General features: G+C 56.4%; 45 protein-coding genes (2 of these 45 running past the window's edge). 12 read left to right on the top strand and 33 right to left on the bottom strand.

Annotated features, from left to right (window positions below):
• Positions 1 to 136, bottom strand: partial view of an SDR family oxidoreductase gene (locus MTX78_RS07835; protein ID WP_243801465.1) — the 5' portion only. 1355 nt of this gene lie to the left of the window's left edge; 136 of the gene's 1491 nt are visible here — the first part of the coding sequence; the start codon lies at positions 134 to 136; the stop codon falls past the left edge of the window.
• 234 nt (positions 137 to 370) lie between these two features.
• Here MTX78_RS07835 and MTX78_RS07840 point away from each other — a divergent pair, with 234 nt between their 5' ends.
• Positions 371 to 1327 (top strand): hypothetical protein, encoded by a 957-nt coding sequence (locus MTX78_RS07840; RefSeq protein ID WP_243801466.1) that lies wholly within the window; start codon positions 371 to 373, stop codon positions 1325 to 1327.
• Between the two features lie 129 nt (positions 1328 to 1456).
• Here MTX78_RS07840 and MTX78_RS07845 read toward each other — a convergent pair whose 3' ends face one another.
• The 27 genes from MTX78_RS07845 to MTX78_RS07975 form a co-directional block, all read right to left on the bottom strand.
• The gene (locus MTX78_RS07845; protein ID WP_243801467.1) at positions 1457 to 1633 is read right to left on the bottom strand and encodes a hypothetical protein; all 177 of its coding nucleotides are present in this window, start codon (positions 1631 to 1633) and stop codon (positions 1457 to 1459) included.
• Between the two features lie 183 nt (positions 1634 to 1816).
• The gene (gene lysA / locus MTX78_RS07850; protein WP_243801468.1) at positions 1817 to 2965 is read right to left on the bottom strand and encodes a diaminopimelate decarboxylase; all 1149 of its coding nucleotides are present in this window, start codon (positions 2963 to 2965) and stop codon (positions 1817 to 1819) included.
• 179 nt (positions 2966 to 3144) lie between these two features.
• A complete protein-coding gene (locus MTX78_RS07855) occupies positions 3145 to 4512 on the bottom strand; it encodes an aspartate kinase (RefSeq protein ID WP_243801470.1) in 1368 nt (455 codons plus the stop codon).
• Between the two features lie 299 nt (positions 4513 to 4811).
• Positions 4812 to 5579, bottom strand: a complete 768-nt coding sequence (locus tag MTX78_RS07860) for a slipin family protein (RefSeq protein ID WP_243801471.1) — start codon at positions 5577 to 5579, stop codon at positions 4812 to 4814.
• A gap of 369 nt (positions 5580 to 5948) precedes the next feature.
• Positions 5949 to 7913 (bottom strand): RagB/SusD family nutrient uptake outer membrane protein, encoded by a 1965-nt coding sequence (locus MTX78_RS07865; protein ID WP_243801473.1) that lies wholly within the window; start codon positions 7911 to 7913, stop codon positions 5949 to 5951.
• A gap of 103 nt (positions 7914 to 8016) precedes the next feature.
• The gene (locus MTX78_RS07870; protein WP_243801474.1) at positions 8017 to 11202 is read right to left on the bottom strand and encodes a SusC/RagA family TonB-linked outer membrane protein; all 3186 of its coding nucleotides are present in this window, start codon (positions 11200 to 11202) and stop codon (positions 8017 to 8019) included.
• Between the two features lie 412 nt (positions 11203 to 11614).
• Complete coding sequence (locus tag MTX78_RS07875) at positions 11615 to 12250, bottom strand: hypothetical protein (RefSeq protein ID WP_243801476.1); 636 nt, start codon at positions 12248 to 12250, stop codon at positions 11615 to 11617.
• 205 nt (positions 12251 to 12455) lie between these two features.
• Positions 12456 to 13814: a M20/M25/M40 family metallo-hydrolase gene (locus MTX78_RS07880; RefSeq protein ID WP_243801478.1), complete on the bottom strand. Its 1359-nt coding sequence runs from the start codon at positions 13812 to 13814 to the stop codon at positions 12456 to 12458.
• 163 nt (positions 13815 to 13977) lie between these two features.
• Entirely contained in the window at positions 13978 to 15252 is a 1275-nt protein-coding gene (locus MTX78_RS07885; protein WP_243801479.1) for a beta-ketoacyl synthase N-terminal-like domain-containing protein, read from the bottom strand.
• Positions 15245 to 16552, bottom strand: coding sequence for an adenosylmethionine--8-amino-7-oxononanoate transaminase (gene bioA / locus MTX78_RS07890; RefSeq protein ID WP_243801481.1), 1308 nt, complete (start codon positions 16550 to 16552; stop codon positions 15245 to 15247). The genes MTX78_RS07885 and bioA overlap by 8 nt, the downstream gene beginning before the upstream one ends.
• A 66-nt stretch (positions 16553 to 16618) precedes the next feature.
• Positions 16619 to 17239: a dethiobiotin synthase gene (bioD, locus tag MTX78_RS07895; RefSeq protein WP_243801483.1), complete on the bottom strand. Its 621-nt coding sequence runs from the start codon at positions 17237 to 17239 to the stop codon at positions 16619 to 16621.
• A 31-nt stretch (positions 17240 to 17270) separates the two neighbouring features.
• Positions 17271 to 17621, bottom strand: a complete 351-nt coding sequence (locus MTX78_RS07900; protein WP_243801485.1) for an immunity 51 family protein — start codon at positions 17619 to 17621, stop codon at positions 17271 to 17273.
• Between the two features lie 45 nt (positions 17622 to 17666).
• A complete protein-coding gene (locus MTX78_RS07905) occupies positions 17667 to 18809 on the bottom strand; it encodes an aminotransferase class I/II-fold pyridoxal phosphate-dependent enzyme (RefSeq protein WP_243801486.1) in 1143 nt (380 codons plus the stop codon).
• A 177-nt stretch (positions 18810 to 18986) separates the two neighbouring features.
• Positions 18987 to 19994 (bottom strand): biotin synthase BioB, encoded by a 1008-nt coding sequence (bioB, locus tag MTX78_RS07910; protein WP_243801488.1) that lies wholly within the window; start codon positions 19992 to 19994, stop codon positions 18987 to 18989.
• Positions 19995 to 20126: 132 nt separating this feature from the next.
• Positions 20127 to 20687 carry a sugar O-acetyltransferase gene (locus MTX78_RS07915; protein WP_317258938.1) on the bottom strand — a complete coding sequence of 187 codons (561 nt, stop codon included), beginning with the start codon at positions 20685 to 20687 and terminating at the stop codon, positions 20127 to 20129.
• A 166-nt stretch (positions 20688 to 20853) separates the two neighbouring features.
• The gene (yiaA, locus tag MTX78_RS07920; RefSeq protein WP_243801490.1) at positions 20854 to 21252 is read right to left on the bottom strand and encodes an inner membrane protein YiaA; all 399 of its coding nucleotides are present in this window, start codon (positions 21250 to 21252) and stop codon (positions 20854 to 20856) included.
• A 513-nt stretch (positions 21253 to 21765) separates the two neighbouring features.
• Entirely contained in the window at positions 21766 to 22869 is a 1104-nt protein-coding gene (gene rluF, locus MTX78_RS07925) for a 23S rRNA pseudouridine(2604) synthase RluF (RefSeq protein WP_243801492.1), read from the bottom strand.
• 116 nt (positions 22870 to 22985) lie between these two features.
• A complete protein-coding gene (locus tag MTX78_RS07930) occupies positions 22986 to 23342 on the bottom strand; it encodes a hypothetical protein (protein WP_243801494.1) in 357 nt (118 codons plus the stop codon).
• Between the two features lie 29 nt (positions 23343 to 23371).
• On the bottom strand, positions 23372 to 24436 hold the full coding sequence (locus tag MTX78_RS07935; protein ID WP_243801495.1) for a proline iminopeptidase-family hydrolase: 1065 nt from the start codon (positions 24434 to 24436) through the stop codon (positions 23372 to 23374).
• 90 nt (positions 24437 to 24526) lie between these two features.
• Positions 24527 to 25981 carry an MBL fold metallo-hydrolase gene (locus tag MTX78_RS07940; RefSeq protein WP_243801497.1) on the bottom strand — a complete coding sequence of 485 codons (1455 nt, stop codon included), beginning with the start codon at positions 25979 to 25981 and terminating at the stop codon, positions 24527 to 24529.
• A gap of 134 nt (positions 25982 to 26115) precedes the next feature.
• Positions 26116 to 26691, bottom strand: a complete 576-nt coding sequence (locus MTX78_RS07945; RefSeq protein WP_243801499.1) for a hypothetical protein — start codon at positions 26689 to 26691, stop codon at positions 26116 to 26118.
• A gap of 235 nt (positions 26692 to 26926) precedes the next feature.
• Positions 26927 to 27979, bottom strand: coding sequence for a WD40/YVTN/BNR-like repeat-containing protein (locus tag MTX78_RS07950; RefSeq protein WP_243801500.1), 1053 nt, complete (start codon positions 27977 to 27979; stop codon positions 26927 to 26929).
• Between the two features lie 185 nt (positions 27980 to 28164).
• On the bottom strand, positions 28165 to 28899 hold the full coding sequence (locus MTX78_RS07955) for a YebC/PmpR family DNA-binding transcriptional regulator (protein ID WP_243801502.1): 735 nt from the start codon (positions 28897 to 28899) through the stop codon (positions 28165 to 28167).
• A 283-nt stretch (positions 28900 to 29182) separates the two neighbouring features.
• Positions 29183 to 29584 carry a copper resistance protein NlpE gene (locus MTX78_RS07960; RefSeq protein WP_243801504.1) on the bottom strand — a complete coding sequence of 134 codons (402 nt, stop codon included), beginning with the start codon at positions 29582 to 29584 and terminating at the stop codon, positions 29183 to 29185.
• 184 nt (positions 29585 to 29768) lie between these two features.
• Positions 29769 to 31658: a T9SS type B sorting domain-containing protein gene (locus tag MTX78_RS07965; protein ID WP_243801505.1), complete on the bottom strand. Its 1890-nt coding sequence runs from the start codon at positions 31656 to 31658 to the stop codon at positions 29769 to 29771.
• A 340-nt stretch (positions 31659 to 31998) separates the two neighbouring features.
• Entirely contained in the window at positions 31999 to 32991 is a 993-nt protein-coding gene (locus MTX78_RS07970) for an MBL fold metallo-hydrolase (protein ID WP_243801507.1), read from the bottom strand.
• A gap of 187 nt (positions 32992 to 33178) precedes the next feature.
• Positions 33179 to 33595, bottom strand: coding sequence for a hypothetical protein (locus MTX78_RS07975; RefSeq protein ID WP_243801508.1), 417 nt, complete (start codon positions 33593 to 33595; stop codon positions 33179 to 33181).
• A gap of 1181 nt (positions 33596 to 34776) precedes the next feature.
• Here MTX78_RS07975 and MTX78_RS07980 point away from each other — a divergent pair.
• Together MTX78_RS07980 and MTX78_RS07985 are read left to right on the top strand one after the other, a co-directional pair.
• Positions 34777 to 35643, top strand: coding sequence for an endonuclease/exonuclease/phosphatase family protein (locus tag MTX78_RS07980; RefSeq protein WP_243801510.1), 867 nt, complete (start codon positions 34777 to 34779; stop codon positions 35641 to 35643).
• A gap of 236 nt (positions 35644 to 35879) precedes the next feature.
• On the top strand, positions 35880 to 36308 hold the full coding sequence (locus tag MTX78_RS07985) for a BLUF domain-containing protein (RefSeq protein WP_243801512.1): 429 nt from the start codon (positions 35880 to 35882) through the stop codon (positions 36306 to 36308).
• Positions 36309 to 36391: 83 nt separating this feature from the next.
• Here the strand turns inward: MTX78_RS07985 and MTX78_RS07990 are convergent, their stop codons facing one another.
• A complete protein-coding gene (locus MTX78_RS07990) occupies positions 36392 to 36799 on the bottom strand; it encodes a hypothetical protein (RefSeq protein ID WP_243801513.1) in 408 nt (135 codons plus the stop codon).
• A 330-nt stretch (positions 36800 to 37129) separates the two neighbouring features.
• Between MTX78_RS07990 and MTX78_RS07995 the strand changes: the two genes are divergently transcribed.
• From MTX78_RS07995 to MTX78_RS08015, 5 genes are all read left to right on the top strand, one after another.
• Positions 37130 to 37789, top strand: a complete 660-nt coding sequence (locus MTX78_RS07995; RefSeq protein ID WP_243801515.1) for a class I SAM-dependent methyltransferase — start codon at positions 37130 to 37132, stop codon at positions 37787 to 37789.
• Positions 37790 to 37991: 202 nt separating this feature from the next.
• Complete coding sequence (locus MTX78_RS08000) at positions 37992 to 39854, top strand: OmpA family protein (protein ID WP_243801517.1); 1863 nt, start codon at positions 37992 to 37994, stop codon at positions 39852 to 39854.
• 394 nt (positions 39855 to 40248) lie between these two features.
• Positions 40249 to 42393, top strand: coding sequence for an OmpA family protein (locus MTX78_RS08005; RefSeq protein WP_243801519.1), 2145 nt, complete (start codon positions 40249 to 40251; stop codon positions 42391 to 42393).
• Positions 42394 to 42581: 188 nt separating this feature from the next.
• Entirely contained in the window at positions 42582 to 43532 is a 951-nt protein-coding gene (gene ctlX, locus MTX78_RS08010) for a citrulline utilization hydrolase CtlX (RefSeq protein ID WP_243801521.1), read from the top strand.
• A 183-nt stretch (positions 43533 to 43715) separates the two neighbouring features.
• On the top strand, positions 43716 to 44453 hold the full coding sequence (locus MTX78_RS08015) for an SDR family oxidoreductase (protein WP_243801522.1): 738 nt from the start codon (positions 43716 to 43718) through the stop codon (positions 44451 to 44453).
• A gap of 109 nt (positions 44454 to 44562) precedes the next feature.
• Here MTX78_RS08015 and MTX78_RS08020 read toward each other — a convergent pair whose 3' ends face one another.
• On the bottom strand, positions 44563 to 46089 hold the full coding sequence (locus tag MTX78_RS08020; RefSeq protein ID WP_243801524.1) for a malate:quinone oxidoreductase: 1527 nt from the start codon (positions 46087 to 46089) through the stop codon (positions 44563 to 44565).
• A gap of 423 nt (positions 46090 to 46512) precedes the next feature.
• Here MTX78_RS08020 and MTX78_RS08025 point away from each other — a divergent pair, with 423 nt between their 5' ends.
• Positions 46513 to 47631 (top strand): SPL family radical SAM protein, encoded by a 1119-nt coding sequence (locus tag MTX78_RS08025; RefSeq protein ID WP_243801526.1) that lies wholly within the window; start codon positions 46513 to 46515, stop codon positions 47629 to 47631.
• Between the two features lie 106 nt (positions 47632 to 47737).
• Here the strand turns inward: MTX78_RS08025 and MTX78_RS08030 are convergent, their stop codons facing one another.
• The 3 genes from MTX78_RS08030 to pncA form a co-directional block, all read right to left on the bottom strand.
• Positions 47738 to 48280 carry a GNAT family N-acetyltransferase gene (locus tag MTX78_RS08030; protein ID WP_243801528.1) on the bottom strand — a complete coding sequence of 181 codons (543 nt, stop codon included), beginning with the start codon at positions 48278 to 48280 and terminating at the stop codon, positions 47738 to 47740.
• 199 nt (positions 48281 to 48479) lie between these two features.
• Positions 48480 to 49589 (bottom strand): mechanosensitive ion channel family protein, encoded by a 1110-nt coding sequence (locus MTX78_RS08035; RefSeq protein WP_243801530.1) that lies wholly within the window; start codon positions 49587 to 49589, stop codon positions 48480 to 48482.
• A gap of 300 nt (positions 49590 to 49889) precedes the next feature.
• Positions 49890 to 50498 (bottom strand): bifunctional nicotinamidase/pyrazinamidase, encoded by a 609-nt coding sequence (gene pncA, locus MTX78_RS08040; RefSeq protein ID WP_243801531.1) that lies wholly within the window; start codon positions 50496 to 50498, stop codon positions 49890 to 49892.
• Positions 50499 to 50784: 286 nt separating this feature from the next.
• On the opposite strand from pncA, the gene MTX78_RS08045 reads away from it, so the two are divergent.
• The 3 genes in view from MTX78_RS08045 to MTX78_RS08055 are tightly spaced (at most 54 nt apart) and all read left to right on the top strand, a layout consistent with a single transcriptional unit that may run on beyond the window.
• Positions 50785 to 53751: a SusC/RagA family TonB-linked outer membrane protein gene (locus MTX78_RS08045; protein ID WP_243801533.1), complete on the top strand. Its 2967-nt coding sequence runs from the start codon at positions 50785 to 50787 to the stop codon at positions 53749 to 53751.
• A gap of 23 nt (positions 53752 to 53774) precedes the next feature.
• Positions 53775 to 55427 (top strand): RagB/SusD family nutrient uptake outer membrane protein, encoded by a 1653-nt coding sequence (locus MTX78_RS08050; protein WP_243801535.1) that lies wholly within the window; start codon positions 53775 to 53777, stop codon positions 55425 to 55427.
• A gap of 54 nt (positions 55428 to 55481) precedes the next feature.
• Positions 55482 to 57671: the 5' portion of a glycosyl hydrolase family 28 protein gene (locus tag MTX78_RS08055; protein ID WP_243801537.1), read on the top strand. The gene runs 150 nt beyond the window's last position; only the first 2190 of its 2340 coding nucleotides appear in the window; the start codon lies at positions 55482 to 55484; its stop codon lies off the right edge, out of view.

Genomic DNA, 57671 nt, shown 5'->3' on the forward strand with positions numbered 1-57671 from the left:
GGCTAAGCAGTCGTTCGGGTAGCTCGAAGCGGCGCGGGTCGCGCACGAGGCATAGTACATCGTGGCCAGCTTCCACTAGCAGGGGGAGCAGACGTTGGCCGATATAGCCGTTGGCACCAGTGAGCAGGATTTTCATAACGGTCAGGCAAGGAGTGGTTTCTCTTTAACCGAAGCGCGGCCATTCAGTTGCCTAAACTGCTGGCTGGTTGGCGAAATCACCAGACTTCGCACGTGCCACCTAGCACAACCTGTTTATTTATAGTAAAAAATATATATTTAACTAGTTTCCAAGCTGGCCGCAGCAGTACAGGGCCAGCGGTGGCAAGCAGCTAGCACCCGCTAGGTTCGAAAACTAACCCGCCATTCCCCGATGTTCCGCCACTTCTTTCGCTTTCTCGGGCGCTTGTATGAAGTTTTCTGGATGCTGCTCCTGACTGCTCTGCTAAGCGTGGCGGCGGTAGTAACTTGGCATTTCTACCAGCAGGAGCAGTTTCAAAACCAACTGAAGCGCCAGGGCCGACCCGTAACAGTACGAATCGAGCACACCGACCGAAAGCCGCGGGCCATCTGGGATGCGCTAGGCAACGCAGTGTATATCGACTTCACGTACCAGCAGCGCCCCTACGAAGCTCGCTGCATCAGCGACACCGTGTGGCTATCGGAGGGGGAGCCCATTACCTTGCTCTACCACCCGCAACTGGACCAGTTTGGCCAACTGCAACAGGTGCAAGCTCCCGCGCAGACACGGGTCGCGTCGAGGCTGATTAAATGGACGGTTGCCACCAAATTCGATCAGGAAACCAAGGCACTGGGGCTCTTCCTGTTGATTGCAAGCACGTTGTTTTTCGTTGGAAGTGGCGTGCTCGTGTACCTCACGGGCCTAACGTTTATCCGAGTTATTGCGCGAAGTGTGTTGCTTGTGGGGTTGGGAGCGGGGGGCGTATTTTTCACGTACGATACCATCGCGTATTATCGGTACGCAGTCCAGCTGAAGCGCAACGGGCAGCGTATGGAGGTGGTCGTGCACGATACCGACCGGCATACACATGGTCGCAAAACCAGTTGGCACACCTACGACGCCACTTTTCGGTTCAACAACCAGGACCGGGTAGTAGCTATTGATGAAGCCGACTATAATCGTTTGAACACCAGGGGCTCACGCCTTGCCGTACGCTACGAAGCGGCCTTGGACGACTTTATTGCTGTCGACTACCCCCCGCGCCTCTCTCAGGTGGTGATGCCTCTGTTTTTCTGGTTGCTTTTTGTTTTGCTGATTCGGCCTGCGCCCGTTCGCCAGTCTGCCCCCCAACCTGACAAACAGCTCTGAAAGGCAGGGCTGATACGAGCAGGGCAGGCGCAGTCATCTGCTGGTTGACGAAGCATAACGGCACCCCCGCTACAGCCTGTACACGGTTAGCATCGCCTGTAGCCGCACTGGAATGGAGCCGGTGTAATTCTACAGAAACAAGCCCAGCGAGTTGTTGCTTTCCAGGCTGTCAAGCAGTTCGTGTAAGCGTTGCACCCAGGCCCGCTGTTCATCGGTCAATTCGGAGTTAGCAAGCTGCTCAACTAAGCTTTGTGCTTCCTGCAAGCTGCAAGTGGCTGCCGGAAGAGAGGTGCGATAAAGTATCAAACAAGCCCATAAGTACATGCGGTAAGTAGATGATAGAACTAGCCAACGGCAACAATATACACGCTTGCTGCTTCACTTAAACTGGCTCCTACCATCTCCACGCGGGAGCGGCAAGAGCCAGTTACTATGTGCAACGTACGCCGGGTGAACACCCAGCGCAAAGCTTCAGCAAGTTGTCGGCGGTTATTCGCCTACGTACACGGCGGGTGCTTTCTCGCGCAAGTTGTACCCCGACGACATCACTTCTCCATACGCTCCCGCCGAGCGGATAGCGACCAAGTCGCCGCGCTGCGTTTCGGGTAGAAGCACGGCTTTACGAAACGTGTCCGACGACTCGCAAATGGGACCTACCACATCGTAGAGCTGTTCTGGGGCCTGGCTGCTGAGGTTCTGAATGTGGTGGTAGCTGCCATACAGGGCTGGGCGCATCAGTTCCGTCATGCCAGCATCGAGGATGGCAAAATTGGTTTGCTGGCTCTGCTTCACGTATAGCACCTTGCTCACCAACGTGCCGCACTGCGCTACCAAGGCCCGGCCCAACTCTACGTGCACCTGCTGGCCCGGCCGCCGGATAAGGTGCCGCTCGAACATCGAGAAGTACCCTTCAAAATCCGGAATCGAGTGCGTATCAGGCTGCTCGTAGCTGATGCCGAGGCCGCCACCCACGTTGAGGTGAGGCAAGTGGTGGCCCTGGTCGGTGAGGGCGGTTTGCAGGTCGTTGAGCCGCTCGCTGAGTTTGGCAAACACCTGAAGGTTAGTAATTTGGGAACCAATGTGGGCATGCAGCCCAACCAGCTCCAAATTCGGCAAGGAACCCAGGTGAGCTACCACCGCCGGCAGATCAGTGAGGCTGATACCAAATTTGTTGGCCGCCAAGCCAGTCGTGATATGGGGGTGCGTATAAGCGTCCACGTTAGGATTCACCCGCAGCGCCACCCGTGCCTTGCGGTTTTGGGCGCCAGCCAGCGCATCCAGCACCGCCAGTTCCTCCGCCGATTCGGCATTGAAGCACCAGATGTCGGCGGCCAGGGCCAGGTTGATTTCCGCGTCCGACTTGCCCACGCCCGCAAACACGATGTGGTCGGGGGCGAAGCCCGCATCTAGGGCCCGCTGCACCTCGCCACCGCTCACGCAGTCGGCACCCAAGCCCCGGTTTTTGATGCGTTCCAGCACGGGTAGGTTGGCGTTGGCCTTCAGCGCGTAGTGCACTTGGAAGTTGCGGGGTTGTGCTGCTTGCTGCAACGCTGTCAGGGTCTCGTCGAGCAGGCCAAGGTTGTAGTGGTAGAAGGGGGTGGGCTGCGACAGCAGCGCGGAAGAAAGTTGAAAAGACATAGGGCGTAAGGGCCTGACCACGTTAAGAAGACCAGTGCTAGTGTTAAAGCTAAGCACTGGTTGATGCACTTACTTTTGCTGCCTGTTAAGGGTGTGCAACCGAGTAAGAACTAGAGGTGGTTGACTAGGGTATGTGTATGGGTTCTGGAAAAGAAACTACAGAAAGCAGCTAGCTGGGCTTAGCCTACCAATTCAGATTCTCCCTTGGGAGAGGAGGTGAAGGCGTGCGGCCGAAACAGACCCCTGTTCAGCGCTTGCAAGGTCTGCACTTTGTCGGAGGTATGCACCAGGATGCTGATGTTGTTGGGGGAGCCGCCGTAGGAAATCATGCGCAGCGGAATATCTTTCAGTGCCTCAAACGCTCGTTGTGCCGCCCCGTGGTGGGCCTGCACCAAATTGCCTACCAGACAAATGATGGTTTGCTGCTCGTCTACTTCCACGGTGCCAAAGCGGCGCAGCTCGTCCAGGATTTGGGGCAGGCGGGTGGTGTCGTCGATGGTAAGGGATACGGCTACTTCCGACGTGGTAATCATGTCAATGGAAGTGCGGTACCGCTCGAATATCTCGAACAAGTTGCGCAGGAAACCATGCGCCAGCAGCATCCTGCTCGACTTCACATTGATAGCCGTAATACCGTCTTTGGCTGCTACCGCCTTGATGGCTTCGTTGCCGGTTTTGCTGGAAATGAGCGTACCGGGGGCCTCCGGCTGCATGGTGTTCAGCAGCCGCACTGGGATGCCGTGCAACCGGGCCGGAAGTACCGAGCTTGGGTGCAGAATCTTAGCTCCAAAATATGCCAGTTCCGCGGCCTCGTCAAACGACAATTCGCGCAACGGATATGTGTCTTGAACGATGCGCGGGTCGTTGTTGTGCAAGCCGTCAATGTCGGTCCAGATTTGAATTTCCGTGGCATCCACGGCCGCCCCGATAAGCGAGGCCGAGTAATCGGAGCCCCCACGCTTGAGGTTGTCGATGAAGCCCTGCGCATTGCGGCAGATGTAGCCCTGCGTGACAAACAGCTTTTTGCTTTCATGCTGCGTCAACTGGGCGGTCAAATGCTCCTGGATATAGGCAGTGTCGGGCTCATCGTCCTGGTCGATGCGCATGAAGTCTAAGGCAGGCAGCAGCACGGCATCGTACTGCAAAACGCTGGTCAGATACTGATGAAACAGGTAGGTGCTCAGTAGCTCGCCCTGGGCCAGAATCACCCGCTCACCAGAAGCCGACAGCGGCTGCCGCATGAGGTCGAAGATGGCACGAAAGATACCGTCCAGCTTTTTGATAGCCACTGTTGCCAAGGCCTCGTCAGCAAATAACTCGCGGGCTATCATGTGGTAGTCTTGGCGCATGATTTCAATGCGCGACGTGGCGGCCGTCTGGTCGCCGTCGTAGAGGAGGCGCGCGATACCAACCAGGGTGTTGGTGGTGCCGCTCATGGCCGACAGCACCACAATGCGTGGCTGTTCCGGGAGGTCAATCAACTTGGCCACTTCGCGCATCCGTTGCGCCGACCCGACGGACGTGCCGCCAAACTTGAGGATTTTCATATAGGTGAAAAGAAAAAGCAGAGGCGTGACAACAAACAAAAAGCGCCGGTCCAAAGAGGACCGGCGCGGAGGGTTCAGGAGCAGCTAGGTGCAAGGAACAGCAACGACGGTCAGGCCGGAATCCGTTTCTTGCATTTCTTGACCAATCCGCACACGCCCTCAGCTCCAACCAGCGGCCGGGCAGTGAAAGCGCATACAAAAGCGAAAGGGGTCATGGGAAATGAAAGCGAGCAGTAAGGCGTGGCTTCGGGATGCAAGTAAAAACATAATTTGCATTTCTCCGCATAGTGGTGCGCTCTTTACTGATTCGTTGTGTGTTGTGCTGCCAGGGCAGTGAGGCTTTTGGCCGCATGGCTGAATTCCGACGGAATCAAAACCACGGTAGTTGTGCTGTTGTCGATGCCGATTTCGGATATCATCTGCATCCGGCGCAGTTCCAAGGCCATGGGGCTGTTTTCCATTTGCTGCGCCCCCTGCGTGAGCTTGATGCTGGCTTCCAACTCGGCTTCTGCCTTGATGATGCGGGCTCGTTTCTCGCGTACTGCCTCCGCTTCGCGCGCCATAGCCCGCTGCATCGACTCGGGAATCTCGACATCCTTGATTTCCACCAGCTCAATCTTGACGCCCCACGGCTCGGTGGCCGCATCTACGAGTTGCAGCAAAGACGCATTGATTTGCTGGCGGCCACGCAGTACTTCATCCAGTTGGTGCTGCCCAATGATGTTGCGCAACGCCGTAACGGCCAACTGGTACACGGCTTGGTTGAAGTTGGCTACTTTGATAATAGCCCCAGCCGGATCAACTACCCGGAACCACAGCACCGCATTCACCTTGATGGTGACGCTGTCTTTGGTGATAGTTTCCTGCTGCTCCAGGTCCACGGTTTTGGTGCGGATGTCAATAGTGACGCGCCGCTCGATGAAAGGGATGATCCAGTACAAGCCCGGCCCGCGCACCCCCGTAAACCGGCCCAGCCGAAACACAATGGCCCGCTCGTATTCCTGCGCAATGCGGATACCGAGCAATAAAAAACCAACAAGAAGCAAGACAACCGTAAGTACAGGCATGGCCGTAGGGAGGAAAGTGAAATAAGTTGCGGTCAACCAACGGACCGTGCCATACCACGCTACAAAGCGGGTGCCGACTGCCTACCACAGAATGAGGTGCCAAGCGACTGTTTCCCCGTAACCTGTAATCCAGTACCATACAGGCCTTTTTGCGCTACAAAGACCCAGTTTAATACTGTACAAGCGGATACTAAAGCAGCGTCGGCTGCGCGCCACCCTACCATTTTGGATGGGTGGTATTGCCGTTATAAAAGGGTTAGGCGGGTACTTTCCCTGGATGCACAACGCCCACAAAAAAGGAGCGCACCCTTAGGATGCGCTCCTTTTTTGTGGGCGTTGCAACTGGTTGGTTGCAAAGAGGTGCCTAGTTTAATACCCCGGGTTTTGCTCCTCTGCCCGCTCTTGAGCGGTTAGCGGCTGGCCGTTGCGGAAGATGCGCTCCAAGTGAGTCTGTGGGATGGGCCGCAGCTTGAATTTAGGATCGGTAACGCCTGCTGCATCGGGGTTGAAGAGCGGCGCACGCAATTGCAATGTTTCGGTACGAGCCAAGTCTTCCCAGCGGTGCAACTCGCCCAGCAACTCGCGGGTGCGCTCATTCAAAATGAAGTGAATGAAGCGCTGCTCGGTGGTCGTAACCGACGCCGGATAGAGTTCTTTGGGGTCGTTGGTAGTGAAGTTGGTCAGCCGAGCCATCAGGGTTGGATACGTGCTGGTTACGTCGCCGCGCGTGCCACCCTCGACGCGCCAGTTCACCGAAGGCTTCACTTCACCTGCTTTGTAAGCGGCCCGCTGCCGTAGCGCATTTACATATTCCAGGGCCTTGGTGTAGTTGTTTTTGCGGCCGTATGCTTCCGCTGCAATCAGGTACGTTTCGCCGGTACGAGCCAGCAGACCGTCCTTGGTACCGGCTTCCTCGGCGGCACTAGGCCGGTAGGGGTCGGTGTACTTGATGAGCTGCGGAAACTTGTTGCGCACGGCTAGTGTGCCGGTTGGGTCGTAGGCTCCCGTCACCACGTTGCCAGCGGCGTTGCGCACGTAGCGGGCAAAAATTTTGTAGCGGGAGCGGTTGATTTGCGCCTGTGGAATCGGGTTTTCGCGGGTATTGACGATGACGTAGAAGGCCGTGTCGTTGATAGCGAACTTCGGCTGATTTACCAGGGCTGGCGTCGGAGCGTCGGCGGCCGTCCAGCGGGGGTAGCCAGAGGGGCTGGTGTTGTTGGCAATCCAAGCCGTTTTCATCATCTTATAGAAGCGCGAATCGTTGCGCCGGTCGAAGATGTCCATGGCGTAATTGGTGGGCATCACGCGGCGGAAAGGACGGTCATTGAGAATGTCACGGGTCATACCGGGCTCGTTGTCGTACTGCAACGTGAAGTAGGAGTGTACCCGGTTGCCGAAGCGGCCCGAAAGCGTGACGATGTTGTTGAACTGCGCCGAAAAGAGGACTTCGCGGTTGGTTTGCGCTGCTACGCTGTTGGCATAAGTAGCAGGGTTAGCAACGGAAAAGGGAGTAGTGGGAGAGTTAGCTACATCGAACAGATCGGCATAGTTAGCCGCTAGCGGGTTGCGGTTCGAGGTGATGACCTGTTCGGCGTAGTAAGCGGCGCTGTCCATGTCGGTAGGCTTCTGGCCGCGCACGTCCGTCACAGCACTGCCACGCGTCAGGTACACCTTAGCCAAGTAGTGCATGGCCGCGTTCTTGGTGGCCCGGCCGAAATCTGCGGTGGTCGGCGCTAAGTTGTCTGACGCAAATTTCAGGTCAGCTACAATAGCGCGATATACCTCAGGTACGGGCGTGCGGGTGAACTCCAACTTTACGCCCTCGGTGGGTTCCAGTAGCAGCGGAATGGCGCCATACTGCTGCACCAATTGGAAGTAGTAGTACGCCCGCAGGAAACGCAGCTCGGCTAGGCGTTGGGTTTTCTGCGCTTCTGTGCGGAGCGTAGTGGTGCCTTGGATGCCGGGAATGCGGGCAATACCGATGTTGCAGCGGTTGATACCGTCGTAGTCGGCCGTCCACACCCCATCTACGAACCCATCAGAGGCATTGAGGCGGTTGTCGTAACGGTTCCACCACTCGACGTTGATCTGGTCGGCGCTGGTCATCTCATCGACGCCGTAGTTGAACATAGCGAACGAGTGCTCAAGAGCAAATTTGTAGCGAGTTTGCTCGTAGCTGGATTTCACCAAATCCTCCAAGCCCTGCTCGGTGCTGAAGTAGTCGTTGGTAAGCGTGGAAACCAGTTCTTCTTCTAGATAGTCTTTGCACGAGCCCAACCCAAGTCCCATCAAGACGGTCAGGGAGGCAATGCGTACGGTACGGGTGATTTTCATGGCAATATGTGCTGATTGCTAATTGTTGATTGTTGAATTGTTGATTGTTGAGTTGGTTGAGCGGCTGTTACCCCATGCCTCAACTCAGCAATCAGCAACCAACTCAGAATCCTACGCGCAAGCCGAACACTAGGCTTTTAGTGCCCAAGTTGCGGGCCTGCGCCCGTTCGCCGGACGTAGAGCCAACGTCAGCAGCTTCTGGGTCGAGACCCTGGAAGTCGGTGAACAGGAAGGGGTTCACTGCGTTGGCGTACACGCTTAGGTTGCTCATTTTTACTTTCGAGCTGATAGCCTGCGGTACGGTATACGTGAGCGAGATATTGCGCACCCGAGCAAAGCTGCCACTTACAAAGGCGTAACCACCGTTGTTGGCGGATTCAGCTTTGTAGATAGGCCGCGGGTATTCGTTGGTGGGGTTGGTGGGCGTCCAATAATTCACTTTCTGACTCTGGAACACCCCACTCAGACCAGGCGTGATGCCGGTAGATACCAGCTGGCCCACGCGGGCGTATACCAGGAAGCTCAACTCAAAGCCCTTGTAGTTGAACGTGTTATTCACGCTGCCAGACCATTTGGGCCGGTTCGAACCTAGGATCTGGAAATCATTGGCATTAATGACGGGCCGGCCGTTGGCGTCGAGTACACCGTCGGTATCCACCACGCGGATGTCGCCGGGCACTGCGCCGTACAAGCGCGCTTCGTCGGCCTGATCGAGCTGCCAGATACCATCGTTCTTGTAGCTGTAGTACACGCCGAGCGGCTGCCCGATAAACCAGCGGTTCCCGATGTCGTCCTGGGCGCCGGAAGCCAGCTTCACGAACTCCTCCTTGTTGCGCGTGTAGATGAAGTCGGTAGCCCAGCGGAAGCCGCCAGCCGTTTCCACGTTGATGGTGGTCAGGCTGGTTTCGATACCGCTATTGCGCGTCTCCCCAATGTTTTGCAGAATGTTGACTACCCCGCCGGCCGTAGGCAAGCCGCGCGGCAGCAGCAGGTCGGTGGTGTTGGCGCGGTACACTTCCACCGAGCCGCTCACCCGGTTCTTAAGCAACCCGAAGTCCAGACCCAGGTTGATGGTAGAGGTCCGTTCCCACTGTAGTTCGGGGTTGGGAATACCGCCGAGCGTGTTGGGCAAGGTGCCAGGTGTAGGCGAATAGCCGTACGCGGGGGTTTCGTTGAAGGCGTAGGAGGAACGCTGTAAGGTGCCGCCCGTGGTGTAGGGGTCCACGGACGCTTGGCCCACGGTGCCGTAGCCGCCACGCAGCTTCAGCTCGTTGATGACGGCTACGTTCTGCAGGAAGCTCTCTTGCTGAATTTTCCAGGCCAGTGCCACCGAAGGGAAGAAGCTCCATTTATTGCCTGGGGCCAGCACGGAGGCGCCATCGGCGCGGCCGGTAGCCGTCAGCACGTAGCGGTCCAGGAAGCTGTAGTTGATGCGCCCCATCCACGATTGCAACGTGCGCTTCGAAAAGCCGGTGCCGAAGCCGTTGGCGGCCGCCTGATAGGTCGAGCCCAGGTTGTACCACTTCTGGCTGTCGTACGGTAGGTTAACCGCGCTGACCGACGAGCTTTCCCCGCGGTCAGCCTGTACGCTTTGCAGGGCCGTGATGCCCAGGCTGTGCTTTTCGTTGATCTGCTTGTCGTAGAACAGCAGGTTTTCCACCACGTAGGTGAAGTTCTGTCCCTGGTCGTACTGCGCGAAGGAAGTTGAATTTATACCACCGGCATCCCGAGCAATAGCCCGCGCCGACTGAAAGATACCCGTCCGGTTGTTGCGGAAGTCGGGGCCTACGTTGAGGCGGTAGCGCAGCCCTTCAATGGGGAGCTTCACTTCGCCGTAGAAGCTGCCGAAGAAGCGGGTTACGCGCCGCTCGTTGAAGGCGTTTTCAGCTTCGCGCAACGGGTTGTAAATGGTTGATACGAAGGCTGGGCTAACGATAAACGTCCCATCAGGCTCATACGGCGTCGCGTACGGAATCTGCCCCACGGCGCGGCCGTAGATGTCGGGTCCGTAGTTCTGGATAGCCAAGCTGGCATTGGTGGAAGCGCCCAGCGTGACGATGTTGTTAACCTTGTAATCGAGGGTGACGCGGGCGTTGTAGCGCGTGAAATCCTGCCCTTTCTGAATGCCTTCCTGGTTGAGGTAGCCCACCGACATGGAAGCCCGCAACTTGTCGGTGCCGCCGCTGGCGCTGATTTGGTGGTTCTGGGTAAGAGCCGTGCGCAACGCCAGCTTCTGCCAGTCGGTGGTGCGCACCTTGCTGGCATCGTAGATAGGAATCTGGGTGACATTGGCACCGTAGAGGGCGCGCTCTTCCTCGGTGGTAGGCCGATACGCTACTTTGCGCGCTGCGCGGTCTTCCCACTCATAGCCGTCGGCAATGCCTTCCCAAGCAAACTGGTCGTTTTGACCAAATAAAGTGTAATCCAGGGCTGGATCAGCGTAGCGAGGAGCGTAAGAATTGGTGTTGCGGTTGGCTTCGCGCTGCAATTCCAGGAACTCACCGCCGTTGAACAGGTCCAGCGTGCGCGAGGCCTTATCAATGCTGAAATAGTTGTTGTAGTTGAGCGTGAACTTGCCTTCCTGCCCGCGCTTGGTGGTCACAATCACGACGCCGTTGGCGCCGCGGGAGCCATAAATAGCCGTGGCCGACGCGTCCTTCAGCACTTCCACCGACTGAATATCCTGGGGGTTGAAGTCGTTGAGGCCGGTGCCTTGCGCCAGCGGAATGCCATCCACCACGTACAGCGGTTCGTTGGAGGCTCGCACGGAGCGGTTGCCCCGGATGCGGATAGCGGGCGTTTCGCCGGGGCGGAAGTTGCCGCCGGCCACGTCCACTCCAGCTGCCCGACCTTGGAGGGCCTGGGTCAGGTTTTGGGTGGTTACCTGCTGAATCTGCTCTTCTGACACCGACGACAGGGCGCCCGTTACGTCGCTTTTTTTCTGGGTGCCGTAGCCGACTACCACCACTTCGCCCAGGGCCTTGGTGTCGGTGCCTAGTACAATGGATATTTCCGAGCGTCCATCAATCGGTACTTCCTGCGTGGAGTAGCCGATAAAGGAAAAAATTAACGTGCCCTGCCGGTTCGGTACATTGATGGAGTAGCTGCCGTCGGGTCCGGAGGCGGTACCAGTGGTGCTGCCTTTCAAGACAACGGTTACGCCGGGCAGTGGGGCTTTCGAATCGTCGGCGGTGATTTTGCCAGTTATTACCTGGCCCACCGCGGCTGGCGCCACCAACAGCAACGCCGCAGTGGGGAGATGCCGAGCCAAACCATAAAGCTTCTGCATATAAGTGTGGGATTTTAGTTGAATTCTGCTGGAAGATTCCAGTAAAATATTGACCTCCCATCCCGCACTCTCCTGTATGCAAAGGTTTACGGACGCATATAGGTGTTGTCACCCAGCCCGCTTAGGGCTGGCTGTGAGTGCTTTAACAATATGTGTAGATACAGGTAGGTATAGAGTGCCCTAAAATGAAAAAGCCCCTTGCTAACCTCAGCAAGGGGCTTTTTCATTTTAGCTACCGTCAAAGGCAGTACGTCTTCAGTAGCTAAACTGCATTTCTGTACCAGCAGCTTCGTGCACAGTGGCGGTGGTACTCACCATCCCAAAATGGGTAGCGCTACGCTCTGTACACCCGTTTACAAGGCAACTCTACTGTAGTGTACCGGGTGGCCCAATGGAAAAACCAATAGGCTGATTAATGCCAGCCAGTAGTAACTCGTTTGGGTGCCCGAAATGGAATAGCCGTGCTACTGGCGCTAGCTCGGTTGCCATTAGCATCTAGCGCTGTAAATGTAACCGTGTAGTCTGCCTGCGAAGCTAACTGGAAGTTGCCGCCACATGTAAACCAGCCGATCAACAACATATTCTGCCAGCTGATGAGGTAACTGGTAGTTTGCTGCCCGCTCTGCTTATGTTGCACAGTGGTTTTAACAAGGCAGTCGGAAGCGTCCTGAAGAGGGTGGTTGAAGGCAGCATAATGCTCTATTCCTTCGCTATTCTCTTCGTATACGGTTTTTAGCAGTGTTGGAGTGCTGGTCCAAATAGGAGCACGGGTGTCAGGTGCTGAAACTACTTGCCAGCGGTAGATGGTAGCCTTGCGTTTTTCAGGCCCAAAAAAGCCATTCTGAAAAAAATAGAATACGTCTTCTGTTCCCCTCTGGGCGCGCAACTCATACGTACTGTCTGTTAGCAATGGTCGGTTAGCCTGCATTAAGAGCTGCTGAGTTCCCGCGTCAAGTAGCTTATCCCGTACTACCAACGGCACCGAATCGTGTGCCGACCAAAGATACAAGTGGATATCAGAGCCTAGCTGCTCAAAGCCAGCGTGCAACACCGGGTCGCTGTAGGTAGTAGTGGAGATAGTGAATAAGAATATCTGCCGTGGCTGAATTAGTGAAGTTTTGTTGCTGGGCCAGACACTTATCCAGATAGGCGCCTCGCACTGAGCTTGTGCCGCTGGGATTGCAAGGGCTAAGCAGAACAAAAGCGTCAACAACGCTAAACCACGGATAGATAGGCTCATCATGAGCGGAATCTTATCGTACCGGCTTGGGCAACACCGGCAAGCTCTCGTGCCCCTCGGCATCCACCGATACCACCCCGAAAATGAAGTTGTCTTTGCTGTGGGGCAGGTCGGCTTTGGTGTCGGTCACGAAGAACTTTTGCTGCCACTCCGGGGCGCTGGTTTCGCGCATGAGCACGTAGTAGCCAGCGGGTTTTTCGCCAGCTTTGGGCGCTTCCCATTGCAGCTCGGTGCGGTTGGTGAGCTTGGCCGTGAGCACCCCCACGTTGGTGGGAGCAGCGGGGGCTAGGGCCAGATTCGCCAACGTGGCGAGATTCACGCCCGTGTTTTTGCGCAGGTAGGCGAAGTCCATAAACTTGGCATAGTCGCCGTATTCTTCGCCGTTTTCGGTGCGCAAGTCCTGGTGTTGGTGGCGGAAGTCCTCGTTCACTTCCGAGAAGCGTATGGCCGTAAAGCCCTGCTGATTGAACGGGGTATGGTCGCCGCCGCGTAGGAACCGGTCGGGGCGATATTCCAGCACCACCTCGTGGCCAGCTACGTGGTTCTTGGTGATGGTGCGGATGTAGCGGGCCAACTGGCGGCTTGGGGAGTCGTTTTCCGAAGACAAAGTGCGCCGCACTTTTGCTTCATCGGGCGTTTCGTTGGCCGGCACGCCTTCACTGAACACGCGCAGCTGGGTGGTGTTCTTGATTTCGGGATCGTGGCCGGTGGAGTTGCCCATGATGTCGTTGTTGAGCATCGCCACCAACTCCCAGTTTTCGGCTTTGGCGCGCTTGGCCATGTGCGTCGAGCCATAGAGTCCTTGCTCTTCGCCCTGTACGGCCACAAAAATGATGGTAGCCGGAAATTGCTGCTTGCTCATCACCCGGGCCAGCTCCATAACGGCCACTGTGCCGGAACCGTCGTCGTTGGCGCCGGGCGCATCGGCGGTGGCGTTCATCACATCCGAAACCCGCGAATCAATGTGTCCGCTCACCACGAAGATGCGTTTGTCAGCGGGGTCGGTGCCGGGCAGTGTAGCCATAACGTTGGCCATGAGCACCGGCCGGTTGATCCGGCGGCCGTCGGGCTTGACGGTGAAGGTATCCTGCTCCACTTTCAGGCGTCCACCACTGGCCTTGCTGTATTTCTTGAACTCGTCTTCCACCCAGTTGCGGGCCGCACCGATACCGCGCTTCTTGCTTTTGGTGTCGGATAAGGTGTGGCGCGTCCCGAAGCTGACGAGCTTATCTACATCGTCGCGCAAGTTCTTTTCCGACACTTCTTCCACCATCTTCGTGATGAGCGGGTCGGGGGTAGTGGTTGGCTTGTTTTGAGCGAAGGCAGAAGCGGTGAGGCCAAGCGTGAGCAAGAAAAGACTGGAGCGAAGCATGCAGAAAATTTAGTTGAGCCGACAGTAAAGACACGCAAACCCGCTAGAGCGTTGCGAATAGCATGCAATGTAACGCCAACTGGAATTTTTAGCACTTTCATCAAGCAAAGCGCCTTCTTTTTATTGAAATCTCAACGGGCAGGAAAAAGCCTGGGCATTCTCTCTACAATCTCGAAACCACTACGCTGGCCGCATTGCCTCCAAACCCAGCGGCGTTTATCAGAATCCGCCGAATGGGGCGGGCCGCGTCGGTGGCCAGATCCGTACTGAACGGAGCTGCTGGCCAGCGTTGTGTCTCCAATACGTGCAGGGCAAAATCTAAGCTCAGCGCGCCCGACGCACCAAGCGTATGGCCCACCAGCCATTTGTTGGACAAAAGCGGCGGTAGTGCCTCACCAAAGATAGTTCGTAGTGCCGCTCGCTCCGACGCATCGCCGGCTGGAGTGCCCGGACTGTGCAGTACTACGGCATCCACTTCCGCAACCGTGCAGTTGGCTTGGTGCAGCGCTTGGCGCATGGCCTGCTGAAAGTGCTGACCATCGGGCGAGAGGCCAGTCTTGCTGGCTATGGCCTCGAACCCAAACCCTACAGCTTCCAGCACAAACACCGGCTGCGCCGACTGTTGCAACGTGGCCAACGTATCGGCGCTTACTTGCTCCAACGCAAATACAGCGGCTCCTTCGCCCAGCACGAATGTGGAAGGGCGGCCCGCACCAGGCCGGCAAGGCCAGTCAATAGCCGGGAAAGTGGAGTAGATGCCCAACGCGTGCAGTTGCGCCAGCGTGAAATCAGTGAGCGGAGCTTCGGTACCGCCGGCCAGAAAGTGCGTTGCCATGCCTGCCCGCAACCACGCCACGGCGTTGCCAAGGGCCTGAAACGCACTACTACAGGTGCTGGAATGGCTGAGTGCGGCTCCGCCTGTACTGCCCGCATCAAAAGCCACCCAGCTGGCTACGTTGCCCAGCGTAGTAAGTGGCGAAGCGGCCACCGAAACACTACCCTCCGCCAGAAATTCACGATGAAATTGTTCGAGCCGCTCGGTGGCCCCGCGGCTGGAACCTACGCTGACGCTGATGCTTGCTTGCTGGTTGTGGTTGGTTGGTTGTTGCCTGGTGACGGATTCCAACTGCCCACGGCCTATTGGAGTTGAAAGCCCACCCGATGCCAGCCAGCCGGCTTCGGCGGTGGCTTGGCGAGCTGCCAATAACGCTAGCAGCACCGTCCGGTCGAGCTGGCGGTAGGCCGGGTGGGAGCGGCGTAGCTCGGCTATGGAGTATTCGGTAGTGGCAGCCAGCGCCGCTACGGGCAAAGAATAACTGCCCACGGAGCGGGTTTGGAAAGGAATGGTGGCAGGCGCCGCGTAGGAAGTGGAGCTGGTGCCAAGCGCGCTAACCCGGCCCCGGCCCCGGATGATGATGGAGTCCGTGGGGTTAGGCATGGGTGGAAGAAGCGGTGAGGGTAAGCACCAATTCGCGCATCTGGCTCAAGACGCGGTACAGCAGTTCCAATTCCTCGTTGGTTGTGCAATAGGGCGGGAGCAGGTACACTACATTGCCGAGTGGGCGCAATACCACGTGGTGGCTGAGGGCTAGCTGGTACAGCGCGTCGCGGAGGTTGCTGAAGTAGCTGGTGCCTTCGCCGGGGTCATACTCTACGGCCAGCACAGTGCCTAAGTGGCGTACGGCCCGAATACCCGGCTGGCCTTCTAGCTGCTGTTGAAAAGCGGCGTGGGCGGTTGCAATGCGGGTTCGGTGGGCGGTGCAGTCGGCAGAACGGGTTAGCTCCAAGCTCGCCAAGGCCGCCGCGCAAGCCACCGGATTAGCGGTGTAGGAGTGGCCGTGGAACAGGGTTCGTAGCCGGTCTTCGCTTAAAAAAGCCTCGTAGATAGTAGCCGTGCAGGTGGTGAGGCCCATGGCCATTGTGCCCCCCGTTAGGCCCTTCGAGAAACACATGATATCAGGCTGCTCGGTGAGGTACTCGCTGGCAAACAGCGGCCCCGTGCGACCAAAGCCGGTCATCACCTCATCGGCAATGCACAATACGCCATGGCGGTGACAGCGGCGCACTAGTTCATCGAGCACCTCCGCCGAATACGTAATCATGCCGGCGGTGCCCAGCAGCAACGGCTCGAAAATGAAACCGGCTACATCAGGCCGGGCCACAACGGCGTCCAGCTGTGCCAGTACTTCAGTTTCGCGACCTGGCACGGGCACATCAATAAACTCTACGTCAAACAAATAGGCGCCAAAGGGTGCCGTAAACGCGCCCCGGCCGCTCACCGACATCGCCCCAAAGGTGTCGCCGTGGTAGGAGTCGCGGAAGCAGATAAACGTGCGCCGCTCGGGCTGGCCCTGGTTGTGGAAGTATTGCATCACCATCTTCAGGGCCACTTCCACGGCCGTCGAGCCGTTGTCGGAGTAGAACACGCGGGCCTGGTTGGCGGGAAGAATCTGTAACAGCTGCTCGGCCAGCTCCACGGCCGAAGGGTGCGTGAAGCCCGCAAACAAGACGTGCTCCAGGGTGTGCAGCTGGGCACTTACGCGCGTCGCAATGTGCGGGTGTGCATGGCCATGCAGGTTCACCCACCACGACGAAATGCCGTCGAGGTAGCGGGTTTCGTCTTCCGCAATCAGCCAGGAGCCTTCACCGCGCACGATGGGCACGGGCAGCGGCGCGGTTTGCATTTGGGTGTAAGGGTGCCACAGTACGGCGTGGTCCCGTTCGGCAAGAGTAGGCATACAACAGTAACAAAAGGGGGCGGCAAAGGTAACGGCTCTGCCGCATCAAGCCCCGCCACTACTAGCCTACAGCCCGAACCACGCCCGGAAAGTGGCCGCATATTCGCTCACTACAGCGGCCGATACTTCTGTTTCCTGCCGTAGCCGGGGCATGAGTGGAACGTTGGTGTGCGCACTGATGAAGTCTTCGGTAGCCGGTGTGGGCTCCCCATTGAACACCAGGCCCCGTATCCGTAATCCGCGTGCCTGCAATGCCTCCAACGTGAGCAGCGTGTGGTTGATGCTGCCCAAATAGTTGCGCGACACCACCACCACCTCGAGCTGGAATTGCTGCGCCAAGTCGGCTATGAGCAAGCCCGGCGCCAACGGCACCAGCAGCCCGCCTGCACCTTCCACAATCAGATGATTATCGGTAGCAGGCAACTGAAAATCAGTGGCTCGGAGTTCTAGGCCTTCAGCGGCGGCAGCGGCGTGGGGCGAAGCTGGCAGTTGCAGTTGATACCGTTCGGGCCAGAATTTGCTAACCGGATTCCGTACCAAGCTGCGCACCGTAGCCGCATCGGTAGTAGGCTCTAGGCCTGCTTGCACAGGCTTCCAGTAGTCGGCCTGTAATGCTTCCGTCAAGATGGCTGACACCAGGGTCTTGCCCACATCCGTGCCAATGCCGGTGATGAAAAGTTTTTCCAACGGGGTGGTTCTTTAGATAGGGGTGTTGAGGTTAGTCTAGTTCTGCTCGAGAAAACAGATCATGTATCAGCACTTCATCTTCAACGGCTGTTTTGAAGGCAATAGCGAACTGCTTCAGCGCCTCTTTGTCTGATGAATAGGCGCAATACATGCTGCCTTCCGGATCAAACTTCACTACGCCAGCAAGCTCCGGCTGTTTCTCTTCTAAGAACACTTTGGCCAAAGACGCCCAATCATACCCGCTGCCTTCAAAGCCCTCCTTTGCTCTTGTCTTGAAGAGCTCATTCCGGTAGTCACCAACCGTCAGGCATACAGACGCGCTGTTGTCGCTTTCCGACCAGAAGAAGGGACTGATGGTTTCCTTGAAGTTGATGCTACTCATACTATGGCACTCTTAAGTGAGATGATGCAACACGCAATGCTTTCTTCAACCGATACTTGCCTGCTCTAACACCGCCGCCAACCCGTTAATTTCCTCTCGTGTGTTGGAGCTGTGCACAATAAGCCGCAGCCGCTCCGTACCCGCCGGCACTGTCGGCGACACGATGGGGCGCACGTCGAAGCCGGCTTGCTGGGCGGCAGCGGCTATGCGGCGAACTGCTTCGGGGCCCGGACTATCAGGGAAGAAGACTGGGTGGATGATGTGGCTTTCCAGCGGCACGTGCAGGCCAGGTACGGTATTGAGCGTAGCCTTCAAATACTCAGAAAGCGCGAATAGCTCCTTCCGCTCCGCTACTAGAGTGGGCAACAGCTGGTAGGCTGCCGTTAAGCCAGTTATTGTGAGCGGCGGGAGGGCCGTGGTGTAGATGAAAGGACGGCTGAAGTTCAGTAGATAGTCGCGCAACACGGTGGGGCCAACCACGGCGGCACCTTGGCTGCCTAGGGCTTTGCCGAAGGTGAGGATGCGGGCAAATACGTCGGCTTCCAATCCTAAGGCACCTACAAGTCCTTCGCCGGCCGGCCCGTATATGCCATTGCTGTGGGCTTCATCTACTACAAGGTAAAGGCCTCGGTCCCGACAGAATATAGCCAATTCAGCCAGCGGCGCCATGTCGCCGTCCATGGAGTACAACGATTCTACGGCCACAAATACCGCCCCGGTGGCGCGGGCTAGCCGCCGTTCCAAGTCGGTCAAATCGTTGTGGCGGAAGCTCCAGGCCGTGGCGAAGCTGCTCCGGATGCCATCTTTCACGGAAGCATGGGAGGCATCGTCATAAAGAATGGTGTCGCCGCGACGGGGTACGGCGGAGAAGAAGCCCATGTTGGCTGCGTAGCCAGAGTTGAATAGCAACGCCGCTTCGGCCCGGTGAAACTGCGCCAAATGGGTTTCTAAAGCTTCTGTGGCGGCGGAGTTGCCGGTGAGCAGCCGGGAGCCGGTGCTGCCCGCCGCTTCGGAAGTGGCTTGCTGTACGGCGGCTTGAAGCGCTGCGTGGCGGCTGAGCCCGAGGTAGTCGTTGGAACTGAAATCCACCAGCCCGGCCGCTGATTGCGTGAGGCGGCGGCGCGTGCCGGTGGTTTCGCGCTGGGCGAGCTGCTGGGCAAGACGTTGGTGGAGGGGAGAGTTAGGCATGAAAAGAAAAGCCAGAGCTAAAAACTAATTCCCCTCCTTATTTCCAAGAGGGGTGGCCGCAGGCCGGGGTGGTTCAATCGTTGAACGACAACTAGTTTTAGCTCTAGTTAACCACCCCAGTCTGCGGCCACCCCTCCTGGAAATAAGGAGGGGAGCTGTGTTGTAATAGCCTTAAAGCTACGCGCCTACGGGAACCTCTTTGCCTAATACCACTGCTCCTTCCGGCACGTCTTTAAACGACTTGCGGGGCTTCAACCCCAGCAGCGCAAACATCTGCTTGTCGGCGTCGAAATCGGGGTTGGGCGTGGTGAGCAGCTTTTCGCCGCTGAAGATGGAATTGGCGCCGGCTAGGAAGCAGAGGGCCTGCTCCGTGACGGGCATTTCCTGGCGGCCAGCGGAGAGGCGCACCATGGTGTGCGGCATCAGAATACGAGCTGTGGCAATCATGCGCAGCATTTCCCACACGCTCACGCGGGGTTGGTCGGCGAGAGGAGTACCCGCTACGGGCACCAGCGCATTCACGGGCACCGACTCGGGGTGAGCAGGGAGGGTGGCCAGGGTATGCAGCATGGCTACCCGGTCCTCGTCGGTTTCGCCGAGGCCGATGATACCGCCGGAGCACACCGAAATACCCGCTTTGCGTACGTGCTCCAGCGTGTTCAGCCGGTCATCGTAGGTGCGGGTGGTGATGATGTCGTCGTAATGCTCGCGGCTGGTGTCGAGGTTGTGATTGTAGGCGTAGAGGCCGGCTTGCTTGAGGCGCTCGGCCTGGTACTCATTGAGCATGCCCAAGGTGCAGCACACTTCCAGGCCGAGGCCGTTCACCTGCTCCACCATGCCCAGCACCCGGTCGAAGTCCCGGTTGTCGCGGATTTCACGCCACGCGGCGCCCATGCAGAAGCGGGTGCTTCCCGAATCTTTGGCGCGTTGGGCCGAGGCCAGCACTTCAGCATCAGGGAGGAGTTTGTGCGCCTGCACGCCGGTATGGTAGCGGGCGGCTTGGGGGCAATAGGCGCAGTCTTCGGGGCAGCCGCCGGTTTTCACGCTCAGCAGGGTGCACACCTGCACTTCGCCAGTGGCTTGGGTTTGGGCATGAATAGCGGCGGCCTGCGTCACGAGTTCCAGCACGGGCTGGTGATAAATGGCGTTTACTTCTTCGAGGGTCCAGTTGGTACGGAGCTGCATATGGGGAGGGGTAGGCAGTGAAGAATTGACAGGAAACAGACCCTGAAAAGGGCAGCCCGCCGGCGCTGACGCTGCACGGCGGGCTGCAAGATACGCGAGAAGCGGATTTGCACCGATGAAGAACTGGGTTTGTTACGCCTTGTTTTGCTGGTTCTCTGCCGGCCGCAGCACTCGGCACGGATTCCCGACGGCCACCACCCCAGCTGGAATGTCGCGCGTGACTACGCTACCGGCCCCGATGGTGGTGCCCGCGCCAATCGTTACGCCGGGCAGTATAACTACTCCACCACCTATCCACACGTTGTCGCCGATGGTGATGGGGCGGGCGTATTCCCAGCCGGTTATGCGTGGTTCCACCTCTACGGGGTGGCCGGCGGTGCTAAGCAGCACATTGGGCGCGATGAACACGTTGTCGCCGATGGTGACGGGGGCACAGTCGAGGATGGTGAGGTTGTAGTTGGCGTAGAAATTCCGGCCTACTTTGATGTTGTAACCATAGTCGCAGCGCAACGGGGCCTCGATGTGGGCGTCGGTTTCATAGCCAAGCAACTCGGCTAGTACGTGCTTGTTCAGCTGCACGGGCTCCTGGTTATAGCGGTGGCACAGGGTCTTGGCGTGCAGGCGTTCCGCTACCAGCTCGGGGTCGTTGGCCTGGTATAGCTCACCAGCCAGCATCTGTTGTTTGGGCGTCATCACCATACGTAAAAGAGGCTAATGGTGCCAAAGCTAACTCTTGCCCTATCATTCCGCCATCCCGCGCATCAAGCGGCGAGAGGAAGTTGAGCAAGATAATTGAACGGCTTCCACTTAGATGCCCCTAAGTCGGAACAATAAAGTAACTCTCGCTCTACTGTAGCTCTTACAGCGGGTTGCTGTTGGTACGGCTGTCCCGCGTGTTTTTCTGAACGGCAATAGCCCCAAACAGTGCCAGCAAAAACGACATACCATAGAAGCCTTTTTCGCTGAGCGCAAGGGTGGCGTTCCAGAGGCCTACCACTAGCAGGGCCACCGACATCAGAGTGGAAAACCAGCTCAGGCTGTAGTAGATGCCCGTCACCGGCACGCCTTCCATTTGGTCGCGCACGGTCTTTTGGAGCGAAACTGCCGAGAACAAACCGTATAGCAGCACGGTGAAGTAGTAGCCTTTTTCGTTGAGCGCCATGTGGGCGTTCCATAGGCCAACAATAAAGGCAGCCATTCCGGCTAGCAGCGCCACCCACGAGGCGGCAATGAATGCGTTGGAGGGCTTGGTGTTCATCACGGTAGAAAAGGGTTGGTGGAAAACAAGCGCCGGGTAGTAGCCGGTCGACAAGCCAAACATAGCGGGTACCCCCACCATCCCCGTATCCAAACTTCTGTCTTGATTAGACTTTTGAAACTATGAAATCAGTTTTGAGTGCCGCTTGCTAATTCAAGCTTGAATATTGCATAACTAGCTATTATAGATGAAATTAGGTAGTCATATGCCAGATTGCAGACAAGATAAAATCAACGATACTTTGCTTTGAAATTAGATATTTAAACAGTCGTATTTTAGTAAGGTATTGGTAAGACTAGGTGCTATTTTCCCTCAGCTGAGGAGGGGCTAAGGGCGGTTGACCATCCGTTGAACGACATCTAGTAGTGGTTTCCAACTCCAACCTTTCAACCATCCCTAGCCCCTCCTCTACTGAGGAGGGAACTAGCTTTTAACTGTATTCTAAGGCCTGTTACAGCACGCTAAACATGCAACGAGCCGCCCTAATTGGAGCGGCTCGTTGTGGTTAAGAAGTTAAGAGCGTTTGCCAGGTCGGGCGCTGCCGCGGGTGCCGCGGGTGGTGTTCTTGGGTCGGCTGGTGCCACTTGAGGGACCTTTAGATGAACCGGCCGGGCGGTTGGGCCGGGCGCCAGGCTGGCCGGTGGGGCGTCCGGAGCCTGCGGCGCGGCCTGCAGAAGCCAAGCCGCGGGGCGTTGCCGCCTTACGACCCGCGGGTTTCTCCACCCAAGCCCCCGCTAGTTTAGTTTTAGGCTTACGAGGTGCGTCCTCGTTGCCTGGGCCAGAGGCCGGGCGTGCCACAGCGGGCTGGCCGGTCATCGGGCGCGAGGTTTTGCGCGATGGCCGGTCGGCCCATTGCTCGGCGGTGGACACGGTTTTGCGGCGGCGTGGGACCGAGCCATCGTCGGTGCCACTGGAGTGCTCAATCATGCCAAACAGTTCCTTCAGCTCCTTTTCAGTTAGCTCGCGCCAGTCGCCGATACCGATGCCTTTGATGTTGATGTTCATCACCCGGATGCGCTCCAACTGCACCACCTCGTAGCCAAATGCTTCGCACATGCGCCGAATCTGGCGGTTCATGCCCTGGATGAGCGTGATGCGGAAAATGTAGTTGGTTTCCTTCTTCACCTCGCACTTCTGCGTCATCACGCCCAAAATCGACACGCCATTAGCCATGGCCTCGATAAACTGGTCGGTGATGGGCTTGTCCACCATCACAATGTATTCCTTCTCGTGCCGGTTGCCGGCCCGCAGAATCTTGTTGACGATGTCGCCGTTGCTGGTGAGCAGAATCAACCCCTGCGACTCCTTATCGAGGCGGCCGATGGGGAAGATGCGGACGCTGTGCTTGATGTAGTCGATGATATTGCCTTTCACGCCACGCTCGGTGGTGCTGGTGACCCCCGGCGGCTTGTTGAAGGCAATGTACACGGCGTCTTCCTCGGCCCGCGGCTCAATGGCGTGGCCGTTCACCACCACTTTGTCGCGGGCACCGACTTGCACGCCTACCTCGGCCCGCTTGCCGTTCACGAACACGCGCCCCTGCTCGATAAACTTGTCGGCCTCCCGCCGGGAGCAGAAGCCGCTTTCACTGATGTATTTATTGAGCCGAGTTGACATGAGGTAGTGGTTGATTGCTGATTGTTGGCTGCTAGGGTTGTAGCAACAGCCAAATGGCCCGCTTACGTAAGCAACGCAAGCGGGCCACAAAGATACGGCAGAAGCAAGCGGTTACCTTAAACTGCCGCGCCAGCCGCCTTGAAAAACGCAAACAGCGCCGTTTCCACTTCTGCCGGCAGCGTGGCGGGCGTCACGGGTTGCAAGTGTAGTGGTGCGCCGGCTTGCTTGGGCGTGTAGGTGCCTTCACTGGCGTTGAAGCGCAGCTTGCCTTGTGTGAACTCGCGCTGCTGATTGTCGGCTTCTGCACTCATCGATACGAACGTAAGCGGATGCAACGCTTGCGTATCCTTGTTGAAATACAGCCAGAAATATACGTCGCCGGGGTTGTCGCTCTGCACGTCGAGGCGCTTAATTTCGAAGAGGGAGGCGTTGTCGGCTTCGAGCAGAAATAGGGTGCGGTAGGGAATGGACATTCGTGAAATTGTACGTTAGGTAGTAGGCTTTACAACGCAACCTTCTTTTCGCCCTTGTTTACGTTCACTATCCACTTCGTTAGCCCGCTCATATAGGTCTGCTGGTCGTCGTAGAAGCTCATGTGGCTGCCGTTGGGGCAGATGAGGGCGGTGCCGTTCTGCACCTGACTAGCAATGCGGCGCATGTGCTCGGGGTCCATAGTGTCGTACTTGCCGCCGATGCTAAGAACGGGTACGGAGAGTTTCGGTAGGTCAGGAGTCCGGTCCCAGGTGGTGAGCTTGCCGGCAATGCCGAACTCACTAGGACCCTGCATGGTCACGTAAAGCGACTGGTTGCTTTTGCTGAACGAGCGGTTGACGGGCTCAGGCCACTTATCGAGGGGTAGACGCAGGACGTGCTCGGCGTAGAAGTTGGGCATGAGCAACTCCATGTAGCGCGGATTCTGGAAGTCTTTGCGGGCCTCAATCTGCCGGATTTCAGCTAGTACTTCGGGCTTCATCTGCTTGGCCAACACTTGCTCGGCGTACTTGCCGTACTCGGGGCAGCTCATCATCATATTGCTGATGACGAGGCCCTTCAGGTTCTGCTGATATTTGAAGGCGTATTCGGCGGCCAAGATGCCGCCCCAACTGTGCCCGAGTAGGTAAAAGTTGTCGTTGGTGAGGTTGAGGGCTTTGCGTACCTGTTCCACTTCCTCTACGTAGCGCGGCAAGCTCCACATGGCCGTGTCCTTGGGATTGTCGGAGTTGCCGCAGCCAAGCTGGTCGTAATAGATGAACTCTATGCCTTCCTGCGGCAGGAAGTTTTCCATGCACTCGAAGTACTCGTGGGTGGCGCCTGGCCCGCCGTTGAGCAGCAGCACCTTCATCTTGAGGTTGTTGCCGAAGCGCTTAGTCCAGACGTTGAACGTACCCTTGGGCGTCGTGATGGGTATCATCTGCACCCCACCGTCCTGTACGCCCGTTTCTGTGCGCTGAAAATAGGTAGTGGGGGGAGAGGCAGCTGTATCTTCCTTAGGCTGGGTGGAGCAGGCGGCCGCGAAGAAACCGGCCAGAAGCAAGAACACGCACTTACAAGAGGGGAGAGTTGGCATAGCTGTTGAAACAAAGAGAAAGGGTGGGCCTGTGGCTACTTTCATTGGCTGACAAGCGGTTGGCCGCTGCGCCTCGTAGCTTCGCCAAAGCTACTTCACTTGCATCGACTGCTCTAGGTCACGAAACGGAATAACCGTTTTCACTCCGTAGTCTTTCACTGGCCACGACTGCAGAATGGTATCAATTTGCAAACCCAACTCCTGCACGGCCTGGTATAAGCCCGCTTGCCGGGGGCTGGCTTTCTTGATTTCGCCCTGCCGAGCTATCCACACGAGGTCGTCTTCAAACAATAGTTTTTCGCTGGGGAAGTAGTAGATCAGGTAGTCGTTGGTGTGCTGCGACTTGCTGCCAATCACGTGAATCTGCATCTCGAACTTCCCATCAGAAATAGTCTTTACGTGTTGTATTTCCTCGGTTTGCAGGAGTTTGGGCTGCAGTTGCAGACTGTCGGGCCGCAGGGTGTGGGGGGCGGCGGCCAGGTACTGCACGTAAGGCACGTCGGCGGCGGTGGTTAAGATGGTGGCGCCCCGGTGCACGAAGGGCCGCAAGCCACCTAAGTAATGCGGATGGTAGTGGCCCGCCACGAAGTAGCGGATGGGCTTGCGCGGTGCAATTTTGCGCGCTTCCGCAATAATCAGCTCGCCGTTTTGGCTGTTCAACGGCGCTTCCGCCACCAGCAAAAACGTGTCGAATTCCACTAGCAACACCTTGTCATCCGTGTGTGGAAGTCCAATCAAATGCAAGTGCGGGCTATAGTGCTCCACGCTAGTTTCCGGCTTTGCTACCACTTCCGGTGCCAGGGTGTAGCCCACTGGGGGCGCAAGCAAAGTAGGTGCCGCCGACACCAAAGTAGCCGCCGTAATCATGACTTTGTCGGTCAGCTTGCCGTTTATTTTGCTGATGGTAACGGTTTTCGGATACGTCAGTTTGCCAAGGGCAGCGTAATTTTCATAGGTGTACGTGGTGTGCACATCCCCGAATAGGTCGTCGTCTTGCAGGGTGGTTACCTTACTCAGCAGGTTGTCGGCCGTGCGGATATAGAGCCGAACGATAGTACGGTGCAGAGTGGCTTTGTACACGACTAGCTCCCGCGTGCTTTCCGGTTCGGGAGTGCTTTTCGCGGCGAAAAAATACTGAATCAGCGTACTCGGCTCGTAGCGCGCAGCCTGTAAGGGCTGTTCCTGGAAGTCGCCCTGCGTGACGCGCGTCAGCTGCTTGTCGCCGTAATCTTGGAAGAGCAGCGTGGTGGGCGTGAGGTGGGTTTGGGAGAAATACGTTTTGGTGCCCTGGTGCAGCGTGTCACTTTTCAGAAAGTTGCGGGCGTTGCTCCATATCCGGCCCGTGCCGGTGTAGGTAGTTGCCTGCCACGGTTGAAAGCTGTGTTCCAGCTTGTTCAGTGTTTCCTGATAGCGCCACGAAGTGTAAGTGTTCTGCAAAGGCCTGACTTGCTGGTTCCAGCAGGCCCGCAGGTTGTTGGGTGCCTTGGCAAAGGCCGGCAATCCTATAAGCAAGCATACACTTAGCGCTACCAGCAAGCGGGTCATAAGCAATACTAGTATAAGTGGCTTCCTGCAGTCGTGCACACGGTTTGTACGGGCTAGAGGTAAGTAACAGCAGAAAAGATAGCCGTTTATTGCTTGTCAGGTAAAGTGTATTCTATGCCGTAAGATTCAACTTGTCAGCTACCAGCGGAGCGCAGAATGAAATCATAGCCATGCTCAGTGTAGTACACTGAAATTTTTGCCCAAGGTAGATTCTGGGTCCGTGCCCTTTGGTGAGCAATATAGACCAACTGCATATACTGAGCTATAACGAGTTGCTCGCACCAGTCCTTGGCTTCTTCCTCATCATCTGCATCCTCCTCGAAAGCTTGCTGCAACTCTTCATACCCAGTAATAACGAAGGCAGGAGTGGCAATCCAATCTTCTGCTATATCTGTCAGCCATTCGGGGTCTTCGAGGCCACCATCTTGCGCGTACGCAAACCCCTCTATGCTCCAGACCTCAGTGTTGATGTCAAACTCAGTTAGCTCGAAGTATAGCGCTTGGATAGATGAGTTACTGGCTATAGCATTATAAAAATCGTCAATCCATGAGCACAGGCCATCAGCTAGGCTAAGCATTGACTTGTCGAGCACCGAATGAAACGGAGAAGCTGGGACAGCGGCGAGCTTGCTTTTGGCAAACTGTATAGCCTGATCGAATTTCGCTTCCTCTAAATAGGGGTTGATAGCTTCACTGTATTCAAAATTCATGGGGCTCGTCTGCTATGTGCTCTTTGCAACAAATTAAAGAGAAACAGGCCGCTTCGTTGGGTGCCACCCTTTCTTCTTTGGTTTGAAGTATTTCGGTTGCCCCAGCGGCGGTATGCACTTCGCGCAGCGTGTTTCAACTGTCCAGTGATTTTCAGCACTTCCAGCAGTGAGCCATTTCTAAAGCATCCGGCCGCTAGAGCTCCATAAGCCTACCGCTTTCCGGATGCTGCGTGTACTACTTTACGGTCACGCTGATCAGCTTGCTTCCGCTAACAGCGTAGCCCTCCTGGGTGGAGTAGAAGTTTGCCACAGTAATCATATAGATGCCGCTTAACTCGATATCCGACCAGTGCTGTCCCCCGTCTTTGGTTTGTCTGACTGCACCCTGATATACACCGAAGTCGCCGCCAGTGTACGGCCCACCGCCCCATATCAGGCAGGAAGTAGCCGTGAGAGCGTTGATTTTGTAGACTGGCCCGGAGGCCAACAGCACTTCCTCCCAACTGGTCCCGTTGTCGGTGCTTCGCAGAGCAGGGCCGTATCCTTTTAGGTGGTAGCCGGTACCGCCGCTGAACGCCATGTCATTGACGTAGTTGTACGTCAGGGTTGCCGCGTAAGGCCAGCTGGAACCATCGTCGGTGCTACGGGCGATGCGCGAACCGCCCCCCGTGTAGAAGCCCGACGTGCCATTGAAAACCACCTTCGACATGCTGTTGGCAACATTTTCAGTACGAGTCCAGGTGGCGCCAGCGTCATTGCTCCGCCAAATGCCAGACTCCGCGCCATTAGCAGCCGCAAACAGGCCACCCGTAGCATTGACAGCGAGTGAAACGAATTCGAGGTTGGCCTTGCGGTAAGCAATAGCCCAGGTACTACCACCATCAGTAGTTTTCAGCACCAACCCGCCGGGCGGCACGCACCCATTGCCGTTGCAACTGGTATTGCCGCCCACTACGTAGCCGGTGGTGCGGCTGGTAAATAAAATTTGGTTGAGGTATACGTCGGAGCTAGGGGCGCTGTACACCAATGTCCAACTGCTTCCCTGGTCGGTAGTTCGGTAGATTTTCCCATCGCCAGTACTAACTAGCCCTGTCGTCTGATCGAAGAAATGCAGGTCTCGGCTGTAATTTGGTACAGTATTACCAACCACACGAAGGCGAATATCGTCGTTTTCGAAGGGCAGCGTGGCAGTAACCCGAGCCACGGGTTGCTCTGGAGCTACTTCTTTTTTCTGGCATGCGCCAGCCGCCAGTAGTAGCAAACCAGATATGAAGGCAAGAAATCTCATGTGCAAGGGTCGCAAGGAAGTGAAAGAGAAGCCAGTACTACTAGCCAGTGGGAGTAGGAGCCACTACACGTTCAGCAGGTTGCATTCACTTACAGCCCTAGATTTAGGCAACAACGCTAACGCAACGGGCCACCCCAACTGGAGCGGCCCGCTTCATAACCCAATCGACTGCTACAAGTGGGGCTTTAGCCCAGCGTGTGGTACACGGCCTGTACGTCGTCGTCCTCTTCGAATTTCTCGATGAGGTTCATTACCTCTTCCAGCTGGTCGCCTTCGAGGTGGACGGTAGTGTTAGGCACGCGCTGGAGCTGGGCCGATACCACGTTCAGGTTCTTTTCTTCCAACGCCTTCTGCATCTGGCCGAAGTCATGGAAAGTGGTTTCCACCACAATAAAGTCCTTCACGTTGCCTTGCTCGTCTTCTTCCTGGTCGGCGTACACGTCTTCGGCGCCGGCGTCAATCAGTTCCAGTTCTAGCTCGTCGAGGTCGAGGCCTTCGGCGGCGAGGCGGAACACGCCTTTGCGGGTGAAGGTATAGTCCGAGGAGCCGGCGGTACCGAGGGCGCCGTTGCCGCGGTTGAAGTACATGCGCACGTTGGCTACGGTGCGGGTCGGGTTGTCGGTGGCGGTTTCAATTACCACGGCCACACCGTGGGGTGCATAGCCTTCATATACCACTTCCTGGTAGTCCTTCTCTTCCTTGCTGCTGGCCCGCTTAATAGCGGATTCCACCCGGTCTTTGGGCATGTTCACGCCTTTGGCGTTCTGCATCGCCGTACGCAGGCGGGAGTTAGCGTCCGGATTCGTGCCGCCTTCTTTCACGGCCATTACAATTTCCCGGCCGATACGGGTGAAGTCCTTGGACATCCGGTCCCAGCGCTTCATTTTGCGGCCTTTCCGGAATTCAAATGCGCGTCCCATCTATGGTGAGTTGGTGAAATAGTGAGTTAGTGAGATTTCAGATCGGCGGGGTGGGCCGAAGGGGCTGCAAGTTAACAGAAAGCCCACCCGAGCGCAATGGTGTTGCTAGTACGTTAGGGTCTCAGGCAATTTCACCACGCAGTAGCCGCTACAGCAGTACAGCTTTCAATGGCGACCGAGGAAACACGTAATACTCCGGTAGTGTGCCTTCAAGCCACTTCTTACTGCGCTATCCATCATATGGCTAGACTGTGGGCTTGGGCCCAACCAATTACCTGTATACTCACTGGGCTTGGAGCGTGTAAGTGCTATAGTTACCTGCTGGAAATCCCTGAATGGTGAGAGTCAACAGTCTGTTACGCAGTAGAAAAGACCCTTGATCGGTGCGAGATTCCCCTTTCTTATCAGTGTAGAAAAAGCTGATTTTGTTGCCGGAGAAGGTGAAGCGGCCGGTTTGGTCGAAAGGTATGGTACTGCCGTTGGCAGTTAAGATTAGGTGCTTCTGGTAAGTGCCATTGGGGTTGAGCGTGAGAGTACCACCAACGCCGCGTGCCGCTATGGGTGTAGGGCCGCTACCTTTATCTAATATAGCGTACGTTAGATACGTATAGGTGGCAAAAAACGAGGTTCTCTGCCTAGGGTCAGGTGTAGCAAGGAACTGGTTGATTCCGCTAGCATTGGCCACGAGATGAACTTTAGCATACACTGATGCATAGCTCTGCAAAAAAACAGAAGAAAGAAGCAAACAAAAAGCGGGGTGACACACCATAAAGCAAATTGCAAGACACTAAGCGTTGAATCTAGGTAAGAAATAACGCTTCCAAGAAAAGGGAATACATCATGAAGTATATCGGTCAGCTGCAGTAGCGTTATCGTACAACCTCAACCCAGCCCTTCAGCTCCTCGTGCGTGTTCTTGTGGCGTAACATGTAATAATAGATGCCGGCTGGTTGGCCGTCCGCCTGCCAGTCATTTTGGTAAGAGACTTGATAATATACTTGCTTACCCCATCGATTGAATATTGCAACAGACCAGTTGCTGGGCTGAAAAGCTTTCATTACAAAGCGTTGATTTTCATTGTCTCCGTTGGGTGTAATGATGTTAGGTAAATCGCAGGCTGTTAGAGGTTGTGACACCACAACTGAATCGGTGACGGTACAGCCGCCGGCTGATTTAAAAGTTACGCGGTAGGTGCCCGGCTCGCTAACCCGGCGTGTAGGTTGCGTAGTGGCCCCATCGGCCCAACTGAACGTGCCTTCTGTGCTAGCTGCTGCAGTAAGCAAAATACCCGACTCACCACAAAGCAAAGTTCCCGTTTGCGTCTCAGTTCGAAGCCGTACAGTTGCGCTCGGTGGTATGGTCACTTGTCGGGTTTGCACCATGCGGCTGCCATCAGTAAACTCGGCTGTTGCTTGCAGTTCACGTGTTCCAGGCTGCAAAAAGACTGGAGCAATTTGCGACCCTGTATATACAGTTGCATCAGGTGAAAACGTCCAAGTTACATTTCGCAATACGCGTTTGGTACCACGTACATAGCTGCTAAACAGCGAAGGGCTGCCAGCGCAACTAGGCTCTCCCGTGATCTGAAATTCGTCTTGCACTACACTGGGTTCTAAAATCGGGTTGGCTATGTAGTCAGGCAATCCATATTGAGACCTAGCGAATAAATACAACGAATTCGTTCCAGGTACTAGGTAAGCGTTTCGTATGCTATTACAATTCTCTAATATTCTGAGTCCGGGAGCGTTGAAAACGGCGATATAAATTTTTCCGTTAGGACCCCGCAGAAAATCACCGACATAATTCTCATCCAATATTCCTAGTTCGCGTCGGGAAGCCCGAATCGTTTCAGCAGAGTTGGAAAAAACATCAAATTGTAAAACAGAGGCCCCCTCGTGCGTATAAAGCAAACTGCCATCTGGTGAGAATTCTACCCCAACACAACGACTCTGCTTGAGCGTACCACCATCTGAGGGTGTAATTAGAGCAAGCCCATTACTCACTTCGCCTGTGGATGGATTGAAATCAAAAAGTTGTACGCCACCTAAAAGCATTGTAACTGCTAGCCGACGGCCATCAGGAGAACCGCGAAGTACTCCTGTTTGAGCAGTAGTAGCAGCAGAAAATGTAGGCCCTACAGAGCTAACAACTGGGGTTGATGATAAGCCATCAGCTGTCAAAGCAAACGCATAAAATTTATTGTTATTAAACCCGTGCACTATAATCCAGTAATCGCGCCCATTGTCTTGAGGAATAGCAGTTAAGTGTTCGGTTGGCAATACCGCTTCTGGCAGGGGTATAGGAACGCCTCTCTTCGTGACAGCACCCAAACCGTTCTCCAACCGCATATCAATCAGCGAATAGCGAAAGCCATTACGCAAATTGTTTTCTTTGGAATCCAACGTAAAGAGATAGTAATCCCGAGTAGAGCCAACGCCACGCACTATTAGCGCTCCTTGGCTAGCAGAGGAATTACCCCCTAAGGGGAAGCCGTTGGGCATTAGATTATGGTTTTTCTGCCAAATACTTTCAGCGTCTGAATAAAACAGAAGATTTCCGTCATCATCAGCTATTGAGGCACAAGCCTCAAACGTATTCATTGAGCTAAATGCTATTGGAGCAGGATCCGGCTCTCCAGGCGTGAATTTCAATGATGCACGGGTACCGAAATACCAAACGTCACGCCCATTTTGTGCTTGCAGAATGGAGCTAGGTGCCAGAATGAAGAGCAAGCAGAAAAGTAGGATAGATTTAGGCATAAGTAGATTAGATAAAGTTGAATGTCAATAAGATGCCACCCATGCATATGCGAATATGTATAAGTTTAGCCTTGAGCGACGTGCGGCAACGTAATTTGTACTAAGTTGACAAACTATTAAATTAAAATAAGCATCCAGCTTCTAATTTTATTGGCAATTACGGTTGCGCGCCTAACGATTGTATCCAAGCTTGTTTTTAACCACAAACCCCACTCAACCAACAATGTGCTTGGTTGAGTGGGGTTTGTGGTTAAAAACAAGCTTAGGACGCAGCTAGGTGTTTAATGATCTAACGACCTTGCGTACATCTTGGTTGAGTTGATCGGCAACGATTGAGGGGCTACACGTTGTACTTCGGGCCTGCTGTGAAGCGTCGGGCCGAAACGTACTCGGTGGTGGGATACCCTTCCTTCCGGTGCTGCCGGCGGCGCTGCATCAGTAAGGCAACTCCTGCCAGCAATCCTACCCCCATAATAGCCAAGGTGATGCGCTGCGGGAAAGAGTCTTCCGGGGCCGGAGGAATGTAGGCCACACCGTTTTCATCGAGCCGGGCTGGGTCATTGACGTAGCGGCCGTGCGCCGGCATTGGGAAGAAGTTGGCAAGCTGCTGGAGGCCGTTGGTAGCCTCAACGCCTTGAATGGCAGGGCCATGGCCGCAGCCGATAGCCGCCGGCCGCAATGCCGCTAGCTTCTGCACCGACTCGCGTACCTGCTGCCAGTTGTAGTTGAACGGGGCGCCGGCCACACTCACTTTCGGGAGTTGCAGCAGCACCGATGGCACCGACTCGTGGTTGGTGGTAGCAAAGGCATCAGCCCCTAGCAACGTGGCGTCTTTCTCCCGAAACAGCGCTATTTGTCCGGGCGCGTGGCCGGGTACATGCAGCAAACGCCAATCGGGGAGGAAGGGAGCGGTATCGGAATCAGCTGGAATAGCCTGCACAACGCTGCTTAGCTGAAACGACTGCGGAGGAAAGAAACGAGACACAAAGGCCAGCGAACCTCCGTTGTCCACGGTGGGGTCGGCGGGCGGATACACGGCGCGGGCCGTGAGGAAGGGCAACTCCAGCGGATGCGCCAGCACAGGCACCTTCCAATGCTCGGCCAGTGCCAACGCCGAACCGGAATGGTCTAAGTGCCCATGCGTTAGAATAATAGCTGCCGGGCGCGTGCCAGGATAAAAAAGCGCATCGGCCGCGGCAATAATAGCTTTTTCGGAACCAGGCAGCCCGGTATCCACTAGCACCCACTCGCTAGGGGTACTGGTTTCCACAAAGTAAAGGTTAACAAACCGTTGGATGGTGAGCTGGTGCACGCCAGCAGCTACTTGTTTCATATAGGTCCGGCTGAATGAGGAGGTAGGTTTAGAAAGTAGTACGAGAATCAGGCTGCAGGGTAGAAGCTTACGGTTGAGTTTAATTTCCGGTGCTCGGCGGAAGGCACCATGCACAAACAAAAAAAGCTCCCCAGTTGTGGGGAGCTTTTTAAATAGCATGCAAAAAATGCTGTGGGTCGGGGGCAGACTATTGGCCTGTGGTAGAACCGCTACCGGCGGTAGAGCCAGTGCCAGCCGTGCTGCCGCCAGCCGTAGTGCCACCAGCGGTGGTGCTGCCGTCGGTAGTGCCAGTGCCACCAGCGGTGCTGCCGCCAGCCGTAGAGCCAGTGCCAGCCGTGCTGCCGCCGGTAGTAGTGCCACCAGTAGTGGTACCACCCGTCGTGCCGCCCGTAGAAGCAGTACCAGCACCCGTCATCGAGGTGTCGGCGCTCATGCCAGTGCCGGCATCACCGCCGGTACCGGCGTCGGAAGTGGAAGATTCGGTTGAAGTGCCGGAAGCGTCGCTGGTTTCGCCGCCAGCCTGGCTGCCTTCACCTGCATTGTTGCCGCACGAAGTAAACGTAAACGAGGCGGCCGCTAGGGCCATGAACAGTGCCTTTTTCATAAGTTTGTTTTGGTTGGTATGGGTGAACAAGAGTGGAAATGGAAGTTGCTTATCGGCTTAATACCAGAGGCAACTGCTTCTTAATACAGGACTTCAACGCGAGGTAACCCGGAATAGACTAATAAATCTTAGATTTATTATAACAGTTGAGCTTCATTCGCTTGTTGCAGCCTGCTAAAGCCGTTATCATCTAGGAAAAAAGGAGGGTGCTTGCTGGTATGCTAAGCTGCTTTTGAGGGCCTGCAGCGTGGTTTTTATCGGTTGCCGGTAGAAGCCTGGCTGACGGTTTGCGGCCCCCACTAACAAGAGCATAAGTAGTAACGACACACGCAAAAAATTAGGAAAGCGAATCATGGTATCGGAAAGAAAGCCGCAAACAAAGCCGCGCAAAGCTGCCCCGGTCCGATACGGGCAATCAGGAATATAGATCAGAAAGTGGTGTTAAGTTTTCGTAAACCCTGTAGGTTGCGCGCACTTCAGCACCAAGCTGGCCCTTATAATGGGCCGGTGGAAATACGCTCAGCACTGCTGCTGGGCTTTATGCTGGGCGTGTAAGTGCAGGTAGGCCGCACTACACCAAGTTGTTAAGCCAGGATGCAGTAGTAGACAACAGCAAACCGGTGAAAACTTAACATTGAAAAGTGCATCTACTGTTGAGTCAAGCAAAAACGGGCTATTAACTTTGTGGTAACAATCACTCACTATGCAACCACAAACTACTCCCTCGCGCGACAACCTGCTCACCGCTTTATTCATGATTAGCCTCGTAGTAATGGCGGCCTTGTACTTCACCTTAAAATAAGCCTGTGCCACCGCCGAACGTCACTATTCGGCTGTTTTATGCACGTAACAAACAGTGGCCCCCTAGCGTCGAGAAGTCGGCGCAGGGGGCCACTGTTTGTTGGGGCCCAGCGGTGGTTTAGAGGGATGATCAGTGCGCTTTTTGCACTCTGCAACTGCTTTGGTACGCTAGTGGTATAAGCATGTGGGGTAGGGACCCAAAGCGGCAAATAGCTTTTGCTGATCGTGTCTTTTAGCTTCCTTAACTGAACAGCACCACTCACGCTTGCAATAACACGTAGTAGCAATGAGTCCTGCTTTGTGTGCGGCCACTGCTGTACTAGCGTGTACTGCACATGAGGCGGGAGCAAAGCCCTGTTATTTCACTCTTTCTATTTCCTATGGTTGTCAAGAACGTTGTTGTCGTGTTTCTGCTGCTGGCCCTTGCGTTGCCCTCATCGGCCCAAACCATGAAGGTTGCCACCTACAACATCCGCTATGACAATGTCCAGGACACGGCCAACGCTTGGATGAAGCGCCTGCCTCACTTAACCAATCTGATTCGGTTTCAGGATTTTGATGTGCTAGGCACTCAGGAGGTATTGGCTAATCAGTTGCAGGATATGGCCAGCAAACTTCCCGGCTACGAACACATTGGGGTGGGCCGCGACGATGGCAAGCAGGGCGGCGAGTTTTCGGCCATCTTCTACAAGAAAGACAAGTACAATCTGCTCCAGCAAGGCACCTTCTGGCTGTCCCCGACCAGCACCGTACCTAGCAAAGGCTGGGATGCCCAGTTGCCGCGGGTGTGTACTTGGGGGAAGTTTCAAGAGAAAAACACCGGCTTCACGTTTTACATGTTCAACACCCACTTCGACCATGTAGGGGTGGAGGCCCGCAAGGAAAGTGCAAAGCTGATACTCGCCAAAGTCAAGGCAATGGCTGCCACAACCCCCGTTCTCCTAACCGGCGACTTCAACATCGACCAGCGTGATGAGAGCTATACCATCCTCAACACGTCTGGCGGCCTGAAAGATGCTTACCAGCAAGCCGAGGTGGTGTACGCACCCAATGGAACCTTCAACGGATTCAACCCACAAGCGAAAACCGACGCCCGAATCGACCATATTTTCCTGAGTCCAGCTTTCAAAACCACTCGCTACGGTATCCTGACCGACACGTATGGCGCAGGTAAAACACCTTCCGACCACTATCCAGTGGCGGTGGAAGTGCATTACACGGTAGGGAAGGCGGGCCCCAAAAAGTAACCCAGCTGAGTGCAAGGCTATATGAAAGTGGTGTTAGGCTAATAGGGCTCCAGGGCAGCCAGTTGCTTGCCGCACGATCTTACTTTAGCTAATGGCTGCTCTAAAGGCATTCATGACGGGGCTTGTTTTATTGCGGGCTAAAGCTCAAATTTATAGCACAAAGCAAATATAATATTAGGAAAATACAATGGTAGCACTGCCTTGTCACGGTGCTGTCTACTATTCTCGTTTCTTGTATGCATCATATTGTGTATCAAAGCTATGCTGTAGGGCAACCTGCCACCTCCGAGTTGCGGACGCTACTTAAGCAGGCACGGATCAACAACGCAGCCTTGGGTGTTACGGGCTTGCTACTCTACAGCCACGGGAGCTTTTTACAAGTGTTGGAGGGCGAGGTGGAGGTCGTGCAGGAGATTTACGCCAAAATTAAAGTCGATTACCGCCATACCCGCGTGATTACCCTCGCCGATGGGTATATCCAAAAACGATTTTTCACTGATTGGTCAATGGGGTTCCAGGAGCTTTCAGGAGACGATTTTGTGCGGCTTACTGGGTACATCAACCCCTACCGCTCCTCTTTCCTTGATGCGCACTTGCCCGAAATTGACGAAGACATGCTGGTATTGCTGAAGTCGTTTGTGCTGAACGATGGCTCGCAGATGTAAATAGGTTGGCAAGCAGAACTAAGCCCCGTAACAGAAAGCGCCACCATGTAGCATGGTGGCGCTTTCTGTTATAGAACTCCATATTACCGGTTCCGGTCGTTACGGTGAGCGGCTTCCCAGCGGGCGCGCTCCTGTGAGGTTACCTTGTGCTTTTTATCGTACCCGTAGTTGAAGTCTTTCTCGTTCCGGCCGTCGTAGCGGTTGTTGGAGTCCCGACGGTCGTAGCGGTCGGCCTGACGGTTGTTGTAGTCCCGCTTGTCGTAGTCACGGCGGTCGGTGCGGTGGGCGGCTTCCCAGCGGGCCTTTTCGGCTGGCGTTACTCTGTGTTTCTTATCGTATCCGTAGTTGAAATCTCGGTCGTTGCGGTCATCGTAACGACTATTTTCTGTGCGGCGCCTGTCATCGTCGCGGTGGTCGGGGGCAGCAGCCAGGGAGGCAGTCGAGGAGAACAGAACGAAAGCAGCGGCAAGTGAAAGCAAGGAGGTTTTCATACGTGACAAAAGGTTGGAAGAGGAAGGATGAAACTGTTGCCTTGAGGCAAACGGCTAATGAAAATGAAATGCTAAGCGCTTTAATCCCCAATTGCAAGCACGGTGCCGGCTTTGCTGTTCTCGCGTCAAACTCGGATTTGATCGGCCAAACAGCTGGTTCTATCTGTGAATCCCGGGTTTCAGTCGCCGTGGCCACGCGCAAGTAGCTGTACTAACGGGGGGCAGGGCGGATTGGGGTAAGGCTTGGCAACACGCCGAGGCTGTTCTGTTGTAGCCCATACATGCGCTGACCTTTTGCCCGTACACCTGTTTGATAGTTAAACACCAGCCATGAGCCCAGACGACACCTTCGCTTTCCCACAAGGCACTTTTCGGCGGCAAGACGAAAGCCCCGATGCCCATTTTTACCAGCAGCCTCGCTTCGTTACTCACATCGACGATGCGGCCATTGCGGCTGTCACGCAGCTTTACCGGGAGTACTTCGTGCCCGACAGCACGTTGCTCGACCTGATGAGCAGTTGGGTGAGCCACTTGCCCGCCGAGGTGCCTTACCGGCGCGTGGTGGGCTTGGGCATGAACGAGAAAGAGCTGCGCGCCAATCCACGCCTCGCCGACTATGTAGTGCAGGACCTCAACCAACAGCCTGCATTGCCCTTCGACGACGACACCTTCGATGGGGCCGCCATTTGCGTATCCATTGACTACCTGACGCAGCCTGTGTTGGTGCTGCGCGAATTGGCCCGCGTGCTACGCACGGGCGCACCCTTGGTTATTACGTTTTCCAACCGGTGCTTCCCCAGCAAAGCGGTAGCCGCCTGGCACGCCCTCGACGACCGAGGCCACGTAGCACTAGTACAGCAGTATCTGCAAGCGGCCGGCCAATGGCATCCTATCGAATTGCTCGACCGTAGTCCTGCTCCACGGCGCTCCGATCCGCTTTTTGCCGTAATCGGGAAAGTCAACAAATCTGAACCACGCCATACAGAATAAGCTGGCTGCTGCTTACTATTGGTGACCTTTCGGAGCGTATGTTTGAGGAAAAGGTTCCAGAAATGGGAACTTTCTTGCGCCGAATAGCATCCATAAGGGCTTGACGCGGGGCAGATAAAGTGGAGTGTGCAAAGAAGGAGATTTATACTATCCGTGGAGGGTGTGGTTTTAGTAAGACTAAAAATTTCCTTAAATAATGGTCATGAAGCGGGAAGAAACGGTACTGGAAGTAGTAAGCAGCTGCATACGTGCCGAGCATCTCAACCAGCTGAGTGCATTGGTAGGGAAGGAGCCTGCCGTAATGGGGCCAGTGCTGGCGCAGTTACTGCCCTTGCTAATACGTGCCCTTGCTGACCGAGCAGGCCGGGCACAAGGCGTTGAGTTTGTATGGAACCTAGTTCAGCAGGCGCAAACCAATCAAGCACTGGTGCAACTCGACGCCATGGAGGTAGCCCGTTGGGACGACCGGGGTGTACGACTCGTACAAAACCTACTCGGCGACTCCTACGAAACCACCACCTATCGTTTGGCCAACAAAGCCGGGCTGCCGCTGGCCGCGTATGCGCCAGTGCTGGAAGTAGGTGTGGCGGCGGTACTGGGCGCCTTGGGCAGATATACTACGGAACACGGCCTGAACCCCACCGAACTAAGTGAGTGGCTGCAAGCAGAAGTGCTACCTGCGGGCGGCTCCGTGATTTCGCCACCGAGTGCCGGAGCCGCCACAACTCGGCCCCTTCCCTCCCCGCAGGCTATGCCGGCCAAACAAGCACCAGCCCCTACGTTTGCGGCGCAGGCCGGGAAGTGGCAAGAAGTGGGCGGAGGAAGCATCTTTATACCTCAGCAGGCATCGGCTTCGAAAGCCAACAAACAGCGCTGGGTGTGGCCATTGTTACTGCTATTAGGCCTAGCGCTCGGCTACGGCATTTTCCGCTGGACGTATGTGCCGCTCCAGGCCTCGACGGAGCCTACAGTGCCCGTGGCGTATGCGGGCACGGCTGCCCAGCCTACTAGCGTGCCTGCACCGCCCGCCGCTACCCCCGCCGATGCAATACCCGCCGGCCACTATGATTCCGCCACCGACACGTATATCTATGACACCGGCCGGCCTCTGGTTATCACGCTCTTCAACGGAAGCACCCTGAAGGTTGGGGTCAACTCCACGGAGTACCAGCTGTACCGTTTTCTGGCCGATCCTACGCAGCAAGTTGATCCGCTGAATGCCGGCGCCGGTTGGATAACTGCCGACCGTATGTACTTTGCTCCGGACCAAGCCACCCTAACGCCTGCCTCCACAGAGCAGCTACGCAACCTAGCCACCATCTTGCGCACATTTCCGCGGGCACAGCTCCTGTTCGGGGGGTACACGGATAGCAGCAGCAACCTGAAAAACCGACAGCTAAGCGAAGCGCAGGCGCAAGCTGCCGTGCGTGCCCTGATTGCCCAGGGGATTTCGGCCCGTCGTCTGCAAGCTATTGGCTATGGCGAAGCGGCACCCGTAACCTCCAACAGCAGTCCGGAGGGGCGGGCGCTCAACCGGCGGCTGCTTATCAAAGTCATCAACAAGCTAGGGCCCTTGTTACCACCTGCTGAAGCAGGTTCAACGCCGCCGCTCTTAGCCGCTGCGAAGCCAACCGACAGCACGCGTTTACCGATTTCGCCGGCCCTTGCAGCGGCGGCTGGTGAAGGTCCCGTTGAGCCGGTTATCGAGCAAGAGGAAGCCGACAGCCGCTACGTGGTAAGCGTGCAGATGGCGTATCTTTTCACTGCTCCCACCCAAGCGAAGCCCACCAAGAAATATTTGCGCAAAGGCGACATCCTCTACGGCGTGGAGGAGCGTAGCGGCCTAGTGAAAATCAGGTTCTGGAACCCAGATAGCGCTCTGGCCACCGGCTGGCTGAAGCGGCGTGAGCTGCAAAAGCTGTCGGAAGAGGAAGCTGTACCTCCCACCCAAACCGATTCAAAGTCTGATAGTTCAGGGTCCACGTCATCCGACTCCGATGGCTCCGCATCTACTGTTGCGGTTCCTGAAGCAGCGCCTCCCCAAGCAAGTCGACAACGGCCCTAAGGCCGGCCTGCTTCAGGTTCGCCATCAAACCCAAAGCCCTACTAGTATTAGTTTTTGCTCGAATACATTTCGAGACGGAAGCTAGTGCTACTAGGGCTTTGGGTTGATAAGTGGGAGCTACGTCAGACAACTCATTACCGCGTCTAGCCACCTTGCTTGTCTTGCGGTTGGTGGTTGGGTATAGAAGCTCGAATAGCCGGTTGCAAGCTGGCATAAGCCTAATTTCTGGTTGCAGGAACCGCGAAAGAAAAACTCAGTATTGTTGGAACTTTTTTTAGAACTATAAATACATAACTGATTGATAGAAAGTATGTAAGGAGTTGTGGGATGTGGTACGGTTTATGGTATTTCAATAAAAAATTGTGTATCCCACAGACTATAATCTTACTTGACGATGGCCTTGAAGCGGGAAGAAACGGTACTGGAAGTAGTAAGCACTTGCATACGCGCCGAGCACCTCAACCAGCTTAGCGCAGTAGTCGGCCAGAGCCCTGCCGTAGTAGGGCCAGCCCTGGCGCAGCTCTTGCCGCTAGTGGTACGTACGCTCGCTGAGCGTACCAGCCGCCCGCACGGTGTCGAGTTCCTGTGGGAACTGACCCAGCAGGCGCAAACCAACCAGGTACTGAGCCAGCTCAACGCCTTGAATATAGCCAGCCAGGAGGGACGCGGGGTGCTGCTGCTGCAAGGCCTGCTCCCCGATAGCTACGAGACAACCATTGCTCGGTTGGCCATCAAAGCAGGGGTGCCGCTGGCCGCGTATGCGCCGTTGGTGGAAGTGGCAGTAGCAGCGGTGCTGGGCACTCTAGGAAAGTACACCACCCAGCACCACTTACAACCCACTGAGCTAGCAGACTGGCTGCAAAGCGAAATAGCAGTTGCCGGCAGCATGCACGCCTCACAGCCCCAGCGCAGCGCAGCAGCTTCCCTGTCGGCCATGCCTCGCCATTCTGGGTCCGGCAATGCGGCCCCGGCGCCTACGTTTGCAACGCGGGCTGGCCAGTGGCAGGAGGTAGGCGGGGGTAGCATTTTCACGCCGCAACAAGCCGCACCTGCCCGCCTCAAGGGAATGCAGCGTTGGGGGTGGCCTTTACTGTTGTTACTCGGCTTGGCGCTCGGCTACGGCTTTTTCCGCTGGACCGAAATTCCCACGCCGGTGGCCTCAACAGAGCCGTCCGTGCCCGTAACGTATACGTCTGCTAAAACGCAGCCGGCTTCTGTGGCGCCCACTACCCCGGCCTCAGTGCCCGCCGACGGCGTACCCGCCGGACACTACGATTCCGCCACCGATACCTACATATATCATACCGGTCAGCCACTGATTATCACCCTTTCCAACGGTACCACCCTGGAAGTGGGCTCTAATTCCACGGAGTATCAGCTGTACCGTTTCCTGGCCGACCCCGAGCAGCAAGTTGACTCGCTGAATTCCGCGGCCGGCTGGATCAACGTCGACCGGGTGTATTTCAATTCTGGGCAGTCCACGCTGACTACCAGGTCTACGCAGCAGTTGCGCAACCTGGCGGCTATCCTGCGCACGTTCCCGCGGGCTCAACTCTTATTTGGCGGCCACACCGATGGCAGCGGCGACGGCCTGAAAAACCTTTATCTGAGCGATGCCCGGGCGCAGGCGGCTATGCGTGCCCTGGCTGGTCAAGGAATTTCGCCACGCCGGCTTCAGGCCATTGGCTACGGCGAAGCCACGCCGGTGGCGGCCAATAGCGGCCCAGTGGGCCGGGCGCTCAACCGGCGGCTGCGCCTCAAGGTTGTCAACAAGTTGGGGCCTCTGCTACCCGAGCCTACCGTGGTGCAGCGGAATTCTGCACCGCTGGTGGCCCCGGTGGCAGGGCCAGTTACGGAGCCAGCTTCACCTACCTCGTCGCCTCGGCCTGTTGCTACGCAGGCGGTGGAGGTGCCAGCACTAGCAGAGCAAACAGCCCAAAGCCCAACAACTGCGGAGCCGGCCGCCGAGCAGGAGGCGACAGGTGATAGCCGCTACCGGGTGGCTGTGCGCACTGCCTACCTATTTGATGCTCCCACCCAAGTGCAGCCTACCAAAAAGTATCTGCGCAAAGGCGACATCCTGTACGGCGAAGACGAACGCAACGGACTCGTGAAAACCAGCTTCCGAAACCCCGACGGCGCAGTTACCACTGGCTGGCTGAAACTGCAAGAGCTTCAGAAGCTGTCGGAAACCACCACGGCCGCTGCCCCTGTTCGCAATGCTCCGAAGGCGGCCCGACTGGCAGCAACCACGGCGCCCACCGGATTCAACAAGTCGGCCTCTACTGTTCCGGCTGTTGGTGCGCGCGCCAAAGCCAACCCAAACGGGTCAGTAACGGCGGTGGTGCGTGTCGCCAAATCATACTTCTTTAATTCGCCGAATCTGAGCCAGCCGGAAACCCGCAAAGCGCACTGTGTGCGAGGCGACAAAGTGCAGCTTGTCAAAGACGGTGGCGATGCCGTGTACGTGACGTTCACCAACTGGGAGAAAGTAACCACGGCCGGTTGGATGCGCAAAGACGCCTTGGATTACAACTAATATCGTCAGCTCGAACAGGCAACAGCAGCAGTCCGCAGCTTGGCTGACCTGACGCCCGCCAAGTGGTAGTGTAATGCAAGAAGCTTACTAGGTGCACCTAGCAGTAACACAAAGAGGAATTTCAGTGAGGCACCAGTTCAACAAGAAGCCGGCTATTTTTGCCGGCTTCTTCTGCTTAAGTGAACGTCATGCAATCCTCTACTACGGTATTTCTGGTGCGCCCTGTGCGCTTTGGCTTCAACCCCGAAACTGCGGCTTCCAACCATTTTCAGCACAGTATGGCAGGCCTCGATGCCGCTGCCGTGCAAGCACGAGCCTTTGCCGAGTTCGACGCCCTGGTTGCCAGCCTGCGCGCCAAGGGAGTAACCGTGTGGGTTTTCGACGATACCCCCGAGCCAGTTAAGCCCGACGCCGTATTTCCCAACAACTGGCTGACCCTGCACCCCGATGGCCGAGTGCTGCTCTACCCAATGTGCGCCCCCAACCGCCGCCCCGAGCGCCGGCCCGACATTCTGGAAGCGTTGCGCCAGCAGTTCGCCGTCAAAGAGGTGGTGGATTTATCGTTCTACGAGCTGGAAGACCGGTTTCTGGAAGGCACCGGCAGCATCCTCTTCGACCACGAGCACCGGGTCGCCTACGCCTGCCTTTCGCCCCGCACCGATGCCGGGCTTTTCGCGGATGTAGCCGCTCAGCTTGGGTATCGGCCGGTAACGTTCCGGGCCTGCGACGCCAACGGCCAGGAAATCTACCACACCAATGTCATGCTGAGCATCGGGGCCGGGTTTGCGGTGGTGTGTTTGGAGAGTATCGTGGACGCCGCAGAACGCGCGGCTGTTGTGGCGTCGTTCGCAGCCACCAACCACGAAATCGTGGATATTTCTTTAGCACAGGTAGCGCAGTTTGCTGGCAATCTTCTGGCGTTGCAGCCCACCCAAGGGCCCGCTCTGCTAGCTATGTCGCAAAGCGCCTTTGATGCCCTGACACCCGCGCAGCGCCGCACGTTGGGCACGTATTGCGAGTTGCTGCCGCTACCTATCCCCACTATTGAAACCATTGGGGGCGGCAGTGTGCGGTGCATGCTGGCGGAAGTGTTTTTGCCAGCTATACCAGCTGAAAGCACCAATAGGAAGCAACCGTAAATTATGGTTTGGCTGGCTATTCAGGGGCATTTTTCCAGCTAGACAAGCGCCAGTGTAAGAGGGCGGCAGCACAACCCCGCAGCGGAAGTCGCAGTAAAGTTTGTTGGCAATAGTGTGCGGTGGCCTGTTGTGCCAGGCCGCTTGTGTTGTTGCCCAACTTTCCTCTCAACTACAATCAGTGTCATGAATTTAGCTGGAAATACAGTTCTTATCACCGGAGGGGGCTCCGGTATTGGCTTTGCCTTAGCAGAGCGTTTTGTGAAAGCCGGTAGTACGGTGGTCGTGTGTGGCCGCCGCGCCGATAAGCTAGAGGAGGCGCAACAGAAGCTGCCTGGTTTGCACACACGCGTCTGCAACGTAGCCGTAGCCGCCGAGCGGGTGGCACTGCTGGCGTGGGTCAGGTCGGAGTTGCCGGCGGTAAACGTGTTAGTTAACAACGCCGGCATCCAGAACCGGGTGTCGTTGGCCACTGACGCCGAAGCGTGGGAAACTCGCCAACAGGAAATTTCCATCAACGTGGATGCGCCCATACATTTAAGTATGCTGTTCATCAACCATCTGCGCGAACAGCCCAATGCTGCTATTATCAACGTGACGTCGGGCTTGGCCTTTGCGCCGGCTGCGTTTGCGCCCATCTACAGTGCCACCAAAGCGGCGCTGCACTCCTTCACGCTCTCTTTGCGGCATCAACTAAAGGATACGCCTATTAGCGTACTGGAAATCATTCCCCCAGCCGTCAATACCGACCTGGGAGGCCCCGGCTTGCATACCTTCGGGGTACCCGTTGATGCGTTCACTGATTCGGTGATGGAGCGGCTGGCCGGCGGCGAAATAGAAGTGGGCTACGGCACGTCGGAAAAAAACCGAATGGCTTCCCGCACAGAACTAGATGCCGTGTTCGAGCAAATGAACAACCGCTGATGCGCGCCTAGGGTAGTTGCTGCCGTCTACACACAGAAGGGCCGCGTTTTGAAGGTGCTCGGTACGAAGCTCCTCTGAAACGCGGCCCTTTTATGCGCCGAAAAACACCTTATTCCTTCTCAACCACGGGCTCCGGGTTCAGCCCCAGCACGGCACTGGTGCGGGTCCGAACCTGGGCTACCAGTTCCGGGTCGTCTGACAACGACAGCCCAAACGAGGGTATCATGTCGCGGAAGCAGGCTTGCCATTCTGGCGTGACCGACTGCTGCGGAAAGCACTTCTGAATCAGGTTTACCATGATGCTCACGGCCGTAGAAGCACCCGGTGAAGCCCCGAGCAAGGCCGCAATAGAGCCGTCGGCGGCACTCACCACTTCCGTCCCGAATTCCAGCACGCCGCCTTCTTTCTTGTCCTTCTTGATAACCTGCACGCGCTGGCCGGCAATGGCAAGTTCCCAGTCTTCGGGCCGCGCCTCGGGCAGATATTCCCGCAACGCCGCCACCCGGTCTTGCGGCGACTGGCGCACCTGCTGAATCAGGTACTTGGTAAGCGGAATGTTCTTCAAGCCGGCCATAATCATGGGCCGCAGGTTGTTGAGCTGAATGGAGCCCGGCAAGTCAAGGTACGAGCCGGTTTTCAAGAACTTGGTGCTGAAGCCAGCGTAGGGGCCGAACAGCAATTCGCGCTTGCCTTCTATCATGCGGGTATCCAAGTGGGGCACCGACATGGGCGGTGAGCCCACGGCGGCTTTGCCGTAGACCTTGGCCTCGTGCCGCGCAATGACGGCCGGGTTCACGCACTTCAGCCATTGCCCACTCACTGGGAACCCGCCAAAGCCGTTGGCCTCTGGAATTCCGGATTTTTCGAGCAGCGGCAAGGAGCCACCGCCAGCCCCGATGAAGACAAAGCGCCCACGCACTTTTATGGTCTCGCCCGATGTCAGGTTTTTGGCCTTGAGGCGCCATGTGCCGTCCTCTTTCTGGCGAAGTTTCTGCACCTCATGATGGAAGTGAAACGTGACGCCGGGTTTGGCTTCCAGCAAGTGAAACATGCCGCGGGTAAGGGAGCCGAAGTTCACGTCGGTGCCCAAATCCATACGGGTGGCCGCTACGGGCTGCTCGGCGTCGCGGCCTTCCATTACCAGCGGCATCCAGCGCGTAAGTTCTTCCCGGTCTTCGCTGAACACCATGCCTTTGAACAGCGCCGATTCGGTGAGGGCTGCGTGGCGCTTGCGCAGGTAGTCCACGTTTTTCAGGCCCCACACAAAGCTCATGTGCGGAATGTGGTTGATGAAGCGCTGAATGTCTTTCACCTCGTAGCGCTCGGCCAGGAAAGACCAAAATTGCTTGGACTCCTCGAACTGCTCGGCAATTTTGAGGGCCTTGCTGATGTCGATGGAGCCGTCGGGGCGTTCGGGGGTGTAGTTCAGTTCGCAGAACGCAGAGTGCCCCGTGCCGGCGTTGTTCCAGGCGTCGGAGCTTTCGGCAGCGGCCACATCCAGCCGCTCTAGTATGGTAATGGTTAGGTTGGGGTCCAGCTCTTTGAGCATCATCCCCAGGGTGGCGCTCATGATACCCGCGCCAATTAGCACGACGTCGGTTACAGGTTGTTCAGCTGAAATATCAGTGGTAGGCATAAAGCAAGTGACAAAGGTTCAGGAACCGCCCCAGCCCGATAGAAAGCATCGAGCCAAGGCGGATTAGAAAAAACAATCGTTGGGAGAGCGGAATTCCAGACTACGTCGAAAACTGCGGAAAAGGTGCTGTCAGGCACTTAAAGCAGCACAGTGCGCGCTAGTCAGGGCTACCAGCGTGGTGGTGTGCTTTGCAGCCGTTGGCAGCTTATCTGCCGCAAGTATAGCCCACAGAAAGCGGGAACAACTACTGCACAGGCTTACTTTTTCGGGCGCTGCGTGCGTGCGTGCGTAGCGGAAAGAAGGTGCTGTAGCGCTGTGAAACGCCTGATTTACAGGTAGTATAATATTGGTTTTTATCTGCTTTTAAGGACTTATATGGTGGTGTTTGGTGTTCTATCAACAGCTACCAAATCTGCCTACTTGATGTTCGATTCATTGCCTGTATTGCCCTTGTTCGATCAGCCCACCGCCGCCCCCTTTATGGCGCCGGAGCCCCTCACGAAGTCGGCCAAACTGTGGTTGCCGAAGCGCGTGCTGTTCACGCCCGATGCCCTTGATGAGCCTTTCGGCCAGCAGATTTACGAGCGAGTAACGGCGCACGACTTGGAGGTGGAAATCCTGAAAAGCAACCGCCTAACCAACCTGCGCGGCGCTGATGCGCGCGAAACCTACCGCAACGCTAAAAACACGCTGGCCGTGGTGAAAGCTCCGGCCGGTGCCCTGCGCCTACAGCCCACGCCTCCGTCTGCCGACTGGCAGATGAACCTGGCCGAAGGCTGCCCCGCGCACTGCCAGTACTGCTACCTCGCCGGTAGTTTGCAGGGCCCGCCAGTGGTTCGCGTGTTCGCCAACCTGCCTCAGCTCCTGGAGAATACGGCCAGCTACGAGCAGCCCGGCCGCCTCACTAGCTTCGAGGTGAGTTGCTATACCGATGTGCTGGGTATCGAGCACCTGACGGGCAGCCTGGCCGAGTGCGTCCGCTACTACGGCACCCGGGAAGGGTCGCGGCTGCGCTTCGTGAGCAAGTACGACCACGTAGACTCGCTGCTGAATTTGCCGCACCAAGGCCACACTCGGGCGCGCGTCAGTTTGAATGCCGAGCCGGTTGCGCGGCGCATGGAAGGCGGCACGGCCTCGGTGGAGGCCCGCATACAAGCCTTGCGTAAGCTGGCGTTGCCGGTGGAGCAGGGTGGGGGCGGCTACCCAGTAGGGGTGGTGCTGGCGCCTATCATGCTTATTCCTGATTGGCGCGAGCATTATACCAACCTGCTCGACCGGGTGGCCGCCGCCCTCGATTTCGACTGCGACCTGACGGTGGAGTTTATCACGCACCGGTTCACGCCCGGCTCCCGCGACGTGCTACGTGAGTGGTATCCCAACACAGCGCTCAACTTCGATGAGAGCATTCGGGCCGCGAAGCGCAACAAGTTTGGGGGCGTGAAGTACGTGTTCAAGCCCGACGACATGCGCCCGCTCAAGCAGTTCTTCTACGAGGAGTGGCAGCACCGCTTCCCCAATGCGCCCGTGCTCTACTGGACGTAGATAGATCAACAAGAACGTGCATTATGCCGCGCGCCGCGTTGGCTCCCGCAAACAGCTTGCCCGCTTCCAATGCAGGCCAGGCGTTTGCGGGAGCCAACGCGGCGCGTTACTTTTTGCCGTGCAGCTCGCGCCACTCGTGGTCCAGCATACTCATTTCCACGAGACTCCAGTACTCGTCGTCGTGTTTGAGAATGTCGCGCAGGACGCCGTCTTGTTTCATGCCGCACTTCTCGTAGCAACTGATGGCGGCCTTGTTGAAGTCGTAAACTCCCAGGTCGATGCGGTGTAGGCCAAGGTCTTCGAAACCAATTTTCAGGACCGCTTTTATCATGCCCTGGCAGATGCCCCGGCCTCTGGCGGTGGTATTACCAACCAGCACCCGGCTGATGCGGGCCGAGTTGTTTTTGCGGCTGATACCCCCCAGCGAAATATGGCCAACCACTTCCCCACTCTTCGACTCGATGGCCTTATACACCAACGCATCCGACTCCTGCAAGTCGTTGGTGCCTTCCAGATACCACGCCAACGAGCTTTCGGTGAGCGGAAAGCTGAATAGCGCCCCCGACCAGCTTTGCAGTAAGTCGGGTTCCTGAATCCAGGAAATTAGCTGCGAAAAATCGGCAGGGGTGAAGTATTCTAGCTTGATCATGAAGAGCAGGAAAAACGGGCGTACCGTGGTAGCAAAGGTGTGGTGGCCTAAAAATGGCGTGCCAAGATACAGCAGTGCCCGCTGGTGTGGAGCTTGCAAAGCACACCAACGACCTTTTTTGCGGTATGCCGATATATGTTCTTGGCTTACCAATACAACCAGTTTCGCCGCTACTAAGTGCCCTAGCGGGCAGGCCTGCTTAGCTTGCTTCCGCTACGGCTCCGGTGGGCAAGAACGGTTGGGTAGGGGCGTCCATGGTGGTGCGGGTTTTGGGTAGGCTAGCAGGATACTTGTCCTGAATGAAGGCCACCAACTGTTCCCGAACTGCGCAGCGCAAGTCGAAGGCCCGGCTGGAATTGGAGGCACTAACCAAGGCCCGCAGCTCCATGGTGCGCTCTTTAGAGTCGGTGACTTGCAGCACGCACACGCGCTGGTCCCAGAGCGGGTTTTCTTGCACAATGCGCTTCAGCTCGGTTCGGACCTCTTCCACCGGCAACGAGTAATCGGTGTAGATAAATACGGTGCCAATAAGCTGAGCGCCGGTGCGGGTCCAGTTTTGGAAAGGCTTCTCAATGAAGTAGTTGAGGGGTAGTACCAACCGTCGTTCATCCCAGATGCGCAGCACTACATACGTGAACGTTATTTCCTCGACTCGGCCCCACTCGCCTTCCACCACCAGCACATCATCAATGCGAATGGGCTGCGTGAAGGCAATCTGGAAACCCGCAAGCAAGTTGCCGATGGAGCGCTGGGCTGCAAACCCCACAATGACGCTGGCAATTCCAGCCGAAGTCAACAAGCCCGTGCCGATGCGGCGCACCGTAGCGAAGCTCATGAGCACCAAGGCCATGGCCACGAAGATGATCAGCGAAACCACCAGCTTGCGCACGAACTGCAACTGGGTGAACAGCTTCCGTACCTGCAGGTTGTTGTCGCCTTCCAACTGGTAGTGTTGCTTCACTAGGTCTTCTATCACGTCCACGGTCTTCACCAGCCCCCAGGCAAACGTGATGATGAAGGCCGTAACGGTTACCCGTTCCAGCACCCCCATATATTTGGGCGCAAGGGGCGCCAGTGGCAACACAAACAGCACGGCCAGCACCGGAAAAAAGAACGTGCTGACCTGGTTGAGATGCCGCGCCACTGAATGGGAAAGCAGCGTGGTTTCGCGGTTGTTGTAGGCCCGCAGCACCCGGAAAGCAACAAACTTAACCAGCAAGCCGAAGGCCAGCCCTCCTGCTACCAAAGCCAGGGTATGTAGAATAGCTTCCACCTGGTCGGGTAGAAGCTCCGGTAAGTTAAGTTTCATGTGCAACAAGCAAATCCATCTGCCATTACCCGGCTCTAGTGCCAAAGGTTGTCTGACACTCTATTTAAATGGCTTTTGCAGCCTACAGATACTGCCGCGGAATAGCGCATAGCTTGGCCACAAGACAAGAAGAACGTGCCTTAACGGAACGGTCAATTAAGCTTGCGCTTTCCTTGCCAGTTAGCTTTCTAGCGGCCGGCCTTCGCAGAAAACCAAGGCCAGCATAGCGTGTCTTATCGGAATTCGAAGTTCTTGGTAGGACACGTTGTGCTGGCCTTGGTGAGGTTAGTTTGTTGAACTTCAGCGGACGTCGGCGGCTTGCACAAACTGGGCACCATGCGCCAGCAACTCCTCGCGGGCCTGAGCGTATCCTTCGGCCGCAATAGCGCGGGTAGCGTCTTCAATGAAAAACACCTGGAAACCTTGCTCCAAGGCATCCTTGGCCGAGAAGTACACGCAATAATCAGCGGCCAAGCCAGCTAGATACACATCCGTTACGCCCCGGCCGCGCAGGTACTCGGTGAGGCCAGTGGCTTTGCGGTGGCCGTTGTCGAAGAAGCCACTGTAAGAATCGATGGTGGGGTCGGTGCCTTTGCGAAAGATGGCTTCAATGCGGTGCTGGTCGAGGGCGGGATGAAACTCGGCGCCGGGGGTGGCTTGCACGCAGTGGTCGGGCCAGAGCGTTTGGGGCAGGCCATGCAGGTCTATCTGTTGGAAAGGCTGCTGCCCCGGATGGCTGCTGGCAAAGCTACCGTGTCCGGCCGGGTGCCAATCCTGAGTGGCCACCACCAATTCGAAGCGTGACTGCAACGCATTGACCAGCGGCACGATAGCATCGCCGCCCGGCACAGCCAACGTGCCGCCCGGGATGAAGTCATTCTGAATGTCGATTAGCAGGAGGGCTTTCATGAAAGAACACAAAAAGTGAAGGCGAAAAGCAGAGGGTGCTTCTTTCCGTCCAATATAAAGCGGGTTTTGTATTAAGCCCCAAGACGAGTGCAGGCCACAGGAAAATAAACCTGCTGCTGCAATCGATGGCAACGTTGCCGGTAACGATTGCATAAAAAAACAGCCCCTAATCTGATCCGCAAAGGTTTGAGATACTTAATATCAGACAACGGTAACTTCTAGCTAGGCAACCATTCAGGCGTACCGTATCGATTTGCCTTCTCTCTTCACTCCAATTCCCACTAGTATGAAGCACGGTTTATTACTACCTGCCATTCTATTGTGCGCAGCCGCTCCGGCTTGGGCCCAACAGACCCGGCAACTTTCAGGGCAAGTGCTGGATGCCACCACCGGCGAGGGCCTAGCTGGTGTTACGGTGCTAGTGAAAGGCACCACCAATGGGGCATCCACCAACGCCGACGGTCAATTCACGCTGAGTGTACCCACCACGGGGGAGGTACAGATTACGGTCAGCTATATCGGCTACGTGACGCAGACAGTGACGGCCAAAGACCAGAGCAACCTGAAAATCAGGCTGGCCGGCGATACCAAGGCGCTAGATGAAGTAGTGGTTATCGGCTACGGCCAAGTGAAGAAAAGCGACGTAACCGGCGCCATTGTGTCGGTGAAAGAAGAAGACATCAAAAAGGCACCGGCGGCCAACGTCATGGAATCGTTGCAGGGGCGGCTGCCAGGCGTCGACATCGCCCGGACCAATGGCTCGGCCACGTCCGGCGTGAGCGTGACGGTACGAGGCAACCGCTCACTCACGGCCAACAACGGCCCGCTGTTCATTGTCGATGGGGTACAGTACAACTCCATTCAGGACATCAACCCCAACGACATTCAGTCGATGGAGGTGTTGAAAGACGCGGCTTCTACGGCCGTTTATGGTTCGCGCGGGGCCAATGGTGTTATCATCGTCACCACCAAGCGCGGCACCTCGGGCCAGCCGCGGGTTACCATCAATTCTTACTACGGCCAAACTGACGTTGCCAACTACCCCAAGGTAAGCAACGCCGAGCAGTACGTGGCACAAAAGCGCGAAGCCAATCGCACGACGGGTCTGTGGAATAGCACGGCGGACGATTCCAAAATTTTCACGCCTTACGAACTCGAATCCATTGCCAACGGGGTTTCCACTGACTGGATGGATTTACTGCTGCGGAAAGGCATCCAGCAGGAGCACCAGATCGGCCTGTCGGGCGGCTCCGAAAAAACCAAGTTCTATACCTCGTTCGACTACTTCAACGAGCAGGGCCTGTTCAAGCTGGACGACCTTAACCGCTACTCCATCCGCTTTAACATCGACCAGGAGATCAACAAGAAAATCACTATTGGTCTGCAAAGCCAACTGACGTATTACAACCAGAGCGTTCGGCGCGACCCCACCAACCAGGCCAACAAAATCAACCCGTTGCTCACGCCCTATGACGCAAACGGCGACATTGCCATTTTCCCCAACAGCGGCAACTTCATCAACCCCATCATTGATGAGGTGAATGGCAACTACGAGAACAACACGCGTACCACGCGCACGTTCACGACGGGTTATGCGAGCTACCAGATTCTGCCGAGCCTGAACATTCGCTCTAATTTGGGTTTGACGCTATCCAATGCCCGCACGGGTGTTTATTTGGGCAGCAACACCTTGGACCGCAACGGTTCAGTGCCGCAGTCGTCGTATGGTACGCAGTTCATCACCAACTGGAGCTGGGAAAACATCATCAACTACAACAAGACGTTCGGCGACCATTCCATTACCGCCACCGGCGTCACGTCGTTGCTTACCTTCAACACCGAGAATTCCAACGCGCAAGGCCGTAACCAGCTGCTGGCTTCGCAGCTCTACTACAACCTAGCCAACGCCAACCAGCAGATTGGTATCAACAGCGGCTACGAGGACAGCAAGCTGATTTCGTTTACGGGCCGCGTGCAGTACGGCTACAAAGGGCGCTACCTGCTCACGCTCACGGGCCGCGGCGACGGTTCCTCGAAGCTGGCGGCGGGAAATAAGTGGGCCATCTTCCCGTCGGCGGCCGCCGCGTGGCGCATCATCGACGAGGAATTCATGAAGAGCATTAGCACCTTCACCGACTTGAAGCTGCGCGCAAGCTATGGTCGGGCCGGCAACTACGACGTGCCCGTGTACTCGTCGCAGTCGTTGCTGACGCGTATTCCGTTTGGCTATGGCGAAACCAGTGCTCCGGGTTACACCTTCGCTAACCGCATCGGTAACCCCAACTTAGGATGGGAATTGTCAACGACCACCAACATCGGGTTAGACTTCGGCCTGTTCGACAACCGTCTCTCGGGCTCGATTGACGTGTACGACACGAAAACCAGCGACTTGCTGCTCGACCGGTTCTTGCCACTCAGCTCGGGCGTGTCCATCATCACGCAGAACATCGGCAAAACGCGCAACAAGGGTGTGGAAGTGGGCTTGAATGCGCGCCTGATCGACAACGAAAACTTCAAGTGGAACGCGGGTGCCGCGTGGTTTATCAACCGCGAGGAGATTGTGGACTTGGGCGGTGCCAGCAGCGACATCACCAATGGCTGGTTTATCGGCTCGCCCACTCGCGTGATCTACGACTACGAGAAAACGGGTATCTGGCAGTTGGATGAAGCCGACCAAGCCAAAGCGTATGGGCAGAAGCCCGGTCAGATCAAGGTGCGCGACCAAAACGGCGACGACCAGATTACGGCCAGCGCCGACCGCAAAGTACTGGGCTGGCGCGTGCCGAAGTGGAACGGTAGCTTCAACAGCGACTTCAGCTACAAAGGCTTCGATTTGTCGTTCCAGTTCTTCGCCCGCATCGGCCAGATGTTCAACTATGAGTACAACAGCTTCTACGACCCCCAGGGCATCGAGAACAGCTCGCAGCAGAACTACTGGACGCCCGAGAATCCCTCAAACGACTATCCGCGGCCGGATGCTAGCTTATCGAAAACCACGCAGCAAAACGCCTTGTACGGCAACACGCTATACTACCGCGACGGCTCATACGTGAAGCTACGTGCCGCCACGCTGGGCTACAACATTCCCCAGCCGGTACTGGAAAAGCTGCACATGTCGTCGTTGCGGGTGTATGTGCAAGGCAAGAACCTGGTGACGTGGAGCGACATCAAAGACTATGATCCGGAGCGCGGTGGCGCCATCACGTCGCCGATTCCACGGGTGGTGTTGGCCGGTATCAGCTTAGGTTTCTAAATCATCCTCACGCACGAACAGACATGAAATTCTCGACTATTAAACTTGTGCTGACGGCCGGGGTGCTTACACTGACGCTCCCTGCCTGCGAAAAGCAGCTAGAAGAATACAACCCCTCCGGCCTCACGGCCGAAACCGTGTATACCACGCCCGCCGGCTTCGAAACCCTCGTGAATGCGGCGTACTCGCACACCCGCTGGTGGTACGGCAAAGAGGACGGCTTCAGTGCCTCCGAAATGGGTACCGACCTCTGGCTGCGCGGCGGCGGCGACGTAAACCCCGACCTGACCGATTACACCACGCTGCAAGGCAGCTCCCGCGCCCTCGAAAGCCTATGGGGAAAGTTGTATGCGGCCGTTAACCTCTGCAATGCGGGCATCAACCGCATCGGGCAGTCGGGCATGACGGACGCGCAGAAGAAAACACGCGAAGGCGAATTACGCTTCCTGCGAGCCTTCTACTACTGGCATATTGTGGAAACCTGGGGTGGGGTACACTTCACCACCGAGGAAACGACCAGCGTGCAAACCACGGCTAACCGCACGCCAGTTGAAACCTTCTACAATCAAATTTTCGAAGACCTGAACATTGCAGTAGCCAACCTGCCTAACACCACCACGGAATACGGTCGGGTGACGAAGCCCGCCGCCGAGGCCTTCCTGGCTAAAATGCACCTGACCCGCGGCCAGAACAAGGAAGCCGCCGACTTGGCTGAAAAAGTAATTTCCGGCTACAACTTTGCCCTGCAAGCCCGCTACGCCGATTTGTGGTCGATGACCAACCTTGAGAACAGGGAAGTGGTGTGGGCCGTCAACTACTCGAAAGAGTTGAGCTTAAATGACCGGCGTGATGATGTTTTGTACCCTGATGGGCACCCACGGGGGGGCAACAACGGCCACTTGCTCTGGATGATGAAGTATGATGACCGACCCGGTATGGTCCGCGACATTGCCAACGGCCGCCCGTTCAACCGTTTTATGCCTAGCCGGTACCTGCTCGACCTTTTCGACGAAACCAAGGACTCGCGCTACGCAGCCTCCTTCCGAACACTGTGGTTGGCCAATACCGTTGTGGCAGGTAAGCTAGCTGTTAACGATACGGCCATCATAGCAACGAAAAAGGTGATTCCCGCTGCTAGGCGTACGAACAAGAACTATTTTGTTGTCGACCGCAACGACATTTATAACCCCAACGGCACCGGCAAAAACCGGCTGCAGTATGTGTGCCTGCGCAAGTTCGACGATCCTACCCGTCCGACCATTGCGGAAGAGCAAAGTGCCCGCGACGCGTACGTTATCCGCTTGGCCGACGTGTATCTGATGGCGGCCGAAGCGAACTTCAAGCTCGGCAACCTGTCAAAGGCTGTCACCCAAATCAACGCAGTGCGGGAACGGGCTGCTGTGTCCGGCAAGGTAGCCGACATGCGCATCACGGCCTCTAATTTGAGTTTGGACTTCATCTTGGATGAGCGGGCGCGGGAACTGGCGGGCGAGCAACTGCGCTGGTTCGATCTTAAGCGCACTGGCAAGCTGCTTGAACGGGTACGGGCCCACAACCCCGAAGCCGGAGCCGCTACTGGCATCAAGGATTTCCACACGGTGCGCCCCATTCCGCAACGGCAGTTGGATGCCATTACCAACAAAAGCGAGTTTGTGCAGAACCCTGACTACCGCTAACATTTTCCATCAAACCCCACTGGTCGACGGGCCGGTGGGGTTTTATTTGCTGCAATGAAACAACTCACCTTTTGCTTTCTCGCGCTTCTCGCGTTTGTTGCCTTCGCTTTCCGGCCCGCTGCTGAAGCACCCGTACAGATTTTTTTGGTGGGCGACTCCACCATGTCCAACAAACCCCTAGACAAAGCCGAACGCGGCTGGGGCATGTACTTTCAGCAGTATTTCGATGCGGGCACTGTGGTGCACAACCACGCAATGAATGGCCGCAGCACCCGCAACTTCCGCACCGAAGGCCGTTGGGCCAAAGTGCTGGAGCAAGTGAAGCCCGGCGACTGGGTATTCATTCAGTTTGGCCACAACGACCAGAAAACCGAAGACACTTCCCGCTTCGCCGCTCCCCAAACCGACTACCGCAAGAACCTAACCCGCTACGTGCAGGAAGCTCGCGCCAAAGGAGCCAATCCGGTATTGCTCACGCCCGTAGGCCGGCGGTATTTTGATGAGGCGGGCAAGCGCAAAGACGACCACGGCGAATACCCAGCCGTGGTGCGAGAAGTAGCTAAGGCGCAGAAAACACCCCTCATCGACTTGCATGAAACCAGCTGGGCCATGTACAGCCAGCTTGGCGATAAAGGCAGCCAGCAACTGTTCTGGAGCTACCAGAACGGTGCCAACGCGCCCAAGCTCGACAACACGCACTTCTCGGCCTATGGTGCCGAGCGGGTAGCGCAGTTGGTAGCGCAGGATGTAAAGAAACTCAACCTCGGCATCGCCAGCCACTTGCGCCCAATGACCTTCGCGGGCAAGTATACCTTCGACCTGCCAGTGGTGCTCCAGCCGTATTTCAACAAGGATACCTTCAACATTGTGAAGTACGGCGCCGTGGCCGATGGCCAGACCCTGAATACCGAGGCGTTCCGCAAAGCCATTGAGGCCTGCAGCCAGAAAGGCGGTGTGGTGCTAGTGCCGCGCGGCTTGTGGCTCACCGGGCCAATAGAGTTGAAAAGCAACGTCAATCTGCACGTGCAGCGCGGGGCACTGGTGCAGTTTAGCAACAAGCTGTCGGACTTCAAGCTGATAAAAACCAACTGGGAGGGCGTGGATGCCGTGCGCAACCAGTCGCCCATTTCCGGCTACGACCTGGAAAATATTGCCATTACCGGTGAAGGTGTATTCGATGGCGCCGGCGACGCGTGGCGCATGGTGAAAAAGGAAAAACTCAGCGAAGGCCAGTGGCAAAAGCTGGTGAAGTCGGGGGGAGTGCTGGACGCCAAAGGAGCCGTGTGGTACCCTACAGCGCAGTCGTTGAAGGGCTCCACCACCGAGAAGCCCGGTATTCTGCAAGCCGGCAAAGACATTGCTGACTTCGCCGACATCAAGGACTTCTTGCGGCCCAACATGCTTAGCCTGCAGCGCTGCAAGCAAATTCTGCTCGAAGGGTTCACCATCCAAAACTCGCCCGCCTGGACCATTCACCCGCTGCTCTGCGACAACATTACGCTACGCAACGTAACGGCCCGCAACCCCTGGTACGGCCAGAACACCGATGCCCTCGATCTGGAATCTTGCCGCAATGGCATCGTAGAAAACTGCACCTTCGACGTAGGTGACGACGGCATCTGTATCAAGTCGGGCCGCGACGAGCAGGGGCGCAAGCGCGGTGTGCCCACCGAGAACTTTATCATTCGCGACACGAAAGTGTACCACGCCCACGGCGGCTTCGTGATTGGCAGCGAGATGTCGGGAGGCGCCCGCAACCTGTACGTAACCAACTGCACCTTCATCGGTACCGATGTGGGCCTGCGCTTCAAAACGGCCCGCGGCCGCGGCGGCGTGGTGGAGAACATCTTCGTGGACGGCGTTGACATGACAGATATTGCCGGCGAAGCCATCCTGTTCGACATGTACTACGCTGCCAAAGATCCGGTGCAAGTAACGGGTGAGGCGTTTTCTATTCCGGAAATCAAAGCTGAGCCGTTAGGTGAAGGGACTCCCCAGTTCCGGGGCTTCCGCATCAAAAACGTGACTTGCAAAGGTGCCGCGACCGGTATTCTGGTGCGCGGTCTGCCGGAAATGAACGTGAAAGATGTGGAAATTGAAAACGCCGTACTGGAAAGCAAAAAGGGGCTGGTGTGCCAAGAAGCCAGCGGCATCCGCCTGAAAAACGTGTCGCTGTTTTCTGAGGATACCAAGCCCGTATTGGAAGTTCAGAACAGCCAGAACATCACCCTCGACAACATCCGC

The organism is Hymenobacter tibetensis (assembly GCF_022827545.1).
GTDB lineage: Bacteria > Bacteroidota > Bacteroidia > Cytophagales > Hymenobacteraceae > Hymenobacter > Hymenobacter tibetensis.

Excerpts from the sequence above, each read along its gene's own strand:
- MTX78_RS07985 (WP_243801512.1), top strand. The coding sequence starts at position 35,880 with ATGCATCATATTGTGTATCAAAGCTATGCTGTAGGGCAACCTGCCACC.
- MTX78_RS08025 (WP_243801526.1), top strand. The coding sequence starts at position 46,513 with ATGTTCGATTCATTGCCTGTATTGCCCTTGTTCGATCAGCCCACCGCC.
- MTX78_RS08030 (WP_243801528.1), bottom strand. The coding sequence starts at position 48,280 with ATGATCAAGCTAGAATACTTCACCCCTGCCGATTTTTCGCAGCTAATT.
- MTX78_RS07930 (WP_243801494.1), bottom strand. The coding sequence starts at position 23,342 with ATGTCCATTCCCTACCGCACCCTATTTCTGCTCGAAGCCGACAACGCC.
- MTX78_RS07900 (WP_243801485.1), bottom strand. The coding sequence starts at position 17,621 with ATGAGTAGCATCAACTTCAAGGAAACCATCAGTCCCTTCTTCTGGTCG.
- MTX78_RS07865 (WP_243801473.1), bottom strand. The coding sequence starts at position 7,913 with ATGAAAATCACCCGTACCGTACGCATTGCCTCCCTGACCGTCTTGATG.
- MTX78_RS07935 (WP_243801495.1), bottom strand. The coding sequence starts at position 24,436 with ATGCCAACTCTCCCCTCTTGTAAGTGCGTGTTCTTGCTTCTGGCCGGT.
- MTX78_RS08020 (WP_243801524.1), bottom strand. The coding sequence starts at position 46,089 with ATGCCTACCACTGATATTTCAGCTGAACAACCTGTAACCGACGTCGTG.
- MTX78_RS08000 (WP_243801517.1), top strand. The coding sequence starts at position 37,992 with ATGAAGCGGGAAGAAACGGTACTGGAAGTAGTAAGCAGCTGCATACGT.
- MTX78_RS07940 (WP_243801497.1), bottom strand. The coding sequence starts at position 25,981 with ATGACCCGCTTGCTGGTAGCGCTAAGTGTATGCTTGCTTATAGGATTG.
- MTX78_RS07860 (WP_243801471.1), bottom strand. The coding sequence starts at position 5,579 with ATGCCTGTACTTACGGTTGTCTTGCTTCTTGTTGGTTTTTTATTGCTC.
- MTX78_RS07950 (WP_243801500.1), bottom strand. The coding sequence starts at position 27,979 with ATGAGATTTCTTGCCTTCATATCTGGTTTGCTACTACTGGCGGCTGGC.
- MTX78_RS08005 (WP_243801519.1), top strand. The coding sequence starts at position 40,249 with ATGGCCTTGAAGCGGGAAGAAACGGTACTGGAAGTAGTAAGCACTTGC.
- MTX78_RS07885 (WP_243801479.1), bottom strand. The coding sequence starts at position 15,252 with ATGCCTAACCCCACGGACTCCATCATCATCCGGGGCCGGGGCCGGGTT.
- MTX78_RS07965 (WP_243801505.1), bottom strand. The coding sequence starts at position 31,658 with ATGCCTAAATCTATCCTACTTTTCTGCTTGCTCTTCATTCTGGCACCT.
- MTX78_RS07840 (WP_243801466.1), top strand. The coding sequence starts at position 371 with ATGTTCCGCCACTTCTTTCGCTTTCTCGGGCGCTTGTATGAAGTTTTC.
- lysA (WP_243801468.1), bottom strand. The coding sequence starts at position 2,965 with ATGTCTTTTCAACTTTCTTCCGCGCTGCTGTCGCAGCCCACCCCCTTC.
- bioB (WP_243801488.1), bottom strand. The coding sequence starts at position 19,994 with ATGCAGCTCCGTACCAACTGGACCCTCGAAGAAGTAAACGCCATTTAT.
- rluF (WP_243801492.1), bottom strand. The coding sequence starts at position 22,869 with ATGTCAACTCGGCTCAATAAATACATCAGTGAAAGCGGCTTCTGCTCC.
- MTX78_RS08035 (WP_243801530.1), bottom strand. The coding sequence starts at position 49,589 with ATGAAACTTAACTTACCGGAGCTTCTACCCGACCAGGTGGAAGCTATT.
- MTX78_RS08050 (WP_243801535.1), top strand. The coding sequence starts at position 53,775 with ATGAAATTCTCGACTATTAAACTTGTGCTGACGGCCGGGGTGCTTACA.
- MTX78_RS07855 (WP_243801470.1), bottom strand. The coding sequence starts at position 4,512 with ATGAAAATCCTCAAGTTTGGCGGCACGTCCGTCGGGTCGGCGCAACGG.
- pncA (WP_243801531.1), bottom strand. The coding sequence starts at position 50,498 with ATGAAAGCCCTCCTGCTAATCGACATTCAGAATGACTTCATCCCGGGC.
- MTX78_RS07945 (WP_243801499.1), bottom strand. The coding sequence starts at position 26,691 with ATGAATTTTGAATACAGTGAAGCTATCAACCCCTATTTAGAGGAAGCG.
- MTX78_RS08045 (WP_243801533.1), top strand. The coding sequence starts at position 50,785 with ATGAAGCACGGTTTATTACTACCTGCCATTCTATTGTGCGCAGCCGCT.
- MTX78_RS07990 (WP_243801513.1), bottom strand. The coding sequence starts at position 36,799 with ATGAAAACCTCCTTGCTTTCACTTGCCGCTGCTTTCGTTCTGTTCTCC.
- bioA (WP_243801481.1), bottom strand. The coding sequence starts at position 16,552 with ATGCCTACTCTTGCCGAACGGGACCACGCCGTACTGTGGCACCCTTAC.
- ctlX (WP_243801521.1), top strand. The coding sequence starts at position 42,582 with ATGCAATCCTCTACTACGGTATTTCTGGTGCGCCCTGTGCGCTTTGGC.
- MTX78_RS07975 (WP_243801508.1), bottom strand. The coding sequence starts at position 33,595 with ATGAAAAAGGCACTGTTCATGGCCCTAGCGGCCGCCTCGTTTACGTTT.
- MTX78_RS07980 (WP_243801510.1), top strand. The coding sequence starts at position 34,777 with ATGGTTGTCAAGAACGTTGTTGTCGTGTTTCTGCTGCTGGCCCTTGCG.
- MTX78_RS07905 (WP_243801486.1), bottom strand. The coding sequence starts at position 18,809 with ATGCCTAACTCTCCCCTCCACCAACGTCTTGCCCAGCAGCTCGCCCAG.
- MTX78_RS07880 (WP_243801478.1), bottom strand. The coding sequence starts at position 13,814 with ATGCTTCGCTCCAGTCTTTTCTTGCTCACGCTTGGCCTCACCGCTTCT.
- MTX78_RS07970 (WP_243801507.1), bottom strand. The coding sequence starts at position 32,991 with ATGAAACAAGTAGCTGCTGGCGTGCACCAGCTCACCATCCAACGGTTT.
- MTX78_RS08015 (WP_243801522.1), top strand. The coding sequence starts at position 43,716 with ATGAATTTAGCTGGAAATACAGTTCTTATCACCGGAGGGGGCTCCGGT.
- MTX78_RS07955 (WP_243801502.1), bottom strand. The coding sequence starts at position 28,899 with ATGGGACGCGCATTTGAATTCCGGAAAGGCCGCAAAATGAAGCGCTGG.
- MTX78_RS07995 (WP_243801515.1), top strand. The coding sequence starts at position 37,130 with ATGAGCCCAGACGACACCTTCGCTTTCCCACAAGGCACTTTTCGGCGG.
- MTX78_RS07870 (WP_243801474.1), bottom strand. The coding sequence starts at position 11,202 with ATGCAGAAGCTTTATGGTTTGGCTCGGCATCTCCCCACTGCGGCGTTG.
- MTX78_RS07915 (WP_317258938.1), bottom strand. The coding sequence starts at position 20,687 with ATGACGCCCAAACAACAGATGCTGGCTGGTGAGCTATACCAGGCCAAC.
- yiaA (WP_243801490.1), bottom strand. The coding sequence starts at position 21,252 with ATGAACACCAAGCCCTCCAACGCATTCATTGCCGCCTCGTGGGTGGCG.